The following is a 56,010-nucleotide window of genomic DNA, read 5'->3' as shown; positions in this document are numbered from 1 at the left end:
GGGTAACCGGCCTCCGCACCCGCGATGTCGAAGCCGACGACACCCAGATCCCGGTACCGGTTGGCGAGTTCGGCGATCTCCAGGGCGCGCGCGGCGTGCCGCATCGCGGTGAGCAGGGCGCCGACGCGGATCCGGCGGCCGCTTTCCCGGGCGAGCCGTTCGCCCTCCCGGAAGCCCTCGTTGACTGCCTCGACGACCTCCTCCAGCGTCAGCCCGCCCTCCAGGTGCTGCTCGGGGGCGTAGCGCACCTCGGCGTAGACGACGCCGTCCTCGGCGAGGTCCTCGGCGCACTCGCGCGCGACCCGCACCAGCGCCGCACGGGTCTGCATCACGCCGACGGTGTGCGAGAAGGTCTCGAGGTACCGCTCCAGCGAACCGGAGTCGGCGGCCTCCCGGAACCACAGGCCGAGCTTGCCCGGGTCGCTCTCCGGAAGCCCCGAATAGCCCGTCTCACGGGCGAGTTCGACGACGGTGGCGGGGCGCAGACCGCCGTCGAGATGGTCGTGCAGCAGAACCTTGGGCGCCCGGCGGATCTGGTCCGGCGTCGGAATTCTGCCCTTCTGGATGGTCTGGCTCGTCATTTCCGCACTGTAACGCCTACGCGCGTAGAGGGCGCGATGTACATCGCCGCCGATATGTAACGGTGACCGCGAGGAAGGGTGGCGTACACCCTCGCTTCTGACACTGTTCTGTCATGGCACACCAATCGACGCCGGCTCGTACGGCACGGCTGGGACGGGCACTCGGTCCGGAACCGACGGCGGTGAGCGGCGTGGTGCTGCTGCTCCCGAGCGGTGAGGAGGTCTCCCCCCGCAGACCGTCACCGCTGTTCGCGGCGGCCTCCGTACGGGCGTTGGGACGCGCCCTGGCCCGCACCGGCCACGGCGAGGGGCTGGCCGTGCACGTCGTGCACTACCGCTGCCGCGGCTGGAACGGCAGCGACGCCCATCTCGCGGGCGACGCCACCTGGGCCGCCGACGAGGTGGTACGGCGCTACGGTGACGTCCCCGTGTGCCTGACCGGCGTCGGCATGGGCGGGCGGGCCGCGCTGCGGGCGGCCGGCCACGAGGCGGTCAACTCCGTCCTCGCCCTGGCTCCTTGGCTGCCCGAGGTCGACATGGCGGCGCCGGCCGAACCGGTGAAACAGCTCGCGGGGCGCCGCGTGCTGATCGTGCACGGCACGAACGACCAGCGTACGGACCCGGAGCTGTCGTTCCGGCTCGCGGCGCGGGCGAAGAAGTCCAACCGGGAGGTGTGCCGGTTCGAGGTGCACGGGGACGGGCACGGGTTGCGTGCCTACCGGGACGAGGTGCTGGCGCTGGCCTGCGACTTCGTGATGGGGGCGGTGTTCGGGTGGGGGTTCGCGCGTCCGCTTCGCGACGCGCTGGAGGCTCCGCCGCCGCTGGGGTTGCGGATGCCGTTGGCTTCCGGCTTCGGGGCGACGTTACGGCGGTAGTGCCACGGGGGTGTGTGGTCTTCGGGGTGCGGGTCGTTGCGGGTTGCTCGCGCCCACGCGGCGGAGCCGCATAGCGGACACGGCCCCGCGCCCCTTTCAGGCCAGCAAGGTCCCGCGCCTCGAGAGCAGGAACTTCTTGAAGGCCGCCACTGGCGGGGTGTCGGGGTGACCGTTCAGCCAGGCCACGCCGATTTCCCGTACCGCCTGGGGGCGGTGACCGTCAGTTCTGCAACTCCTGGACGGGGGAACGCCGGTGGGGGCAGCAGGGCCACTCCGAGGCCCGCCGCCACCAGGCCGCGCAGGGTTTCCGCCTCCTCGCCCTCGAAGGCGATCTTCGGCTTGAAGCCGGCCTCGCTGCACAGGTCGTCGGTGATGCGGCGCAGGCCGTAGCCGGCTTCCAGCGTGACGAACGCTTCGTCGGCGGCCTCGGCGAGGCGGATGCGGCGGCGGGTGGCAAGGCGGTGGTCGGCGGGGACGACGAGGCGCAGCTTCTGTTCGTCGAGGCGCCGGGCGACCAGGTCGGGGGCGTCGGGGACGGGCGAGGTCAGGCAGAGGTCGAGGTCGCCCGCGCGCAGGCCTTCCAGCATGGCCTCGCCGTAGTTCTGGACCAGGCTGAAGCGGACGCCGGGGTGGTCGGCGCGGAAGGCGTGGATGAGGCCGGGTACGGTCTCGGCGCCCATGGTGTGCAGGAAGCCGAAGGCGACCTTGCCGGTGGCCGGGTCGGCGTCTGCGCGGACCTCGTCGGCGGCGCGGCGGATCTCGCCGAGTGCGCGCTCGGCGGAGGCGAGGAAGGTGCGGCCGGCGGGGGTGAGGGAGAGGGTGCGGCCGTGGCGGGCGAACAACTCGACGCCGAGGTCCGCTTCCAGGCGGGCCATCGCGCGCGAGAGGGTCGACTGGGGGACGTTCAGTTCGTGGGCGGCGCGGGTGACGTGCTCGGTGCGGGCGACCGCGGTGAAGTACGCCAGGCGGGGCGCGAGCGACATCGCCATGTCTTCTGTGTCACTGGACGGCGACAGACGCGCCTGTGACCTCTGCTGATGCACCATGGGAACGATTATGGCGTTTCCATGCATTGGACGGATGAGTGCGGGCCTTCATACGGTCGAGCCATGACTCCCGCCAGTACCGGGGCGTCCACCACCGTGGGCGCCGCTGCTCGTGTCCCTGCTCCCTCCCGGGCTTCCGACTCCCGTATGACCCCGGGCGGCCCCGGTTACCGCCGGATGAGCCTCGCCCTCTTCCTCGCGGGTATGGCGACGTTCGCCCTGCTGTACTCCACGCAGGCGCTGCTGCCGCTGATCTCCGACGACTTCGGGGTCGCGGCGAGCGAGGCGAGCTGGACGGTGGCGGCCGCGACGGGCGGTCTGGCGTTGTTCGTGCTGCCGATGAGCGCCCTGTCGGAGCGTTACGGCCGCCGTACGGTGATGACCGGCTCGCTGGCGGTGGCGGTGACCCTCGGACTGCTGGTGCCCTTCGCGCCGTCGATCGGGGTGCTGGTGGTCCTGCGGGCGTTGCAGGGCGCGGCGCTGGCCGGGCTGCCGGCGTCGGCGCAGGCGTATCTGGCGGAGGAGGTCACGCCGCGGGCGCTGGTCACCGCTATCGGCCTGTTCGTGGCGGGCAACAGTGTCGGCGGGATGAGCGGCCGGGTGATCACCGGCTGGGTCGCGCAGGAGTGGGGCTGGCGGACCGCGGTGGCGGTGATCGGGGTGATCGCGGTGGCGTGCGCGGTGGCGTTCCGGCTTCTGCTGCCCGCGCCGCGGCACTTCGTGCCGGGGTCGCTGAGGCCCCGGGTGCTGGCCGCCACGGTCCGCGCCCATCTGGCGAACCCGCTGCTGCGGCGGCTGTACGCGATCGGCGCGCTGTTCATGACCGTCTTCGGCGGTGTGTACACGGTCATCGGCTACCGGCTGACCGGGGCGCCGTTCTCGCTGCCGCAGGGCGTCATCGGCTCGATCTTCCTGGTGTACCTGGTGGGCACGGTGTCGGCGTCGACGGCGGGCCGGCTGGTCGGGCGGCTGGGCCGGCGGGGTGCGCTGTATCTGGGCGGGGGCACGACGGCGGCGGGTCTGCTGCTGTCCCTGGCTCCTTCCCTGCCGCTGGTGCTGCTGGGCCTGGTGCTGATCACGGCGGGCTTCTTCGCGGGGCACGCCGTGGCGTCCTCGGCGGTCAGCAAGACGGCGACGCGGGGGCGGGCGCAGGCGTCTGCGCTGTACCAGTCGGCGTACTACGTCGGTTCCAGCGCCGGCAGCACGGTCGGCGCCATGGCGTTCCACTCGGGCGGCTGGGCCGGGACGGTGGGCGTGGGCCTGCTGGCCGTGCTCGGAGTCGTGTCGATCACGCTGCTCGGGACCCGGGCGGCGCGCGTTGCGGCCCGCCGGGACCCGGTGCCGGCGCACTGATGCCCTCCTACCTCTGACCTGCCTCTTTGCCCACTCCGGAGGCCATTGTCAGTGGGCTGCGGTAGCTTCCGAAGTGTCCGGTTGCGACGACGCGGCGGACAGGGACACGGCCACAGGGGTGGGTGGACGATGGGTGACGGCACGGCGACGGCGGATCTGGACGTCAGGCTGGAGAAGCACCGGGCCGAGCTGACCGGGTACTGCTACCGGATGCTCGGCTCGTCCTTCGAGGCCGAGGACGCGGTGCAGGACACGATGGTCCGCGCCTGGCGCAGCTACGACAAGTTCGAGGGGCGTTCCAGCCTGCGCTCGTGGCTGTACCGGATCGCGACGAACGTGTGCCTGGACATGCTGACCGCGGGCAACAAGCGGGCGCGGCCGATGGATCTGACGGAGTCGACGCCGCTGGCGCAGGCGGCGCTGTCGCCGCGGCCCGAGAACACCTGGCTGGAGCCGATGCCGGACGCGCGAGTGCTGCCGACGGTCGAGGACCCGGCGGAGGCGGCGGTCGCCAAGGAGTCGGTGCGGCTGGCGTTCATGGCGGCCCTGCAGAAGCTGCCGCCCAAGCAGCGCGCGGTGCTGATCCTGCGGGAGGTGCTGGCCTGGCGGGCGAGCGAGGTCGCCGAGCTGCTGGAGACCTCGGTGGCGTCGGTCAACAGCGCCCTGCAGCGGGCGCGCGCGACGCTCGCCGAGCAGCCGGAGCCGGGCGCCGAGGCGGCGGTGTCGGATCCGCTGGACGAGGAGCAGCGCAAGCTCCTGGAGCGCTATGTGCAGGCCTTCGAGGGCTACGACATGGCCGCGCTGACGGCGTTGCTGCACGAGGACGCGATCATGACCATGCCGCCGTTCGACCTGTGGCTGACCGGCCCGGCGGACATCACCGGTTTCATGACCACGCTGGGCGCGTCCTGCGCGAACTCCCGGCTGCTGCCGGTGCAGGTCAACGGCCTGCCCGGGTTCGCGCACTACAAGCCGGACCCGGAGACGGGCGGCTTCTCCGCGTGGGCGGTGCAGGCGCTGGAGATCTCAGACGGCCGGATCACCGGGTTCCACTGCTTCCTGGACGTGCAGCGCTGGTTCCCGCTGTTCGGACTGCCCCTCCAGCTCGAAGCGGAGGCCGACGAGGTCCAGCAGGGCGGCTAGCGCGGGGTCGGGGTCGCGCAGGCGTATCCGCCCGCCGGCCCGGCGGGCGGTGAGCTGGAGCCGCGCCAGCAGGTCGACGGCGGCGAGGCCGGGCGGCCCCAGAGCGCCGACGTCGCACACGACGACGCCGGCCCCGCCGGCCTCCAGCAGCGCCCGCACGTCGTCGCACAGCCCCGTCACCTCGTCCCGGGTGACGGGGCCGGCCAGCGCGAGTACGGGCGGTGTCATGGCGTCCACGTGCAGTAGACCGCGCGGGTGGGCGGAACTCATCGGGGCGGGTGTCCGAAGGCGCCGACGAGGATCACATTGACCCGGCTCGACTGCGCCGCGCAGGGTGATCGCCATGCCCTGTGAACCAGCACCGGAACCGATGTCCGCGACTCCCTCGCTCGCCGGGGAGGCCCCGTGCAGGGGGTGCTGAGCGGGTTCGCGGTCATCGCGGTCGTCATCGGTGTGGGGTATGTGCTGGGGCGGCTCGGCTCGCTCGGGGAGCAGGGCCGTGACGTACTGACGGCGCTTGCGTTCCATGTGGCCACGCCGGCGCTGTTGTTCACGACGCTCGCGGGGGCCGACCTGTCGGTGGTCTTCTCCAGTCGGCTGCTGGTGACGGCGCTGAGTACGGCGGCCGTCGTGGGGGCCTTCGTCGCGGTGGGCGTGCTGCGCCGCTGGGGGGTGGGCCGCACCACGATCGGCGCCCTGTGCGCCGGTTACGTCAACTCCGGCAACCTCGGCATCCCCATCGCCGTGTACGTGCTCGGCGACGCCTCGCTCGTCGCCCCCGTGATGCTCTTCCAGCTGATCCTGGTCACCCCGCTCGCCCTGGCGGTGCTGGACCTGTCGGGGCGGGGCGAGAAGGGGCCGCTGTGGCAGCGGCTGCTGACCCCGCTGCGCAACCCGGTCGCAGTGGGTTCGCTGGCCGGCGTCCTGGTGTCGGCGGCGGGCGTGCACGTCCCCGGCCCGGTGATGGACCCGCTCAAGCTGATGGGCAACATGGCGGTCCCGGCGTCGCTGCTCGCCTTCGGCATCTCCCTGTACGGCAGCGCGGCGCCGGGCCGGGGCCAGGATCGCGTGCCCGTGCTGCTGTCGGTGTCCCTGAAGTCGGTGGGGCAGCCGCTGATCGCCTGGCTCCTGGCGCGGGCCGTCTTCGGCCTGCACGGCGCGGCCCTGCTGGACGTGGTGGTCACCTCGGCCCTGCCGGCCGCGCAGAACCTCTTCACCTACGCCAGCCGTTACAGAGTCGCGGAGTCCCTGGCCCGCGAGTCGATCCTGCTGTCGACGGTGGCGTCGGTACCGGTGCTGGTGGCGGTGGCGGCGGTGCTGGGGTGAGAGTCAGTCGACCGGAAACTCGCTGGTGTCGAGGTCGAGGTCGAAGGGCTTCGGCAGGGAGATCGTGACGCCGAACTTGCCGGCGCGCAAGACGCGGTACACGTCACCGTGCGGTTCGCCGTACAGCGTGATCGTGGGTCCTCCGGGCGCCCAGTGGTCGATGAGGAGGTAGAGAGGAACACCGGCCTGCGCACAACCCGCAGCTTTCTTGATCCGGTCATTGCTCGCATTCGACTTGGACGTGATCTCCACAACGAGCTCGGCCGCAGCTGCCGCGATGTAGTGACTCTTCTGCGCGCGCAGTACTTCCCTCGGCGCGACGGCGATGTCCGGGATGTACAGCCCGTCACGGGACGGGACTGCCGTGCCTAGTGTCTGGTAGATGCCCCAACTCTTGGGGATCACTTCATACAGGCTGCGCTGAACGAGGTCAGCGATGTCGTTGTGGTCGTTGGACGGCGGTGGTGCCACGGTGACGATCCCCTCGATGATCTCCACCTTGCAGCCCTCCGGTGCGTCCGTCTCCTCCCAGATACGGACGAGGCCGTCCCACTCGCGGCCGCTGGCCGTCGAGTGGTCGACGGTGAGTGCGCTCATGGCGGTTCTCCAATCGGTGCGGCACCGATCCCAGCATGCCGAACGGGACCGGTGGTGGTCCACCGATCCCGTTCACCCGAAAGAGGAATCCGCAGGTCAGGCGATGCGTTCCAGCACCACCGGCGACGCGGTGAACGCCGTGCCCGGGGCGGCGATGTCGTAGGAGCCCTCGATCGCCGTCAGGGCGTAGTCGAAGCGCTCGGGGGTGTCCGTGTGGAGGGTCAGCAGGGGCTGGCCCTCGGTCACCGTGTCGCCGGGCTTGGCGTGCATCTCCACGCCCGCGCCCGCCTGCACCGGGTCCTCCTTGCGGGCGCGGCCCGCGCCCAGGCGCCAGGCGGCGATGCCGATGTCGTAGGCGTCCAGGCGGGTCAGGACGCCCGAGGACGGCGCCTTGATCACGTGCTGCTCGCGGGCCACCGGCAGCTCCGCGTCCGGGTCGCCGCCCTGGGCCGCGATCATGCGGCGCCAGACGTCCATCGCGGAGCCGTCGGCCAGGGCCTTGGCCGGGTCGGCGCCGTGCACGCCGGCCGCGTCGAGCATCTCGCGGGCGAGGGCGATCGTCAGCTCCACGACGTCCGCGGGGCCGCCGCCCGCCAGGACCTCCACGGACTCGCGGACCTCCAGGGCGTTGCCCGCGGTCAGGCCGAGCGGGGTGGACATGTCGGTCAGCAGGGCGACCGTCTTCACACCGTGGTCGGTGCCCAGGCCGACCATGGTGGCGGCCAGTTCGCGGGCGTCCTCGAGCGTCTTCATGAAGGCGCCCGAGCCGACCTTCACGTCCAGGACCAGGCTGCCGGTGCCCTCGGCGATCTTCTTCGACATGATCGAGGACGCGATCAGCGGGATCGCCTCGACCGTGCCGGTGACGTCCCGCAGCGCGTACAGCTTCTTGTCGGCGGGGGCGAGACCGTCGCCGGCAGCGCAGATCACCGCGCCGACCTCGTCGAGGACGCACAGCATCTCCTCGTTGGACAGAAGGGCCCGCCAGCCGGGGATCGACTCCAGCTTGTCCAGGGTGCCGCCGGTGTGGCCGAGGCCGCGACCGGACAGCTGCGGGACGGCCGCGCCGCACGCGGCGACCAGGGGCGCCAGCGGAAGGGTGATCTTGTCGCCGACACCGCCCGTGGAGTGCTTGTCGGCGGTCGGACGGGTGAGGGAGGAGAAGTCCATGCGCTCGCCGGAGGCGATCATCGCCGCCGTCCAGCGGGCGATCTCCCGGCGGTCCATGCCGTTGAGCAGGATGGCCATCGCGAGCGCGGACATCTGCTCGTCGGCGACCTCGCCGCGCGTGTACGCGTCGATGACCCAGTCGATCTGCTCGTCGCCGAGCTCACCGCGGTCGCGCTTGGTGCGGATGACGGAGATGGCGTCCATGGCCATGGCGTTCCTTCCGAGACGTTCAAAAAAAATGCGCGGCCCCTCCGATGACGACTCGGAGGGGCCGCGCGGGAGTTACTGGGTGAGGTGGTCCGGGCCGAAGGCCTGCGGCAGCATCCGGGACAGCGGCAGGATGCCGGCCGGGGTCTCGAGCAGCAGGTCCGGGCCGCCGAACTCGTACAGCAGCTGCCGGCAGCGGCCGCACGGTACGAGGATGTCGCCCCGGCCGTCCACGCACGTGAAGTGCGTCAGCCGGCCGCCGCCGGTGCGGGCCAGCTCCGAGACCAGCCCGCACTCGGCGCACAGGCCGAGGCCGTAGGAGGCGTTCTCCACGTTGCAGCCGGAGACCGTGCGGCCGTCGTCGACGAGGGCGGCGACCCCGACCGGGTAGCCGGAGTAGGGGGCGTACGCGCGGGTCATGGCCTCGCGGGCCACCGTGCGCAGCGCCTCCCAGTCGACACCGGCCGCGTCGGGCGCGGTCACTTGCCCTGCCCCTTGCGGTACGGCAGACCGTCCGCCTTCGGCATGCGCAGACTCTGCGCGGACAGGGACAGGACGAGCAGCGTGACGATGTACGGGGTGGCCGTCACCAGCTGGCGCGGGACCTCGTCGGTGCTGGTGTACCAGACGAACATCAGCGCCGAGATCACGAAGGTGAGGAGACCGCTCACCAGCTTCCTCTTCCACAGCAGGTACGCCGCGCCGATCACCAGCAGGATCGCCAGCAGCAGGATCAGCGCGTGCACGTTGGTGGTGCCGCCGCGCAGGTTGAGGCTGTCGGTGTAGCCGAACAGGCCCGCGCCGAGGGCGAGACCGCCCGGCATCCAGTTGCCGAAGATCATCGCCGCGAGGCCGATGTAGCCACGCCCGGCGGTCTGCCCGTCGAGGTAGACGTTGGAGGCGACGATCGACAGGAACGCGCCGCCCAGGCCGGCCAGACCACCGGAGATGATCACCGCGATGTACTTGTACTTGTAGACGTTGACGCCGAGGGACTCCGCCGCGACCGGGCTCTCACCACAGGAACGCAGGCGCAGGCCGAAGGCGGTGCGCCACAGCACCCACCAGGTCACCGGCACCAGGGCCACGGCGATGACGGTGAGCGGCGACAGGTTGGTCACCAGGCCGCCGAGCAGGCCGGCGATGTCGGAGATCAGGAACCAGTGCTTGCCGTTCAGTGTCACCAGCGCGTCGGACAGGCCGGGGATGCTGAAGGTGCCCAGAGAGTCGATCGGCGGCGACTGCTTGGAGGAGCCCTGCGGGACGCCGTCGAAGGTGAACTTCGACAGGTAGCGGGTCAGGCCGACGGCCAGGATGTTGAGGGCCACACCGGAGACGATGTGGTTGACGTTGAAGGTGACGGTGGCGATCGCGTGCAGGAGGGCGCCCAGCGCGCCGCCCAGGATGCCGAAGGCGACACCCGTCCACGGGCCCCACTGGTAACCGGCCCAGGCGCCGAACCAGGTGCCGAGGATCATCATGCCCTCGAGGCCGATGTTGACGACTCCGGCGCGTTCGGCCCACAGGCCGCCGAGGCCCGCGAGACCGATCGGCACGGCGAGCCGCAGAGCCGTGGACATCTGGCCGGTGGAGGTGATGCCGTCCGCGCCCGAGATCAGGCGGACGATCGAGGTCAGGATCAGCACGCCCGCGATGACGAGCAGGAGAACCGGGAGCGAGAGTCGGCGGCCGCCCTTGCCGGGCTGCTTCGCCTGCGGCTTGGCGACGGTCGTGGTCGACATCAGGCCGCGACCTCCTTCTTGGCGTTGTTGTCGGCTTCGGCGGCGAGCTGAGCGCCGACCTGCTTCTGCTGGCGGCGCAGGCCCCACTGCCGTACGGCCTCGTAGGAGATGACGACGGTGAAGACGATCACGCCCTGCATGATGGTGGCGATCTCCTTCTCGTACGCCACCGGGACGGCGTAGTCCAGGGCGGGGGACGCCTTGTCCAGGAAGGCCCACAGCAGGGAGGCGAGCGCGATGCCGCCGGGGTGGTTGCGGCCGAGCAGGGCGATGCCGATGGCCGTGAACCCGAGGCCGGCGGGGAAGCTCAGGCTGTAGGTGTGGGTCTCGCCGAGCAGCAGCGGCAGCCCGGAGACACCGGCCACCGCGCCGGAGATCAGCATCGCGGTGAGGACCATCTTCTTGGCGTCGACGCCGGAGGCCGCGGCGGCGGTCTCCGAGGCGCCGGTGGCGCGCAGGTCGAAGCCGAAGCGGGTGCGGTTGAGCACCAGCCAGTAGGCGATGCCGAGCAGGATGGCGAGGAAGACCAGGCCGTAGATCTCGCCGACGTCCGGGCCCAGGTCGATGCCGGGGACCCAGCCGGACTTCTTCATGATGCCGGTGGTGTTGTTGTCACCGACCAGCACGCCGAAGTTGTCGGTGAGGGTGAGGTAGCCGATCAGCGCGGTGGCGATGGAGTTCAGCATGATCGTGGCGACGACCTCGCTGACCCCACGGGTCACCTTCAGCACGCCCGCGATGCCGGCCCACATGGCGCCGGTGAGGGCACCGACCAGCAGCAGCAGGGGAACCTGCACGAACGACGGCAGCGCCACGTGCGCGCCGACCACCGCGGTGACCATCGCGCCGAGACGGTACTGGCCGTCGACCCCGATGTTGAACAGGTTCATGCGGAAGCCGAGGGCGACCGCCAGGGCGGCGATGTAGTACAGCGACGCCTGGTTGACGATCAGCACCTGGATGTCGGAGTACCCGATCTGTTCCAGCATCAGCCGGTACGGCTCGATCGGGTTCTTGCCGGAGGCGAGGAGCACCACCGACGTCAGCAGGATCGCCGCGACCAGTGCGACGACCGGTCCCGCGACCGCTACGAGCGCGCGGTCCTTGTCGAACTTCTTCATCGGGCGTCGTCCTCCGGGGCGGCTTCCTCGTCGCCTGCTTCTGTGTGTTCCAGGTGGCCGCTGACGGCACCGGTCATGGCCGAGCCCAGCTCCTCCGGGGTGATGGTGGCCGGGTCGGCGTCGGCGACCAGCCTGCCGTCGTAGATCACGCGGAGGGTGTCCGACAGACCGATCAGCTCGTCCAGGTCGGCGGAGATCAGCAGCACCGCCAGGCCGTCGCGGCGGGCCTCACGGATGCGGTCCCAGATCTGCGCCTGAGCGCCGACGTCCACACCGCGGGTGGGGTGGGCGGCGATCAGGAACTTCGGGTCGTGGCTCATCTCGCGGCCGACGATGAGCTTTTGCTGGTTGCCGCCGGACAGGGAGGCGGCGGTGACGTCGATGCCGGGGGTGCGGACGTCGTACTCCTCGACGATCCGGCGCGTGTCGTCCTGGGCGCCCTTGGGGTTCAGCCAGAAGCCCTTGGCGTTGGGCTTCTCGGTGACATGGCCGAGGATGCGGTTCTCCCACAGCGGGGCCTCGAGGAGCAGGCCCTGGCGGTGGCGGTCCTCGGGGATGTAACCGACGCCGGACTCGCGGCGCTTGCGGGTGGCCCAGGCGGTGATGTCCTCGCCGAGGAAGCGGATCGTGCCCGCGTGCGCGTGCTTGGTGCCGATGAGCGCGTCGATCAGCTCGGTCTGGCCGTTGCCCTCGACACCGGCGATGCCCATGACCTCGCCGGCGTGGATGGTGAAGGTGAGGTCGTCGAGGACCTTCTTGACCTCGCCGCGCTGGACCTCGTCCATCAGCAGACCCGCGGACGACTCGCCGAGCGACATGGCGCCCGAGGAGTAGACGGTCAGACCCTCGACCTGGATCACCGGCCGGTCGGTGACCGTCGACTCCGCAGTCTCCGGGGTGGGCAGCTCGCTGCCGACCATCAACTCGGCGAGCTGGTGCGGGGTGGTCTCGGAGGGCACGGCCGTGCCCACAGTCGTACCGCGGCGGATGACGGTGATGTCGTCCGCGACGGACAGGACCTCGCCCAGCTTGTGGGAGATGAAGATGACGGACAGGCCCTCGGACTTCAGCTCGCGCAGGTTGGCGAAGAGGGCGTCGACCTCCTGCGGGACGAGGACGGCGGTCGGCTCGTCGAGGATGAGGGTCTTCGCGCCGCGGTAGAGCACCTTGAGGATCTCCACGCGCTGCCGGTCGGCGACACCGAGGTCCTCGACCAGGACGTCGGGGCGGACCCCGAGGCCGTACCGGTCGGAGATCTCCTTGATCTTCCTGCGGGCGTTGCCACCGATGCCGTACAGCTTCTCGCTGCCCAGCACCACGTTCTCCAGCACGGTGAAGTTGTCGGCCAGCATGAAGTGCTGGTGGACCATGCCGATGCCACGGGCGATGGCGTCGGCGGGGCTGGCGAAGGTGACGTGCTCACCGTCGACGGTGATGGTGCCCTCGTCCGGCTTCTGCATGCCGTAGAGGATCTTCATCAGCGTCGACTTGCCGGCGCCGTTCTCGCCGACGAGGGCGTGCACGGTGCCCTTGCGGACCGTCAGGTGGATGTCATGGTTGGCGACGACACCCGGGAATCGTTTCGTGATGCCCGCGAGCTCCACCGCGATCGTCGACTGAGCGGTGAGCGGAGGGCTGCTGGTCGCGTCGATGGCGCACTCTCCTCGGGAAAGGGGCCGCTCTACGCGCGTAGCGCCCCTGCTTTAAATAGTGCTCGGACCGGATCGGGTCTTTCGAATCCCCGATCGGTTCCGAGCATTCTGCCGTGCGAACGGGGCGCGGTGAGCCATCCTCTCCGCACCCCGTTCCCTGGCCGTAACGCCGCCATGACGGTCTGCGCCCGGTGCCAGGTCTCCGACCGGGAAGGTCAGGAGGTCTTCACCTTGATGGTGCCGTTCTTGATGCCTTCCTCGGCCTTCTTCACGGCGTCCTGGATGGCCTTGTCGCCGGCGAACTTCGGGTTGGAGTTCGACAGGCTGACGCCGCCGTTGTTCAGGCTGCCACGGATCTCGCCGGACAGCGGCTTGCCGTCGTGCACGGACTTGGCCAGGCCGTACACCGCACCGGCGACGTTCTTCATCGCCGAAGTGAGGATGGAGTCCTTGTACTTGGCCAGCGCTTCCTGCTTGTACTGGTCGGAGTCGACGCCGATCGCCCAGACCTTGTGCGCGGCGGCCGACTTGATCACGCCCTGGCCCGACAGACCGGCGGCGGCGTAGACGACGTCCGCGCCCGCGTCGATCTGACCGTCCGCGGCGTTCTCACCCTTGTCGGGGCTGGAGAAGCCGCCCTCCTGGGCGGTCTGGGTCAGGTACTGCTTCTCGATCTTGATCTGCGGGTTGACCGACTGGGCGCCCTGGATGAACCCGGCCTCGAACTTGTGGATCAGGGGAATGTCCACACCGCCGATGAACCCGATGTGGTTCTTCTTGGTGGCCTTCGCCGCGGCGACACCCGCCAGGTAGGACGCCTGCTCCTCGTGGAAGACGAGGTCGGCGACGTTGTTCATCTTCACCTTGTCGTCGTCCACGACACCGAAGGTGAGCTTCGGGTACTTGGCGGCGACCTCCTGAACGGCGGGCGCGTAGACGAAGCCGACACCGACGATCGGGTTGTAGCCGGCCTTGGCGAGCTGCTCGAGGCGCTGCACCTTGTCGGCGGTGGACTCGTTGTCGCTGGGCTCGACGTCACGGCTGGTGTAGCCGTACTCCTTGTCGGCCTGCTCCAGACCGGCGAAGGCAGCGTCGTTGAAGGACTGGTCGCCCTTGCCGCCGATGTCGTAGGCCAGACCGATTCCCTTCGACTTGCTGCTGCTCGACGAAGAGGTGGACGAGCTTCCGCAGGCGGAAGCGGTAACTGCGAGAGCTGCGGTCGCTACACCCGCAACAGCGATACGGGACACCCGGCGCATGGAACGAGACTCCTTTGTGCAAGCGCCCATACCAGGCGCTGGTTCCGCCGCAGCGTAACGCGCGTAGACAGAACGCAAAACCCGGCTGGCAAGAGTGTTATGGGACCGTTTCGTACCCCTGTGGCAGACCCCGGTGACCTGCGCCGGGTCCCGGAACTCGAACTTTTCCCGGGAGCCGGCCGTGGCCCCGCCTACCAGTGCCGAATGCCGGGCCGAATCCCCCACGGGCATGATCTTTCCGGCGGCGCTCACATGTCAGGGTCACATTGATCGAAAAACGCGATACCGCAGGCCTGACCAGCCTGACGGTCTCTTGTGATCCAGGGGAGGATCATGAAGTTCTCCAAGCTCGCCGCCGCGGCGGCCGGCGCCGGTGTCGCCCTGTCGGCCACCGTCGTCGGCCTGGCGTCGCCCGCCATGGCGTCGTCGACCTGCTCGACCTGGGTGTCCAAGGACGGCACGACCGGCTACGGAAAGTGCACCGGCGGCAACACCCGCTTCAGCGTCCACCGGGTCAAGGTCGTGTGCGTCAGCCCGCACGGCACCAAGTGGAACGTCTACGGCGAGTGGGCGAACACCCGCCACGGCGAGACGTCGAAGGCCGTGTGCTCGACGGACCACGGCTACTCGGGCACCGGCGTGCTCTCGATGAAGATCGAGACGGACGAGCCGGTATAACCCGCACGAGCGATGCCCCCGCCTCCGGCCGCGCCGGACGCGGGGGCATCGCGCCGCGTCACTTCGTGTTCACGGTGACCTTCCCGTTCACGATGTCCTGCCGCGCCTTGTCCACGGCCCCGACGACGTCCTTCATGGCCTGGTACTTGGGGTTGGAGTCGGCGAACCCGACGCCGTCGTTGGCGAGCGAGCCGCGGACCGTGCCGCTGAGCGGCTTGCCCTGGTACACGGACTTGGCCAGCTCGTAGACGGCACCGCCGACGTTCTTCAGGGCGGAGCCGAGGATCCAGTCCTTGTACTGGCCGAGCGCGCTCTGCCGGTACTGGTCGGAGTCGACGCCGATCGCCCACACCTTGTGCTGCGCGGCGGCCTTGATCACGCCCTGCCCGGACAGCCCGGCGGCGTGGTAGACCACGTCGGCCCCGGCCTCGATCTGGCCGTTGGCGGCGTCCTCCCCCTTGTCGGGACTGGAGAAGCCACCCTCCTGCGCGGTCTGCGTCAGATACTGCGACTCGATCTTGATCCCCGGCTTCACGGACTTGGCGCCCTGCGTGAATCCGGCCTCGAACTTGTGGATCAACGGGATGTCCACGCCGCCGATGAACCCGATGTGGTTCTTCTTGGTGGCCTTCGCCGCCGCGACGCCCGCGAGATATGACGACTGCTCCTCGTGGAACACGAGATCGGCGACGTTCTTGGACTGGACGGTGTCGTCGTCGATGATCCCGAAAGTGATCTTCGGATACTTGGCGGAGACCTCCTTGACCGCCGGCGCGTAGACGAAGCCGACGCCGACGATCGGGTTGTACCCGGCCTTGGCGAGCTGCTCCAGGCGCTGCACCTTGTCGGCGGTGGACTCGTTGTCGCTGGGCTCGACGTCCCGGCCGCCGATCTTGAACTCCTGCTCGGCCTTCTGGAAACCGGAGAAGGCGGCGTCGTTGAACGACTGGTCGCCCTTGCCGCCGATGTCGTACGCGAGGCCGATGCCCTTGCCGGAGTACTTCCCGGAGGCGTCGGCGGTGCTGGAGGAAGAGCTGGACTCGCCGCATCCGGCGGCCGCGAGGGCGATGACCGTGGCGGTCACCGCGGCTTGGGAGAACCTGGTCCTCCGAGATATCAGACGCACGTCGAGCACCCTTCATCCCCACGGCACCGATCACGGGACCGTATCCCCAAGGCGATTTCGGCGCACAGTAACGCGCGTAGAGAGGCGGGGGAACGGGGTTGCCACCGGCGTTACCGTTTCGTGCCGCCGGAATTTACAGGGAGGCAACCCGGCGCTCCAGAGCACCCGGCGTTGCGGCCGGGCCGCTGCGCCCACCCGTGCCGCCCTGGGGCCCCTGCTCGAAGAGCTTGGCGGAGGCACGACTGCCCGCAGCTATGCCAGCCGATGGCACGCGCCACGACGTTGCTGCACCCGCGTACGGCGGGAAGGGGCCGGGGTGGGGGGTGTCCGCCCGCAGCGGCCGGCACCGGGCAGGGGCGCCCTCATCGGGAACGGGCGGCCGGACCGAGGACGGACACCCCCCACCCCGGCCCCGACTCACCCACCGGCACAGCGCGCGACACCAGCCACCCACCCACCGCAACGGGCCGCCGCAGGCACAAAAAAGGGGCGCGGGGAACGGCGCGACCAGCCACAACGCAACCCGCACCCGAAAATCCGGCCCCCCCACCTCACGCCGTACGGCAACCCGCATCCAGCAACGCCGCCGCCGTAAACAACTCCACCCCCACCGTGATAGCCGACTCGTCCGCGTCGAAGTCCCCTTGGTGCAGGTCCCGCACGGTCCGCTCCCCCGGCGTCCGCACGCCCAGCCGGGCCATCGCGCCCGGCACGTGCTCCAGGTACCAGGAGAAGTCCTCGCCCCCCAGGGACTGCTCCGTGTCCTCCACGGACTCCAGCCCCCGCCGCGCGGTCATCGCGTCACGCAGCAGTTCGGTCACCGCCGGGTCGTTGACCACCGGCGGCACACCCCGCACGTAATTGATCTCCGACTTGGCCCCGTGCAGATTCGCCACCTCGTCGATCGCCGCGACCACCATGTCCGGCGCCTGCCGCCACGCCTCGATGTCCAGGCACCGCACGGTCCCGGCCAGCTCGGCATGTTGCGGAATGACGTTCGGCGCGTGCCCGGACTCGATCCGGCCCCACGTCACGGCGAGCCCGCTGCGCGTGTCGACGCGCCGCCCGACGAGCGCGGGCACGTCGGTGACCACCCGGGCCGCGGCGGTGACCAGGTCGGTGGTCAGGTGCGGACGCGCGGTGTGGCCGCCGGGGCCGTCGAGCGAGATCTCCAGCCGGTCGCAGGCGGAGGTGATCGCACCGGCCCGCAGCCCGACCCGTCCCGCGTCGACCCGCGGGTCGCAGTGCACGGCGAGGATGCGGCCGACCCCCTTGAGCGCGCCGGAGGCGATCACGTCGGCGGCACCGCCGGGCAGCACCTCCTCGGCGGGCTGGAAGATCAGCCGCACCGGACGCGGCAGCCGCCCCTGCCGGTGCAGCTCGGCCAGGACCAGCCCGGTGCCGAGCACGACCGTGGTGTGCACGTCGTGGCCGCAGGCGTGGGCGCGGTCGGGCACGGTCGACCGGTACGGGCAGTCGGCCTTCATGTCCGGGATGGGCAGCGCGTCGATGTCGGCGCGCAGGCCGAGCACGCCGGGGCCCTCGTAGGGGGCGTCCGCGGGTACGCCGATGTCGCAGATCAGGCCGGTGCCGCTGGGGAGCACGCGCGGGTGGAGGCCGGCCGTCTCCAGGCGGGCCTTGATCGCCGCGGTGGTGCGGAACTCCTGGTTGCCGAGCTCGGGGTGCATGTGCAGGTCGCGGCGGAAGGCGACGAGCTCGGCGCGCAGCTGCTCGGGGAGCGTGCCGGGGAGCACGGCGGCCCCGGACGGATCGGCCTCGGACTGTAGCGACATCAGTTGCTTCACCCTCTGAAGGGTAGGGCGCCGGGGCGGCCAACTGACCCGCGATCAACAAAAGATCAGCCCGTTAGGGGAAGAAAATCTGGCCGCACGACGCATAGTGGTCGTCGTGGACGGGTAAACTCGCCCGACTCTCGACCGGGTGGATCCAGGGTCGAGCGCCCGTCCCGTACTCTTTTCACCTCTTTTCCACGGATACCACGCCCCGCGCAGACCACGCGGCCGGTGTTCGACTATCGGGACGGAACCCGGTTCCAGGATCACACCGTCCGAGCGCCGTGGGAGGCCGTAGGGTCCCGGCGTGACCGATTCCACCACCACGTTCCTGACCGACACCCGTGCCGCGTACGACGCCATCGCGCCGGCCTTCGCCGAGGCGTTCCCGGACATCCTCACCGACCTCCCGCTGGAGCGGGCGCTGCTCTCGGCGTTCGCCGAGCAGGTCACGGCGCACGGGCCGGAGCCCGTGGCGGACGTCGGCAGTGGTCCGGGGCATGTGACGGCCCGGCTGCACTCGCTGGGCGTGCCGGTGTTCGGCATCGACATCTCGCCGCGGATGGCGGCCCTCGCCCGGGAGGCGCATCCGGACCTGCGCTTCCACGTGGGGTCGATGACGGCGCTGGATGTGCCGGACGCCACGCTCGGCGGGCTGCTGGCGCTCTACTCGGTCATCCACGTGCCGGACGAGCACCTGCCGACGGTGTTCGCGGAGTTCCGCCGGGTGCTGGTGCCGGGCGGGCAGCTGCTGCTGTCGTTCCAGATGGCGGACCCGGCGGCGGACGGGACCGAGCACCTGCACCTGTCGGAACGGTTCGGGCAGGAAATCGCGCTCGACTACTACTGGCGTACCCCGCAGGCGGTGGCCGCCGAGCTGACGAAGGCGGGCCTGACGCTCCAGGCCCGGGTCGTGCGCGAGCCGCTGGGCCGGGAGAAGCGCCCCCGGGCCTTCCTGCTGGCCCGAAAACCGGAGTGAACACAAGCCGGAGGCCGAACCGCCCCGCGGGTTACGCCACGCTCATCTCCGTCAGCCTCCGCACCCCCCGGGCCGTCCCCGTCACCCCCGAGAGAAAACCCTGGGCGCGGGGTGAGGCCGTCCGGGTGAGCCAGTCGGGGTCGATGTCGCACACCGCGACCTCGACGTCGGTGCCGGCGAGGGCCAGCGGCAAGGTGTGCACGACCGTCGACGGGAAGCTCAGGATCGTCCGGCCGACAGGCCCCCGGCGGGCGATCAGCTCCAGCGGCAGCTCGGGCCGGACGATCTCCAGACCGGTCTCGACGGCCAGCCGGTGCAGCTTGTCCGTACTCTCGCGCCGGTGGGCGAAGTAGCGGGTGGCGCCGTGCGTCTTGGCCAGGGTGCGGACGGCGTCGAGGTAGCGCTCGCCGTCCACGACCCCGGTCTCCACCAGCGACGTACCGACCAGGTCGGCGCCCTTGGTGATACGCGGCGGGCCGAAGCGGGCGCGGGTCCAGGCGAAGTCGTGCGCGGTGACCCTGACGCCGTCGGGGGCCTCCGCGATGGGCATGGAGGAGAAGATCTCCACGCGCTGCTCGCCGCCGGGTGTGAGGCGGCGCCGGGCGATGGAGGACACCGGCGCGAACACCAGGTCGCGCGGGCCGCGCCGGCCGCCCTTGCGGTGCCAGCGCACGAGCCGCTCACCGCGCGCGAGCTGGGCGACGAACTCCATCGTGGCCGTGCCGTCGTCGACGACGACCAGGTCACGGGCCCTGGTGATGGTCAGCAGCAGCTGGACGTACCGGGAGAACGGGTCGCCCATGACGATCCGTTCCGCCCGCCGCAGCCGCCCCGCGAGGGAACCGACCGTCTGGAAGGGGGCCGCGGGGCCGCCGCGGGCCTCCTCCCAGCGGACGGTGTGTCCCTCGTCCCGGGCCAGGTCGGCCATGCGCCGCAGCTGACCCCGGGTCATCGGGTCGGTCGGGGACAGGACGACGAGGGTGAACCCCGCGCCGGGCTCCTCCAGCGGCCGGATGCCGTGGGCGTGGGCCCATTCCAGGACGTTGAGGAGCTGTACCGGGCTCTCCACGAAGGCGAGGGTGGTGCCGGGCTCGCCGGCGCGTGGGTTCATCGACGCAGATCCGTCCCCTTGAGAAACGCAGCGGATCCGTCAGACGCCGACCGGCTCGCCCGCCGCCGCGGCGATCTCCGCCTCGGCGACGACGCCGCTGACGCGGCGCAGCTTCTTCATCGGCGCGAGTTCGGAGTCGTAGACCTTCTTCACACCGTCACCGAGGGCGTCCTCGATCGTGCGGATGTCGCGGACCAGGCGCGTGAGGCCCTGCGGCTCGACGGAGGCGGCCTGGTCGGAGCCCCACATGGCGCGGTCGAGGGTGATGTGCCGCTCGACGAAGCAGGCGCCGAGGGCGACGGCGGCGAGGGTGGTCTGCAGGCCGGTCTCGTGGCCGGAGTAGCCGATCGGGACGTTCGGGTACTCCTTCTCCAGCGTGTTGATCACGCGGAGGTTCAGCTCCTCGGCCTTCGCCGGGTAGGTGGAGGTGGCGTGGCACATGACGATGTTGTCGCTGCCCAGGACCTCGACGGCGTGCCGGATCTGCTTCGGGGTCGACATGCCGGTGGACAGGATGACCGTCCTGCCGGTGGCGCGCAGGGCGCGCAGCAGCTCGTCGTCCGTCAACGACGCGCTGGCCACCTTGTGGGCGGGGACGTCGAACTTCTCCAGGAAGGCGACGGCCTCGGTGTCCCACGGGGAGGCGAACCAGTCGATGCCCCGGGTGCGGCAGTACTCGTCGATCTGCCGGTACTCGTCCTCGCCGAACTCCACGCGGTGGCGGTAGTCGATGTACGTCATCCGGCCCCACGGCGTGTCCCGCTCGATGTCCCACTGGTCGCGCGGGGTGCAGATCTCGGGGGTGCGCTTCTGGAACTTCACGGCGTCACAGCCGGCCTCGACGGCGGCGTCGATCAGCTTGAAGGCGTTCTCCAGCTCACCGTTGTGGTTGATGCCGATCTCGCCGCAGATGTAGACGGGGCGGCCGGGGCCGACCTCGCGCGAGCGGAACGTGCGCAGACGGGAGTTGGTGCTCATGACAGGGGTGTCCTTACTTGGGGAGCGTGGTGAGCTCGGGGAACGGGGGGAGCTCGGGGAGGGAGTCGAGGGAGGGGCCGAGGAGCCAGCCGGCGATCTCCCGGACGGCGCCGTCGCCACCGGGGACGGTGGTGACCGCGCGAGCGGCGCCGCGTACGACGGCATGGGCGCTCGCGACCGCGACGGGCCAGCCGACGAGGGCGAAGCAGGGCAGGTCGTTGACGTCGTTGCCGACGTAGAGCACGCGCTCCGGCGCGATGCCCGCTTCCTCGCACCACTGCTTGAGCGCGAGGTCCTTGCGGTCGATGCCGTGCAGCACCGGCAGCTTCAGCTTGCGGGCCCGGGCGGCGACGACCGGGTTGCGTTCCGTGGACAGGATCAGCATCTTCAGGCCGCTGTCGCGCAGAGCCGCGATGCCGAGTCCGTCGCCGCGGTGCACGGAGACGAGCTCCCGTCCCTCGGAGTCGATCAGCACCCGGTCGTCGGTCTGGGTGCCGTCGAAGTCGAGGACGACCGCGTCGATGTCGTCGTACGCCGGGCGGGTGGGCGGGGGGACATCCGCGAGGGAACCGGGCCGGGCCGCGTCGAGGAGGGGCGCGAGGGCGCGGGCCCGGGCGAGGTCGTGCGGGTCGTCGATCTCCAGCACGCGCGCGGGGTCGGTGCGCACGAGTTCGGTGCGGCCGAAGAAGCGGTGCCGGTGGGTGCGGAAGCCGGCCGCGTCCATGGCGTAGGCGGCGCCGGTCTCCAGCAGGTCCTGGGGGCGGTCCTGGCGGCGGGGGCGGAAGGACTTGTCGTGGTTGACGCCGTAGCCGCCGTCCGGCTCCTGGGAGGTGTCGTCGCGCCAGAGGAAGCCGTGGAACGGGGCCACGGTCACCGCCGTGTCGGCGCCCTGCTCCACGATGGCCGCGGCGACCCCGTCGACGTCCTCGCGGACCAGGAACGGGCTGGTGCACTGCACGAGGAGCACCACGTCCACGGGGGTGCCGTGCAGCGTCTCGTAGGCGTCCAGGGCGTGCAGGACGGCGGCCTCGGAGGTGGCGGTGTCCCCGGCGATGGCGGCGGGCCGCAGCACGACCTCGGCGCCGGCCTCGCGGGCGGCGGCCGCGATGGCCTGGTCGTCGGTGGAGACGACGACGTCGGTGACCAGCCGGGCGGCGCGGCACTCGCGCACGGCGCGGGCGACCAGCGGGACGCCGCCGACGGGAGCGAGGTTCTTCGCGGGGACGCCCTTGGAGCCGCCGCGGGCGGGGATCACGGCGAGCACGCGGCGCGCCGGTGTGTCGGGCATGGGGTGTTCTCCTTGGACTCCTTGGAGCGGGGTCACAGCTCCCCCATCCGCCGGATGACGGGCGCCACGCGCTGCACGCCGTGCCGGTAGGCGCCACGCGCGGCCCGGCGCACGATCTGCCGGACGGGCCCGGGTTCCTTGTCGGCGGCGGGGGCGCCCGGCAGCGGGCTGCCGTCGGGGGCGAGGTGGTGACGGGCGAGGATGCCGGGCAGGTATCCGGGTGCGGTCTCGCTCGTGTAGTACGGCGTGAGGGGCGGCAGTCCGCCGGGCTGTGCGAGGAGTTTCGCGATCCGCTCACGGGCGGTGTCGAACGCGGTCGCGTAGTCGCCGTCGGCGGCGACGCCCTGGCGGGCCACCCACTCGGGGTCGGGTTCGGGCCGGTGTCCGGCGTCGAGCCGGTCCCAGGAGGCCAGGCAGCCGGAGCCGGTGAAGTGGTGGTTGCCGAGGACCTCGCGCACCCCGAGGTCGGTGAGCACGACGGTCGGGATACGGCGGTGCAGGGACTCCAGGGCCGCGGTGGAACTCACCGTCACCAGCAGGTCGGTGCGGTCGAGGACCTCGCCCATGTTCCCGTACACCAGGCGGAGGTTGGGCGGCAGCGGGCCGGCCTTCTGCGCCAGCTTCTGGTAGGGCAGCTCCTCCAGGTGCGTGGTGTGCTCGCCGGGCCTGGAACGGAGCTTGAGCAGCACCTCGCGCTCGGGGTGGAGGCGGGCGTGCCGGATCAGGCGGTCCAGCAGATAGGTGCGGTCCTTGCGGGACTCCGGGACGGAGGGCTGGGCGGCGAACACCACGGTGTAGGGGTCGTGCGCGCCGGTGTAGGGGTCGCCGCCGAGGAACGGCAGGGCGACCTCGGTGACCGCGGCGGCGTCGGCGCCCACACCCTCGTACACCGCGCGGAAACGCTCGGCGTCCTGGCGGGAGTTGGCGAGGACGAGGTCGGCGCCGTGCCGCAGCAGCAGGCCGTCGGCGAGCTTCTCGTAGACGACCCCGACATAGCCGGTGACCACGACGGGGCGCTCGGGGCGGCCCTGCCAGGCCCGCTTCAGCCCGTGCAGCATCGCCTGCACCCCGCCGCCGACGAGCGCCAGCACGAGCACGTCGTACGACTCCTCGCGCGGCTCCCGCATCGCGCGGAGGAACTGAACGGCGGTCACCTCGCGCAGGGAGTCCGCGCGGACGCCGACTTCCTCGAGCTGGCGGGCGGTGGGGGTGGCGCGGCCCCGCAGGAGATAGCCGTCGAGGCGGACTTCGGCGTCCTCGGGAAGAAGGCGGCGCGCGGTGAGCGCACCCCATTTCCACCGGGTGTCGGAATCCGCGAGAACGGCGACTCGCAGGGCGTTCGTTGCACTGACTGGCACGCCGAAGACGCTAGGAAGGAATTCCTAGGCCCGGCCCAACCCGACCGCAACAAACGGTTAACAGCATGCCGCCGTACGGCGAATCGGCACGTGAACGGGGCCGGGTCGGGCTGGATTCACGACTTGGCCACACGTCGTTCACTCCTCGGCAAACCGACGGCAAAGACGCGGGCCGGACCCGCGCCCTAACGTCACCTGCGTGGTCAAGCTCTCCGTCATCGTGCCCTTCTACAACGTGCAGCAATACGCCCCGGCCGCCGTCCGGTCCCTGCGCGCCAACGCCCGGGAGGACTTCGAGTTCATCCTGATCGACGACTGTTCGACGGACGGCACGAAGGAAATCCTCGAACGCGCCGAGCGTGAACTTCCCGGCGCGGTGCTGATCCGACGTACCGAGAAAGGGGTGTCCGCCGCACGCAACACCGGAATCGACGCGGCCCGTGGCGAGTATCTGACGTTCATGGACGGAGACGACTACGCCGCTCCCGGCTATTTCGCGCAATTGGTCGATTCCATCGAGTCGTTGGGCTGCGATTTCGTCCGCACCGACCACGTGCGGTTCACCGGAAGTCAGCGCACCCTGTACCGGGTGCCGTTCGGGCCGCGTGACACCGTCGTGGACCCGCGCGCGGTGATCCTCCCGGCGGAGCGCTCCACCCCGGTGGACTACCCGTACTCCTGGGCCGGCGCCTACCACCGGCGGCTGGTCGACGAGGGGCTGCTGCACTTCCCCGAGGATCTGCGCACCGCCGAGGACCGGCCCTGGATCTGGCGGCTGCACCGCAAGGCGAAGTCCTTCGCGGTGCCGAGCGTGTTCGGCATCTTCTACCGGCGGGGCGTCACCTCGTCGCTGACGCAGATCGGCGACACGCGGCAGCTGGACTTCATCCGCTCCTTCGACCGGGTGCTGGCGGAGACCGCCGAGGACGTGGACGCGGACCTCTTCCTGCCCAAGGCCGTGCGCACCTACTGCGCCATCATCAGCCACCACCTGGCCACCATCGAGAAGTTCGAGGCGCCGGTGGCCCGCCGACTCCGTTCCCTGAGCGCCGCGGCCCTGCGCCGGATGCCGCAGGACCTGCTCAACGACACCCTGGACTCCATGGACCTCGACCGCGCCACCCAGCTGCGCCGACTGCGCCGCAGGCCCACGACGGCCTCGGAGGCCGTGGCATGAGCGACCGCCGCACCACCCGGATCTTCTGCGCCTCCACCCTGTACGGCGCCGCCACGCTGGCCGCCGCGCTCGACGCCGGCTGCTTCGGCCCCGCCGACCGCAGGCTGCTGCTGGTCAGCAACAACAGCGCGGCACCGGAGCTGAGCGAGCCCTTCGACGCCTCGCCGGCCTTCGCGCACCTGCGGGACCGCTTCGACGGCGTGCTGTCGTGGAACGAGGCCATTTCCCCCTTCCACCCGGGCGGCTGGTCCCCGCGCCCGGACGACCAGATCCTGTGGGAGCGCCATCTGCGGATGCTGTGGGACCTGGGCGACGACCGGATCGAGCTGGCCGTGGAGTCCATCCAGGTCAATCCGGCGCTGGCGATCTGCCAGATCTTCGGCGGCGCGCCCGTCGACGTGTACGCGGACGGGCTGATGTCCTACGGCCCGACCCGCTTCAAGATCGACCCGCTGGTGGGGACCCGGGTGCGGCGGGTGCTGCATCTGGACCTGGTGCCGGGTCTGACGCCGCTGCTGCTCACCGAGTTCGGTGTCGCACCCGAGATCGTGCCGACGGATGCCTTCCTGAAGGTGCTCGGCCAACTCGGCGGCACCGGCGAGGAACTGCCGGTGGCCGAGGAAGCGGCGCTGCTGCTCGGCCAGTACCTGTCCGCGCTGGACATCCTCACCGACGAGGAGGAGGAAGACCTCCATGTGCGGATGCTGCGCGGGGCGGTGGGGCTCGGCCACACGCGCGTGGTGTTCAAGCCGCACCCCTCGGCCCCGGCCCGCTGGTCGCGCGCGCTGGAGCAGGAGGCGGAGCGGCTCGGCGCCGAACTGACCGTGCTGGACACGCCCGTGCTCGCCGAGGTGGTGTACCAGCGGATGCGTCCGGCGCTGGTCGTCGGCTGCTTCTCCACCGCGCTGCTGACCGCCTCCGCGCTGTACGGCCTGCCGGTGGCGCGCACCGGCACCGGGCTGCTGCTGGAGCGGCTCGCCCCGTACGAGAACAGCAACCGGGTGCCGGTCACCATCGTCGACGCACTGCTGCCCGACCTGGCGGACGGCGACGCCGTGCGCGAACAGCACCGTGGCCTGGACGTGGACGCCCTCACGGAGCTGCTGCGGGCGGTCGGCTATGCGATGCAGTCGAAGATCTACCCCGAGCTGCGCCCGGCCGCCGAGCGGTATCTGAGCCGGCGGCTGAACACGCACACCTGGCGGTACTTCAAGCGCCGCCGCCTGACGTCGCTGGGCCTGCCCGGCGGGGTGCCGGCGCAGCTGGCGTTCATCCCGCGCAGTGCGACGGTGCGCCGGATGGCACGGCGGGCGCGGACGCTGCGGCGCCGGGTGGTCCGCCGGGGCGGCGCGTGAACGGTGGCCGGCGACGGCTGGATGAACTCTCGCGGACGGCCGGGCGAAAGGTCGCCGTGAGGGCTCGATGCGGCCGGTGGGCGCCGTTAGCGTCCGGTTGAGTTGACGAGCTTCGATGAGAGGTCCCTGTGATCGACACGCCCGCGGACACCCTGGGGAGCGCCGCGGCCGGCCCGGCGGTGCGCACCACGATTCCGCAGCCGCCGGCCAAGCTCCGGCCGGTGCGGCTGCGCGCCCTGGACGGGCTGCGCCTGGTGGCCGCGCTGATGGTGGCGGCCTACCACTACGGCGGCCGGGGCGGCGAGGTCACCAAGGCCTGGGGCAGTTCACCGCGCTTGCAGTTCCCGAGGCTGCACACCCTCTTCGCCTACGGCTGCCTGGGCGTGCAGATCTTCTTCGTGATCAGCGGCTTCGTGATCTGTATGAGCGGCTGGGGCCGTCCGCTGCGTTCGTTCTTCGCCTCCCGCGCCTCCCGCCTGCTGCCCGCCTACTGGGTGGCGATCGTGCTGGTGACGGCGGTGATGGCGCTGCCGGTGCTGACGTACAAGACGGTGCCGGCGAGCGAGACGCTGGTGAACTTCACCATGCTGCAGATGCCGCTCGGCGCCCACCGGGTGCTCGGGGTGTGCTGGACGCTGTGGGCGGAGGTGCGCTTCTACGCCCTGTTCGCGCTGTGCATCGTGCTGCCGGGCGCCACCCGCCGCCGCGTGATCCTGTTCTGCGCCTGCTGGACACTGGCGGCGGCGATCGCGGGCGGGCTGAACCAGCCCGTGCTGGACGCCGTGGTGATGCCGGACTACGCGCCGTTCTTCATCGGCGGCATGGGCCTGTACCTGGTGCACCGCGACCGCCGTGACCCGTACGCCTGGGGCATCACCGCGGTCAACTGGCTGATCGGCCAGCAGGTCGCGGTGCGCAGCCTGTGGCACCCGGTGACGCCGGACATGTTCTCCTACCGCAGCGCCTACGGCGTCATCCTGATCGTCACGCTCGGCTTCCTCGCCGTCGCCGCGATCGCGCTGGGCCGGCTGCACTGGGCGAACTGGCGCTGGCTGACGGTCGCGGGCGCGCTGACGTACCCGTTCTACCTGGTCCACGAACACCTGGGCTGGCCAGTCATCCAGGCCCTCCACCGCGGCCTCGGCATCCCGTCCTACGGCACGTTCCTGCTCACGGTGGCCATCATGCTGGCGCTGGCGTGGCTGATGAACAAACTGGTGGAGGAGCGCTTCACCCCGAAACTGAGGGCGTTGCTGAACCGCCCCGCGGGCTGACGCCTAGGCGCTGGCCAGGGACAGCTTCAGCGCGAACCCGAGGAACAGCGCCCCCGCCGCCGAAGTGGCCCCGGCCGCAAGGCGCTTGCGGCGGCGGAAGGCGTCGGCGAGGCGGGTGCCGCCGAATATGAGCAGGGACAGGTAGAGGAAGCTGGCCGTCTGCAGCAGGGCGCCGAGGACGACGAAGGAGAGCGCCGGGTAGGCGTAGTGCGGGTCGACGAACTGCACGAAGAAGGAGATCAGGAACAGGATCGCCTTCGGGTTCAGCAGGGAGACCACCAGGGCACGCCGGTAGGGCCGCTCATCGGCGGGCTCGGCGTCGGCGACGGCGGGCTCGGCGAGAGCCTCCGCGTGTTCCCCGCGCGCCTTCCACATCGCCCGGGCCGAGCGCAGCATGCCGTACGCCATCCACGCGAGGTATCCGGCGCCGGCGTACTTCACCACCAGGAACAGCAGCGGGGTCGTGGACAGTACGGACGCCGCGCCGAGCGCCGCCAGCGTCATCAGGATCGTGTCCCCGGTGAAGACCCCGGCCGCCGCCTTGTACCCGGTGCGGATGCCCTTGCGGGCGGCGACGGACAGGACGTAGAGCGAGTTGGGGCCGGGCAGCAGCACGATCAGTACGAGGCCGGCCAGGTAGGTGGGGAGATCGATGACGCCGAACATGGAAAGGAGTGTCGCACGGGGGTACGACACTCCTCACCGGGGTTTCGCCTCAGTTCCCCTGCGGAGGATCAGCGCAGCTCAGAACGCATCCGACGGCACGTAAGTCCCCCACACCTCGCGGAGCGCGTTGCACACCTCGCCCACCGTCGCGCGGGCGCGCAGGGCGTCCTTCATCGGGTAGAGGACGTTGTCCTCGCCCTCCGCGGCCTTCTTCAGGGCCGCCAGCGCCGAGTCCACCGCCGTCTGGTCGCGCTCGGCGCGCAGCTTGGCGAGGCGTTCGGCCTGCTGGGCCTCGATGGCCGGGTCGACGCGCAGCGGCTCGTACGGCTCCTCCTCGTCGAGCTGGAAACGGTTGACGCCGACCACGACCCGCTCGCCCGCGTCGGTCTCCTGCGCGATGCGGTAGGCGTTGCGCTCGATCTCGCCCTTCTGGAAACCGTGCTCGATCGCGTTGACCGCCCCGCCCAGGTCCTCCACCTTGCCCATCAGCTCCAGCGCCGCCGCCTCGACCTCGTCGGTCATCCTCTCGATGACATACGAGCCCGCGAACGGGTCGACCGTCGCCGTCACATCCGTCTCATAGGCCAGCACCTGCTGCGTACGCAGGGCCAGACGCGCGGACTTGTCGGTGGGCAGCGCGATCGCCTCGTCGAAGGAGTTCGTGTGCAGCGACTGCGTACCGCCGAGCACCGCCCCGAGGCCCTGCACCGCCACGCGCACCAGGTTCACCTCCGGCTGCTGCGCCGTCAGCTGCACACCCGCCGTCTGCGTGTGGAAACGCAGCATCATCGACTTCGGGTTCTTCGCCCCGAACTCCTCCTTCATCACCCGCGCCCAGATCCGGCGCGCGGCGCGGAACTTGGCGACCTCCTCCAGGATCGTCGTCCGGGCGACGAAGAAGAAGGACAGCCGGGGCGCGAAGTCGTCGACGTCCATGCCGGCCGCGACCGCCGTGCGCACGTACTCGATGCCGTCGGCGAGGGTGAAGGCGATCTCCTGCGCGGGCGAGGCGCCGGCCTCGGCCATGTGGTAGCCGGAGATCGAGATCGTGTTCCACTTCGGGATCTCGGCCTTGCAGTACTTGAAGATGTCCGCGATCAGGCGCAGCGACGGCTTCGGCGGGAAGATGTACGTCCCGCGCGCGATGTACTCCTTCAGCACGTCGTTCTGGATCGTGCCGGTCAGCCTGTCCGCGCTGACGCCCTGCTCCTCCCCCACCAGCTGGTACATCAGCAGGAGCAGAGCCGCGGGGGCGTTGATCGTCATCGACGTGGACACCTTGTCCAGCGGGATGCCGCCGAACAGCACCCGCATGTCGTCGACGGAGTCGATCGCCACGCCGACCTTGCCGACCTCACCGTGCGCGATCGGCGCGTCGGAGTCGTGGCCCATCTGCGTGGGCAGGTCGAACGCGACCGACAGGCCCATCGTGCCGTTCGCGATCAGCTGCTTGTAGCGGGCGTTGGACTCCACCGCCGTACCGAAACCCGCGTACTGCCGCATCGTCCACGGCCGGCCGGTGTACATCGACGGATACACACCACGAGTGAACGGATACGAACCCGGCTCGCCCAGCTTCTCGGCCGGGTCCCAGCCCGCCAGATCCCCCGGCCCGTACACCGGCTCGATGGGCAGTCCGGACTCCGACTCGCGTGCCATGGTGTGCCTCCGCACTACATCTGTTACTCGCCAGTAGAAACCAACCCTCGCCACGGACTGTAGCGACGGCCGTGCGCCCGGTGGAGTGCCCCACACTGGGACCTTGCTCACAACGATGCCGCGCCGTTCGCGAGGCGTCACGCCTGGAAAGCATCAGAAGGACACCAACCCGAAGCGGTGAGACGGCGGGGGTCCGCGATGCGTACAACGGGCATGATCAGATCGGCCGGCGTGGGGGCTGCCGTGGTGGCGGTGGTGACGCTCGGCGGCTGCACCGTGCAGGGCGCGGGCGGCGGGCAGCGCTCGCCGGTCCACATCGACCTGCCCGGTGCGTCCTCGCCGTCCCGTGGACCGTCGCACTCCTCCAGTGGCTCCCCCGGCTCCCCGGACTCCTCCGACGGCAAGCCGGCCGCCGCGCCGCGGGTGCTGCTCGCGCCCGGCGACAGCGGGCGGTACGTGCGTGAACTCCAGGCCCGGCTACGGCAGGTGGCGTGGCTGTTCGACGGTCCGACCGGCAGCTACGACGACCTCACCGAGCAGGCCGTCAAGGGCTTCCAGGGCAAGCGCGGGCTGCCGCGGACCGGACGGGTCGACACGGTGACCTGGCAGCGGCTGCTGCGGATGACGCACGAACCCGGCAAGTGGGAGCTGTATCTGATGGGTGGCCAGCCCGCCGCCGCGCCGGACCCGCGCTGCCTGACCGGCCGGGTGCTGTGCATCAGCAAGTCCAGCCGCACCCTGCGCTGGATGATCGACGGGCGGACGGTGTCGACCATGTCGGTCCGCTTCGGCTCGCAGTACACGCCGACGCGGGAAGGTGTCTTCCACGTGTACTGGAAGTCCCGGCACCACGTGTCGACGCTGTACGACTCACCGATGCCGTACGCGATGTTCTTCAGCGGCGGCCAGGCGGTGCACTACTCCTACGACTTCGCCGCCCGGGGTTACGCCGGCGGCTCGCACGGCTGTGTCAACGTCCGGGACGAGACGGCGATCGCAGCGCTCTTCGCGCAGGTCCGCAACGGCGACAAGGTCGTCGTGTACTGGTGACACCGCGGGTGGCAGGGAGAGTGAGACGGGCGCGGGCGGGACCGGGGGAACGTGCCCCGCCCGCGCCAGGTGCACGAGCCGTAGGTACGGGGGGAACCCCGGCTCAGTGCGACGGCCGATGACCAGTCGGCTCACTCATTACTGCGCCCCTGCGGCAGAAAACGTCACACCCTGCCCGAAAATTTTTCCACCAGTTGCATCACCGCAGGTCAGGGGGCGTGCGACGGGGTCGTCACGTGGCCGCTGCGGCCCTGACCCCGGCCGCCCGACGGGCCGTGACCGTGGCCTTGGCCGCCGGACGGGCCATGACCGTGGCCGCCGGATCCGCCGTGGCCGCCGCCGTCACCGCCCTGGCCGCTGCCTTTGCCGCCGTCTTCGCCTCCGGCCTTGGCGCCGCCGCTGTCACCACCGCTGTCACCACCGCTGTGCCCGCCTGTGCCGCCGCCCTGGTCACCGCCCTTGTCACCACCCTGGCCGCCGGTCTGGCCGCCGGCGCCTTTGCCGCCCTGGTCGGCGTTGCCGGTACCGCCCGCCGTGGCGCCGTGGCTGCCGCCCTTGCCGGACGAGCCCTTGCCCGCACCGGTGGAGCCGCGGCCACTGCCGCCCCGCGTGTGGCCCGCCCCGTCCTGACCGGAGCCGGCTCCGGGAGCGGCGAGGACCGTCCTGCAGTACGCGCCCACGCGCGGGGCACCGCCCGCCGCGGTTTCCAGGGCGCGCCGGCGGTCGCCGTCCAGCGCGCGGCCGCCCCGCAGGTCCTGGCAGGCCTCGGTGATCCGGCGCCGCGCGGCGTCCGCGCCACGGCCGTCGGCGGAGTCCGGGCCGCCCGCGGTGTCACGGTCGCCGTCGCGCGCGGTGCCGGAGCCCGCGGTGGTGCCGGCGGAGGCCGTTCCGGTGCCGTCCGGCGAGGGCGTGGCCGGCGGGTGCTCGCCCGTGGCGTCGGCCGACACCGACACGCGGGGATCGGGCTCGGCGCCGCCGAACGCCGGGAGCACCCCGGTCCCGGCCGCGACCGCGACGCCGCCGACCGTGCCGACGGCCACGACGGCACACAGCGCCAGCCGCAGCGGACGGCCCCAGCGGGCGCGACGGCCTGGCGGTTGCCCGGCGCCGAGCCGGACGACACCGTTGTCCGGGACGCGGGCGGCGTCGCCGGTGTGCGCGGTGCGCGCGGTGCGCGCCGCGCGGAAGGCGGCCAGGGCCGCGTTCTCGCCGGCGAGTCCGGTGTCGGCCTCCTCCGGTACGGCGGACAGCGCACCCAGGGCCCGGGCGAGCCGTTCGGCCTGCTCACGGGCGTCAGGGGGGACGGTGGCCGGCGGCTCGCCGCGCAGCAGACGCTCCGCCGTCTCGCGGTCCAGCCACCTGTACTGCTCGTCGGCCATCACATGTCCTTCTGCGTCCGCGCCCATCGTTGCGTCACACCGGCGGACGTCACCGCGCGGGCGCGCGGTTCTCTCTGCTGCGGCAGCGCGTCGAGCACGCCGGCCGATTCCGGATCGCCGTCCGGGCGCTCCCCGAGCAGCTCGGCGAGCTTCTTCAGGCCGCGGTGCGCGGCTGTGCGCACGGCTCCCGGCCGCTTGCCGAGGGTCTGTGCCGCGGTCTTGGCGTCGAGGCCGACGACCACACGCAGCACGACCGCCTCGGCCTGGTCCTGCGGCAGCCGGGCGATGAGGGACAGGGCGCGGTCGGTGGCCAGCGCCTCCATGGCCTCGCCCGCGGTGTCGGAGTCCGCGGGGCGGCCGGTCAGCTCGGTCTCGTCGCCGCCGACGGCGGGGCGGCGGCCGCGCATGCGTATATGGTCCAGCGCCCGGTTGCGCGCGATCCGCGCGGCCCAGCCGCGGAAGCGGTCGGCGTCCCCCTCGAAGCGCTCCAGATCGCGGGCGATCTGCAGCCACGCCTCGGAGGCGACGTCCTCCGCTTCGAGGTCGCCGACGAGCGTCCTGACGTATCCGAGCAGCCGTGGATGTACGGTGCGGTACACGGCACGGAACGCGGTCTCGTCCCCGTCCTGCGCCGCACGCACCGCGGCTGTCAGCTCCGCGTCGTCCCCCAGCACCCTGGTTCCTCGATCGATGGTCGCGGTTCAAGACCGCAGGTGGTCGCGGTGGTCCGGGCCCCCCGCGGTCCGGCGCGAAAGGCACGTTACGGCCTTAAACCGCTGCTCGTCCATGTCGGACCGGGATGCAACCATCTCGTGACGCGCACGGATGCCGACGGGGTGTGACAGAAAACGCACGCTCGGCGCTGTAGGAAGTACGGGCCGCCGCGCGGCCCGTGTCGCGCGACGGCCGGGGCCTCTCCTGTGGGGGGTGGCGGCCCCGGCCGTTGCCATGGCGGCACGGCACACCGGTGACAGCGGGGTTCACCTGCTCCCCGGTGGCCTATTTCTTCGCTTTCTGCGTCTTCCCGCTTCCGCCGTGCGGCTGAGTGGCCTGGTCGTCCGGCCGGCCGCTGTGTTCCGTGCCGTGGCCCGGCTGGGTGGGCCGGTTCGCCGCGGTGGGGTGGGCGGCCGGGCTCGCGCCCGGGTGCCCGAGCTGCTCGGCGCAGTACGCCTCGACCCGGTTCGCGCCGCCCGCGGCCGCGACGAGCCGCTGCCAGGCCGTGGCGTCGAGTGTCTTGCCGTTGTCCCGGACCTGCTGCCAGGCGCGGCAGTGGGCCTCGGTGTCCTGAGCCGTCCCGGGCCGGTCGGGGCGTCCGGGCGGTCCGGTGCGGGGCAGGCCGGCGGGGGTGCCGGGCGCCGTGGCGGCGGACGTTTCCGCCGCGTTGCCGGGGGCGCCGGTGGCGGACCGTGATCCGCGCCGCCCGCCGTCCGGGCCGCCGGGGCCGTCGGAGGGGGAGTCGGGAGTGCCGATCGCCGCGAAGGCGACACCCCCGAGGGTGAGGCTCGCCGCCAGCACGGACAGCACGGCCTTCAGCGAGCGCCGGGGGCGCCGGGGGCGGGGCTGCCAGTCGTCACGCCGCCGGGTGCCGGCCCGGTGGGCGCCCGAGTCCCGCGCCGCACGGAACGCGGCCACAGCGCGCTGCTCGGCATCCGGATCGACCTCACGGCTCAGGATCGCGGCGGCCAGCAGGTCCTCCAGCGCGAGCCGGTCGCCCCCGGCCGCGGGCGCGCCGGACGGCGGCGGGGAGCCGGGCGTGCCGCGGTCGCCGGACGGCGGCGGGGAGCCGGGCGTGCCGCGGTCGCCGGACGGCGTCGGGACGCCGTCGGCGGCGTGAGTCGCGGACGCGGGCGCGCCAGGGTGGGTGTGCCGGCGAGTGTGCGGCTCGCCGCCCCTGTGCGTGTCACCCATGTCCGTGTCCGTCCCTCTCCGTCCGGCCCGCTTGGCCGGACCCCTGCTGTGGGGTGTACGGCCTGCCGCCGCCACCGTTCATTTCGACTCCCCCAGCGTCCGGGAAGCCTCATCCGTCACACCTTCGCCCGCCGGGGCCGCCACGCCGAGCTGCCGGGCGAGTCGCCGCAGCCCCCGGTGGGCGGCGGTGCGGACCGCGCCCGGGCGTTTGCCGAGGACCCGTGCCGCCGCGGGGCCGTCGAGCCCGACGACGACCCGCAGCAGCACCGCCTCGGCCTGGTCGCGGGGCAGTTCGCGCACGAGGGCGAGGGTCTGCTCGGTGGAGAGCGACTCCAGCGCCTGGTCGTGCGTGCTGTGCGGCCCGGGCAGCTCCAGCAGCTCCGCGTCCAGGGCCGCCGGGCGCGGCCGTGAGCGCCGGCGGCGCAGATGGTCCAGCGCCCGGTGCCGGGCGATGGTGGCCGTCCAGCCGCGAAAGCCCGCGCCGTCGCCCTTGAATCGCCCGAGGTCGCGGGCTATCTCCAGCCAGGCGTCGGAGGCCACGTCCTCGGCGTCCTCCCCCACCAGGCCGCGCAGATAGCCGAGCAGACCGGGCTGCACGATCCGGTACGCGACCGCGAAAGCGGCCTCGTCACCCGCCTGGGCCCGTGCGACCGCCGCGCCCAGCTCTCCGTCGTACGCCTGCGCACGCCGGGATTTGCCTCCCTGGCCCAAGACCGCCCTCGTTCGTCGTCCACGCCTCCACGGTCATCAGCGTCGTGGCTCACGGAAGTGTCACAGCATGTCAGACGGCCGCCCGCCGGGCCCGGCCGTGCAGGGTGAGATAGAAGGTCTGCAGCGAGTCCTCGGGGGCGCCCACCGAGAAGCGGTTGAGGACCTTGCCGAGGGGGTTCCAGACCCGGCCGTCGGGCATCCGCACCCCGACCGCCTGCCCGAAGCAGCCGCGCTGATCGGCGTCGAGGTCCACCCAGGCGGCGCCCGCCCGGCGCACGAGGACCTCACCGACGTAGGCGCCGAGCCCGAACAGCGTGCCGGCCACGCGCTCGCGGTCGGCGCCGCCCTTGCGCAGTCCGTCGACGATGAAGTCCACGACGCGCAGGCTGCGCACGGAGTAGTCGAGCGGCAGCCGATGGCTGGTGCTCGCACGGGCGACGAAGGCCGCCGCGTGCGATCGCATCCGGCGTGCGTACGGCCCGCGTTGGTGCGCGGTGTCCATGGGCTCCCCCTCGCTCGGTCCCGGGAGGAACCCCGTGGCTCCCCCCGACTACCAAGCGGATGCCGGACCTTGGGCGTCACGGGCCGCAAGGGTGTGCATGGCCACAGCGAAACCGGGCGCGGGCGTACGGCCTTCGCGGCGCTCGTACGTCGGGGCGTGCCGGGCGGTGTCAGTCGGGCGTCGTCGCGTCCCGGCACAGCAGGCGCAGGGAGCCGTGGCCCGCGTAGGTGCGGTGGGCCTCGTCCATCGGATCCCAGAGCTTGCCGTCGGGGGTGCGCACCCAGTGGTCGCCGCCGCTCGTCCACCACTCGGCGCCGGCCTGGCGGACGATCACCTCGCCGGCGTAGGCGCCGAATCCGCGCAGCACGGTCGCCACGGCGGCTTCGGGGGCGCCCTCGCGCCGTATCTCCTCGATCATCCGGTCGACGCGCCACAGGCTCTGCGCCGAATAGTCGAGGTGGAGGCGGGCGCCCTCGCGCATGGTGGCCACCACGTCGGCCGCCCACCGTGCGGGTTTGGCGGCGGCCTGCGGTCTGCCGTCCTGCCCGGGCGTCCGCTGGTGCCAGGTCGTGTGCTGGTGGCTAACAGTCGTCACGTACCCAAGAGCGCGCCGGGCCGGTGCGGTGTCACGGGGTTTCCGGGGTGTTCGGCGAACCGGCGCGAGTCCGCCCCAGCGCCCCCGCACGACGGTCACAGGACCCGCCCGGCGCGGCGGGTTTCAAGGAGCCGTTACGGGGTTCAGGCCCGTCCGCGGGACCGGCGTGAGACCACCGCGCGCAGCACCCGGCGGCCCTCGGTGGAGACGTCCAGCGCCCGGCGCAGGCCGGACGTGCCGTGTTCGGCGAGGACTTCGAGGACGGTGACCTGGCGGCGCAGCTCGGCGGCGACCAGCGGGGAGATGCCGTCGGTACGGCCCTGGCGGCGCGCGTCGACGCCGGAGGTGTCCTCGGTGGGGTCGAGCAGCCGGTGGATCTGCAGCGAGGCGACCGAGCAGGCGTCCGCCCACACCCGCACCTGCGGCGCGAACCGTTCGCCGGGCGCGGCGGCGAGCATCCGCTGGGCCAGCAGGGTCGCCTCGTCGCCGGCATCGGCGGACAGCGCGAGCTTGCCGCGTGCCGCGTCGAGCAGGTCGCCCCAGGCGCCGCCGGCGTCGGCCGTGCCGTCCGCGAGATTGCCCCACAGGGGCCGCAACGTCTCGTCGTCGCCGCCCAGCAGGGGCAGGCACCGATCCAAACAAGCCAGTCCGCTCGCGGCCAGCCCGCGTTCGTCAGCTTGCGAGATGAGGACCACCAGGCTCATCCACGCCTCCCTCGACGGGGCGCCATCCCTTACGGAGCCCGTACTTCCCCTTACTGCGTGCGACGCCCGCGCAGTGTCACAGGGGTACCACACCGAACCGGTCGAGGAAGGCGAAGCAGGTATTTTCGGCCAGCGGACCGGGCCACCGCGCAGGCGCTTCCCTGACGTACCCGAACAGGACGGGCACCCCGTGCACGGCCCGCCGCAGCCGGTCCGGGGAACGGATCAGCCGAGCCTGGCGGCCAGGGACTTGAACTGTGTCCAGGACAGAGCGGGCCTGCCCGGGTTCCAGAGCTTCTGCGCCGTCGCCCGCAGCGGCATCCGGATGCCGGCCGCGACCTGGTCCTGGGTCTGGGCGTGGGGGAAGTCGCCCCAGACGGCGAACGAGCCGCCGAGGATCTGCCCGTCGTAGCGGGCGGGGACCGGCTGGGTGCCGCGCAGCACGCGCGGACTCCACTCCTCGTAGATGCGCTGCCCGGTCGGGTAGAAGAACTGGTTGGGCTGCCCGAGGACGTAGTAGAGGTACGTGTCGTTGTAGTTGATCACCTTGCGGCCCGCGCTCAGGTACTCCACGGGCTGCCGGGCCCCGATCTCCTTGCCGGTCCAGTACGCCACCTGGAGATCGCCGGCGGGCCGCACCGACGTCCCCCGGTAGAAGCCGTCGTTCCAGGCGCGCAGGGTGCGGTCGTGGGCGCGGACGGTGTCGGCGCGGTCGTCGAGCCAGCCGGTGGCGAGGTCGGCGATGGTGGCGGAGGGGCCGTGGGCCTCGCGGGCGGCGGCCGCGAGCTGCGGGTAGCTCGCCGCGGGGTTCTTCGCCATCAGCGCCTGGTACTCGTCGCCGCCGAGGTTCCATTTGTCTCCGGGGAACACGTCGGCGTACTCGTCGAGCAGGTCGTCGACGATCCGGGCGGCCGCGTCCTCGGAGACGTCGACGGCGCCGCGCGCCACGTTGCCGCGCGCGCTGACGAGCTTCAGATCGGGGTGGGCGGCGATCACGGCGCCGAGGTGCCCCGGCGAGTCGATCTCCGGCACGACGGTGATGTGCCGGCTCGCGGCGAGCTGGACGATCCGCTTGACCTGCGCCTTGGTGAGGTGGTCCGGGGAGACGATCTCCGGGTGGCTGCCGGACTCGATCCGGAACCCCTGGTCGTCGGAGAAGTGCAGCCCCAGCTCGTTGAACTTCAGATCGCCGAGCTCGCGGATGCGGTCCTCGATCCAGCCGGCGGTGAACGGCTTGCGCGCGATGTCAAGCATGAACCCGCGCACCGGCTTCGCCGGCTCGTCGCGCACCACACCCTCCGGCGCGCTGCCCGCCCCGCGCACCTCCTGCTTCAGCGTGCGGGTGCCGTAGAAGACGCCCGCCTCCCCGGGCCCGCTGATCACCACCCGCCCGCCGCGCACGGTCATGGTGTACGACTCCGGGTTGCCGCTCTCGCCGCCGCCGAGCGCCAGTCGTACGTCACCGGCGCGCACGTCGTCGCGCCGCCCGCCGTAGGCGAGCCCCAGCTCACCGGCGATCAGCCTGCCCTCGTCGGCCAGCTCGGCATCGCTGACGACGACCCGGGAGCCGTGTGCGGGACGCCAGCCCGGTCCGCGCGCCGGGGTGTGCGCCCGCACCGCCGGGATGGTGCGCGGGGCGGTGGACAGCGCGGAGGAGCGGGTGGGGCCGGGTGCGGCGGAGGGCCTGCCGGACGCCGTCCGGCCGGCTGACGCGCCGGACCCGGCCTCGGAGGGCCGCGCCTGTGCCGTCGGGCCGCCGGAGGGCCCGCCGCCCGCCGAGGCCCACACCCCGACGCCGACGCCGAGCGCGACGGTCCCGGCGATCGCCGCCACGACGACGAGCCGCCCCTGCCTGTTCCGCGTGCTGGGCCTGTTGTGCCTGCTGTGCTTGCGCCTGTGCTGGCTCACCCCGCCAACGTACGACTCCGCACGGCGCGCACCGCGTCCGGCCCGTCCCCGGGAGTGTCCACCTCACATCCCGACACTCTCCCGTGCGGGTGAAATCCGGGTATCCGTCGGACACACCGTGACCATTGTCGATAACGTGGTGTCACATCTCTCACATGATCCCCTGCCGACCCACACATCACCCACGCCGAGGACTCACGCTGCCCGCGCACCGTCTTCCCCGTCTCCCCGGCAACGTCGCCATACCGACACTGCCCGAGCAGCCGCGCGTCCCGCGGCCGCCGGCCGGTCTGGGGGTCTTCAACGACGCGCCCGCCGACCAGGCCGTGCGCGCCCTGCTGCGCTGCCTGCGCAGCCTGCGCTGGGCTCGCCGCATCGCCGACCACCGGCCGTTTCCCACGCTGGACGCCCTGCTGGCCGCGTCCGACGAGGCCGCCTACGACCTCGCCCCCACGGACCTGACGGAGGCGCTGACCGCGGAGGCCCTGCCGCCGCTCCCCGCCGACACCTATGGAGCGGCCCACACGGCCCTGACGGCGGCGAACGCGGCCTACGAGGCCAGATTCGGACACACGTTCGTCATCTGTCTGGACGGCGCTCCGCCCACGGAGGCCCTGGATCACGTCCTGGAAGCCATCCGGTCACGATTGGCGAACGACCCCGAGGAGGAACGGGTGGTGGCGGCGGAGGAACTCCGCCGCCTGGCGAAGGAACGTCTGGCGTCGCACGTCAGGAACGCGGGGCTGTAGTCCGATGTGCGGCGTCCGCCGCGTGGCCTCGACCGGCCACCACTGACAGCCGGCACCCGGCAAAGCACCGCAAAAGCCCCACCTCAGGGGCCCCACTAGCCCACCCGTACCTCTTTACGTGCCAGTTTGATCACACCGGGGGACCCCGGCGAGGCTCAGCGCCAGCGCGTCGCTACGATGCTGGGGGCCGGTGGACCGTACCCGGCCGGGCCCGACCGACACCCGAAGCCGGCGCGGCCCCAACCCCCGCTCCCGGAGGAAACTTCCGTGCCGGCTGGAACGCTGTACCGCGGCCGGGAAGGAATGTGGTCCTGGGTGGCTCATCGAGTCACCGGCGTCCTCATTTTCTTCTTCCTGTTCGTTCACGTGCTGGACACCGCCCTCGTCCGTGTCTCTCCCGAGGACTACGACAAGGTCGTATCCACCTACAAGACGCCGATCGTCGCCTGCCTTGAGTACGGCCTCGTCGCGGCCATCCTCTTCCACGCGCTCAACGGCCTCCGCGTCATCGCCGTCGACTTCTGGTCCAAGGGCCCGCGCTACCAGAAGCAGATGCTCTGGACCGTCGTGGGCATCTGGATCGTGCTGATGATCGGGGCGATCTACCCCGTCCTCGGCCACGCCGCTCGTGTTCTGTTCGGGAGCTGACGCGCATGTCCACCACTGAAACCACCGCTTCGGGTATCGGGCCGGTCGAGGGCGGAGCCGTCTACTCCGTCGACAACCCGGCGCCCTTCATCGAGGCCCCTCGCAAGCGCACCAAGAAGACCCCGAAGTCGACCCGGGGCAACTTCGAGATGGCGGCCTGGCTCTTCATGCGCCTGTCCGGCGTCGTGCTGGTCGTCCTGGTCATCGGCCACCTGCTGATCCAGCTGGTGCTGGACGGCGGCGTGTCCAAGATCGGCTTCGCCTTCGTGGCCGGCCGCTGGGCCTCGCCGTTCTGGCAGGTCTGGGACCTGCTGATGCTCTGGCTGGCGATGCTGCACGGCGCCAACGGCCTGCGCACGGTCATCAACGACTACGCGGAGCGCGCGAACACCCGCCTGTGGCTCAAGGGCCTGCTCTACACCGCCACGGTGTTCACCATCCTGCTGGGCACGCTGGTGATCTTCACCTTCGACCCGAACATCCGCTAGGCACGGGGCTGCGAGAATCATGAAGATCCACAAGTACGACACCGTCATCGTCGGCGCCGGTGGCGCCGGTATGCGGGCCGCCATCGAGGCGACCAAGCGCAGCCGCACGGCCGTCCTGACGAAGCTCTACCCCACCCGCTCCCACACGGGCGCCGCGCAGGGCGGCATGGCCGCCGCGCTGGCGAACGTGGAGGAGGACAACTGGGAGTGGCACACCTTCGACACGGTCAAGGGCGGTGACTACCTGGTCGACCAGGACGCCGCCGAGATCCTGGCGAAGGAGGCCATCGACTCGGTCCTCGACCTGGAGAAGATGGGCCTGCCGTTCAACCGGACCCCGAACGGCACCATCGACCAGCGCCGCTTCGGCGGTCACTCGCGCAACCACGGCGAGGCGCCGGTCCGCCGCTCCTGCTACGCGGCCGACCGCACCGGCCACATGATCCTCCAGACGCTGTACCAGAACTGCGTCAAGGAGGGCGTGGAGTTCTTCAACGAGTTCTACGTCCTGGACCAGCTGATCACCGAGGTCGACGGCGTCAAGCGCTCGGCCGGTGTCGTGGCGTACGAGCTGGCCACCGGTGAGATCCACGTCTTCCAGGCGAAGTCCGTGATCTACGCGTCCGGCGGCTGCGGCAAGTTCTTCAAGGTGACGTCCAACGCGCACACCCTGACCGGTGACGGCCAGGCCGCGGTGTACCGCCGGGGCATCCCGCTGGAGGACATGGAGTTCTTCCAGTTCCACCCGACCGGCATCTGGCGCATGGGCATCCTGCTCACCGAGGGTGCCCGCGGTGAGGGCGGCATCCTGCGCAACAAGGACGGCGAGCGCTTCATGGAGAAGTACGCGCCCGTCATGAAGGACCTGGCGTCCCGTGACGTCGTCTCGCGCTCGATCTACACGGAGATCCGTGAGGGCCGCGGCTGCGGTCCCGAGGGCGACCACGTCTACCTGGACCTCACCCACCTCCCGCCGGAGCAGCTGGACGCCAAGCTGCCCGACATCACGGAGTTCGCGCGCACCTACCTCGGCATCGAGCCGTACACGGACCCGATCCCGATCCAGCCCACCGCGCACTACGCCATGGGCGGCATCCCGACGAACGTCGAGGGTGAGGTCCTGGCGGACAACACCACCGTCGTCCCGGGCCTGTACGCGGCCGGCGAGGTGGCCTGCGTGTCCGTGCACGGCGCCAACCGTCTGGGCACGAACTCCCTGCTGGACATCAACGTCTTCGGCAAGCGGGCCGGCATCGCCGCCGCGGAGTACGCGCAGAAGGCGGACTACGTCGAGCTGCCGGAGACCCCCGAGTCCCTCGTCGTGGAGCAGATCGAGCGTCTGCGCAGCTCGACCGGCACCGAGCGGGTGGCGGAGCTGCGGCGCGAGCTGCAGGACACCATGGACGCCAACGTCATGGTGTTCCGCACCGAGCAGACGATCAAGACGGCCGTCGAGAAGATCGCCGAGCTGCGTGAGCGCTACAAGAACGTGGCGATCCAGGACAAGGGCAAGCGGTTCAACACGGACCTGCTGGAGGCCATCGAGCTGGGCAACCTGCTCGACCTGGCCGAGGTCATGGCGGTGTCCGCGCTGGCCCGCAAGGAGTCCCGTGGCGGTCACTACCGCGAGGACTACCCGAACCGCGACGACGTCAACTTCATGCGCCACACCATGGCGTACCGCGAGGTCGGCGCCGACGGGACCGAGTCCATCCGTCTCGACTACAAGCCGGTCGTCCAGACCCGCTACCAGCCGATGGAGCGTAAGTACTGATGGCTACCCCTGTTCTGGACAAGGACGAAGCGGCCGGCCGGCCCGAGCCCGGTTTCGCCGACTCCCCCTACATCACCGTCACGTTCCGGGTCCGCCGGTTCAACCCGGAGGTCTCGGCCGAGGCGACCTGGGAAGACTTCCAGCTGGAGATCGACCCCAAGGAGCGCGTCCTCGACGGCCTCCACAAGATCAAGTGGGACCTGGACGGCACGCTGACCTTCCGCCGCTCCTGCGCCCACGGCATCTGCGGCTCCGACGCGATGCGGATCAACGGCAAGAACCGTCTGGCGTGCAAGACGCTGATCAAGGACATCAACCCGGAGAAGCCGATCACGGTCGAGCCCATCAAGGGCCTGACGGTCCTGAAGGACCTCGTGGTCGACATGGAGCCGTTCTTCCAGGCGTACCGGGACGTGATGCCCTTCCTGATCACGAAGGACACCAACGAGCCGACGCGTGAGCGTCTGCAGTCCGCCGAGGACCGCGAGCGCTTCGACGACACCACGAAGTGCATCCTGTGCGCCGCGTGCACGTCGTCCTGCCCGGTCTTCTGGAACGACGGCCAGTACTTCGGCCCGGCGGCCATCGTCAACGCGCACCGCTTCATCTTCGACTCGCGTGACGAGGCCGGCGAGCAGCGCCTGGAGATCCTGAACGACAAGGACGGCGTCTGGCGCTGCCGCACGACGTTCAACTGCACCGACGCCTGCCCGCGCGGCATCGAGGTCACGAAGGCGATCCAGGAAGTGAAGCGCGCGCTGATCACGCGCCGCTACTGACCTTCCCGCCGGTCGCCCGGCTCGGCCCCGAGGGCCCCGTTTCCGACTCCGGAAGCGGGGCCCTCGCCGCGTCCGGGGCGGCTGCTCCGTGCAACGCGGGCGTATCCGGTCCCGCATGTCGGCGGGCATCCCCGGTTCCGTGTATCGCGGAGGTATCGGAATTCGCATACGGCACGGCAACGGCCCTCCGTCTGGAACCTTCCAGCGCGGAACGGAACGCGTCCGCACCGACCAGCACGCATCGCGCCGGTCGGCGGAAGGCGGACGGGACCCTCGGGCGTTTTTGTCGGGTTTCCTCACTGACGCGCTCTAATGTGACGACATGTCTGACGAAGAGTCGTACGAGCTGCTCGGGTTCGACAACGTCGTGTTGCCTGTCGGGGAGCTCGGGGAAGCCGTGGGGTTCTACGAGCGGGCCGGGTTCGTCGTCGGGTTCCGGCTGGACGAGGCCGGGATCGCGCTGCTGAAGGTCGGCGGGGAGACGCCGGGTGTGCTGCTGCGGCAGGAGGACGCGCTGGGGCACCGGTCGCCCGCGTGGCCCACCCCGCGGGTGTGGGTGGAGGTACCCGATGCGCGACTCGCCGCGCTGCGGCTCGTCGGGGCCGGGATCACGCCACTGGAGATGCCCTTCGCCGTGGCCACCGGGTGGACCGTGGAGATCGCCGACCCCTGGGGCAACGTCATCGGGTTCACGGACTACAGCAAGCGGCCGGAGCTGGCGCGCCGGGGCTGAGCCGACCCAGAGTTGAACACGTTCAAAAACAGGTCTACAGTCATCACTGTCAGCGTTTTGAACGCGTTCAAGAAGGGGTGGGGCATGGACCGCACCGTCATCGCCTACGTCATCTACCTGGTCGTCAGCATCGGGCTGACCGTCTGGGTGGCCCGGACCCTCAGCCGCAACGGGCGGATCTTCCTGGCCGACGTCCTGCACGGCAACGAAAAGCTCGCCGAGGCCGTCAACCACCTCCTGGTCGTCGGCTTCTACCTCGTCAACCTCGGTTTCGTCGCCCTGTACCTGAGCGGCGACGAAACCATCGAGGACACCCGCGGCATCTTCGAGGCCTTGTCCACCAAGATCGGCGTGGTCCTGCTCGTGCTCGGCGTGATGCACCTGGGCAACGTGTACGTGCTCAACCGGATCCGGCGGCGCGGCGTGATGGAGCGCGAGCAGGTGCCGCCCGTCCCGCCGCAGGGCTGGGTGGCGCCGAGCACCGGGGCGTGAGCGTCGTGACCGGCGCACCGGCACTGCGCGGGCTCACCGTCCTGTACGACGCCCGGTGCGCCCTGTGCACGTTCCTGCGGGACTGGCTCACACGGCAGCCGCAGCTGGTGCCGCTGGAGCTGGTCCCCGCCGGGTCGGTCGAGGCCCGGCGGCGCTTCCCGGGCCTCGACCACGGGGCCACGCTCGAGGAGGTCACCGTCGTCGGCGACGGCGGCCAGGTCTACCGGGACACCGCCGCCTGGATCGTCGTACTGTGGGCCCTGCGCGAGCACCGCCCGCTCGCCCACCGCCTCAGCACCCCGGCGGGCGCGAAACTCGCCCGGGGTGCCGTGCTCGCCGCCGCCAAGTGGCGGGGCCGGCAGCAGGGGTGGGGCGGCCGGGTGTACCGGCGCGGCGACGGGTGGTCGTACGAACCCGGGGCCGGCTGGACGTACGACCCACCCGGCTGTGACGACGGCGCCTGCGCCACTGACTAGGCTCTGGTGTCGTGCCCGCCAAGAACGACAGCCCGCATGAGGGCCCCGTGACCCCGAAGTCCGAGAAGTCGGAACAGACCCGTGCGCTGATCCTGGAGACGGCGATGCGGCTGTTCCAGGAGCGGGGCTACGACAAGACGACCATGCGGGCCATCGCCCAGGAGGCCGGTGTCTCCGTCGGCAACGCCTACTACTACTTCGCCGGCAAGGAGCACCTGATCCAGGGCTTCTACGACCGGATCGCCGCCGAGCACCAGGCGGCGGTCCGCGGCGTCCTGGAGCGGGAGAGCGACTTCGAGGCGCGGCTCGCCGGCGTGCTGAGGACGTGGCTGGACGTGGCGGCGCCGTACCACGAGTTCGCGGTGCAGTTCTTCAAGAACGCCGCCGACCCGGACAGCCCGCTCAGCCCCTTCTCGCAGGAGTCGGAGCACGCGCGCGAGGAGGCGATCAGCGTCCACCGGGAGGTGCTGCGCGGGGCGGTGAAGACGAAGGTGCCCGAGGAACTGCGCGAGGCCCTGCCCGAGTTGATGTGGCTCGCGCAGATGGGGCTCGTGCTGTACTGGATCTTCGACCGGACCCCGGGCCGCGAGCGCAGCTACCGGCTCGCCGAGCGGGGCGCGCGCATCACCGCGCGGGGCGTGGCGCTGGCCCGCTTCCGGGTGCTGCGCCCGCTGGTGCGCGAGGTCCACGAGCTGTTCACGGACTTCCTGCCGGGCATGACGAAGATGCTGCCGGCGCCGGGGGGCGAGGACCGGGCCCGGTGATCGGGGCCCGGCCCTCGTCGGCCTCTCGACGGAATACCGTCAGATCCACGTCAGCTGCCACAGCCGGAACACGCCGTTGCCGTCGGACAGGTACTGGCCGCCGCTGACGTCCACCTTCGTGACCACGTACTCCTTGCTCTGCCACAGCGGGATCACCGGCACGTCGTCGGCGATCCGTCCCTGCAGCCGGCGGAAGTCCACGGCGGAGCGGCTGCGGTCGGCGTACTGCTGCGAGGCGCGGATCAGGGCGTCGACCGTCGTGTCGCCGTAGCCGGTGTTCATGGTGGCGTCGCTGCCGATGAGCGGGCTCGTGAAGGTGTCCGGGTCCGGGTAGTCGGCGACCCAGCCGACGGCGTACGCGTCGAGCTTGCCGGTCGCCCAGTGCTTCTGGAAGTCCGTCCACTCATAGCCCTTGACGTCGACCTGGAACAGGCCGCTCGCCTCCAGTTGCCGCTTGAGCTCCTTCGCCTCCTGCTCGGCGGCGCCGCTGCCGATGCCGTAGCCGTAGGTGAAGCGGACCGGCAGGCTGACGCCGGCCTCGGTGAGCAGCTTCCGCGCCTCGGCGGTGTTCTGCTTGGGGTAGCTGTCGAAGAACGACGCGGTGTGGCCGATGATGCCGGTCGGGATCAGCGAGTACAGCGGCTCCACCGTGCCGTCGTAGACGTCGCCGGCGAGCTGCTCGCGGTTGATCAGCCAGGCCACGGCCCGCCGCACGCGCGCGTCGTGCAGCGGGGCGCCCTTGTGGGTGTTGAAGTACAGGTTGCGGGTCTCGGAGCTGTCGGCCTCGAAGACGCGCTGGCCGGGGTCGCTGGCGTTGAGCCCGGCGAGGACCTCCGGCGGCAGCTGGCGGGTGGCGACGTCGACCTGCTTGGCCTTCCAGGCGCCCTGCAGGGCCGTCGGGTCCTTGTAGTAGCGCAGCTCGATGGGCGCGCCGGTGTTCTTGATGGCGCCCCGGTAGCGGGAGTTGGGCTTCAGGACGGCCTTACCGTCCTTGGTGTACGACGCCAGCTCGTACGGTCCGGTGCCGTCGACGGCGGTGCCTTCGCGCAACGCGTCGGCCGGGTACTGCTCGGCGTCGACGATGGAACCGGCGCCGGTGGCCACCTTGAACGGGAAGGTGGCGTCCGGTGTGGACAGATGGAAGGTGACCGTGCGGCCCTGGGCGTCCACCGAGGCGAGCGTGGACAGCAGGGACCCCGGACCCACATCCGAGTTGATCTTCTTGATGCGGTCGAAGGAGAACTTCACGTCCTTCGCACTCACCGCGCGGCCGTTGGGGAACGACAGGTCGTCCCGCAGTTCACAGCGGTAGGTGCGCAGGCTGCCCGCGACGAAGGAGCAGCTCTTGGCCGCGTCCGGCACGGGTTGCGTACCGCCCGGCTCATAGGTCAGCAGCGACTGGAAGACGTTGCTGAACAGAGCCCAGGAACCGGCGTCGTAGGCTCCGGCCGGGTCGAGTGACGTGATGGTGTCCGTCGTACCGACCACGATCGTCTTGTTCTTGTCGTCCTGTGACGGCAGCATCTGCCAGCCGATCACACCGACGGCCGCCAGGACGAGTACGGCCGCCAGAACGCGCATGCGAGGTGATCGCATGGTCGTGTTGCCCTCCCACGGGCCCGATCAGGGCCCCCTGTGCATGTGCCACTCCCCCAAGTGGCGGCCACTCCCCTATTAGTGGCGCGGCTCAATTAATCACAGGAGTTTCATGTGAGGGAAGAGGATTTGGTTGATTCGTGAAGGTTCGTTCAGGCGTGCCGTGAGGCCAGTTCGATCACCGTGATGTCCGAGGGAGCGCCGACGCGGGTCGGCGGACCCCAGGCGCCGGCGCCGCGGCTGACGTACAGCTGGGTGTCGCCGTAGCGCTCCAGACCCGCCACGGTCGGGTTGGCGGCCGCCGCGACGAGGTTGCCGGGCCAGAGCTGGCCGCCGTGGGTGTGGCCGGAGAGCTGCAGGTCGACGCCGTGCCGGACGGCCTCGTGGATCTGCACCGGCTGGTGGGCGAGCAGCACGCACGCGCGCGCGGTGTCCCGGTCGCCGAGGGCGCGGGTGAAGTCCGGGCCGTGGCCCTCGCTCTCGCCCTGTACGTCGTTGACGCCGGCGAGGTCGAACCACGGCATCTCGGTGCGGGCGTTCTCCAGGGGGTGCATGCCGAGCCGCCGGACCTCCTCGACCCAGCTTGCGGCGCCGGAGAAGTACTCGTGGTTGCCGGTGACGAAGTACGCGCCGTGCCGTGCCCTCAGCCGGGCGAGCGGCGCCGCGGCCGGGCCGAGGTCCTTGACGCTGCCGTCGACGAGGTCGCCGACGACCGCGATCAGGTCGGGCTGGGTGGCGTTGACCGTGTCGACGACCTTCTGGGCGAAGCCGCGGCCCAGGATCGGGCCGAGGTGGATGTCGCTGACCACGGCGATCCGGTAACCGTGCGCGGCGCGCGGCAGTTTGGCGAGCGGCACTGTGACGCGCTTCACGCTCGGGCCGCGCAGCACGCCGTAGGTGCCGGATCCGACGGTGCCGACGGCCGCGGCGGCCGCCGCGCCGGCGACGACGCGGGAGACGACCAGACGGCGGGAGGGATCGGCGGCGGGCGTGGGCGGCTCCGCGGGCTCCGGGAGCGTGGCCGCGGGGGCGGATTCCGGCCGCGGTACGGCAGCCCCGGCTCTCCCGCGCCGCCGCGGCAGCCGCAGGAGCAACGGCCGTAGCAGCTCGCCCGCGAGGACGGCCAGCAGCAGGTAGATGGACAGGGCCAGCCACAGGAAGCCCGGCCAGGCAAGGACGCGCTGGAGCCAGAAGGGGGCGCCGGTGCGTTCGGCGACGAGCGCGCCGACGGCCAGCGCCCAGCCGCCCGCGATCAGGACGGCGCCCAGGCGGCGGGTGCGGCCGGGACCCTCGGTCGTGTCGCGGAACAGGCGCCGCCACACGTACCAGTTCGCCGACACGACGACGGCCAGTGCGAGCAGCGCCACCAGCGCGAAGACGATGACCACCGTGCGTGTCCCCCGTTGCTGTCCGGTTCCGGCCGGTCGGTTATGACATGCGGCGCAGTGCGCGCACTCCACGCAACCCGATGACTCCGATGGCCGTCCCCAATACGAAGGAAACGACCGCGAGCAGCAGGTGCACCCAGAAGTACGCCGTCGGGTGCCCGTCGTCGAAGGCGAGCCCGCTGCTGTCCTTGATCAAATTCTTGATGAAAGTGACCCAGATGACGAGGCTCCAGACCCCGAAGGCGAGCAGGAACCACGAGACCCGGCGGCTGAGCTTCATACCTCCAGTATCGCCGCCGGGTGTCCGGTTCCGTGTCCGGGGTGGGGGGCGGGGCGGGACTTCGACGGGCGCGGGAGGTACGTTCTGCGTCGTGCCCGCTCACCGCAGGACCCGCAGGCGATCCCTGCTGGTCACCTCCGCGACCCTGTTGTCCCTCGCGCTGACCGCGCCGGCGGCCCTCGCGGCCCCGGCTCCCCCGCCCAGTCCGTCCGTCACACCCCCCGCGTCCATGTCCCAGGTGGGCGGCGCGCAACTCGGCCGGCCGGGTACGCAGGTCAACCTGGCCGCCGGTGTCCCGGTGCTGCCCAAGGACGTCACCGCGCGTTCCTGGATCGTGGCCGACGCCGAGTCGGGTGAGGTGCTGGCCGCGCACAACGCGCACTGGCGGCTGGCGCCGGCGAGCACGATGAAGATGCTGTTCGCGGACACGGTGCTGCCGAAGTTCCCCGCCTCCACACAGCACAAGGTGGTGGCGGCCGACCTGGCGGGCATGGGCGCCGGCTCCAGCCTGGTCGGGATAAAGGAGAACGAGACCTACACGGTCCACGACCTGTGGCTCGGTGTCTTCCTGCGCTCCGGCAACGACGCGGTGCATGTGCTGTCGTCGATGAACGGCGGCGTCGAGGCCACCGTGAAGGAGATGAACCAGCACGCCGAGGAGCTCCAGGCGCTCGACACGCACGTGCTCAGCCCCGACGGCTACGACGCGCCCGGGCAGGTCTCCTCGGCCTACGACCTGACGCTGTTCGCCCGTTCCGGGCTGCAGAAGAAGGACTTCCGCGAGTACTGCTCGACGGTGAAGGCCGAGTTCCCGGGCGGGACGAAGAAGGACAAGTCGGGCAAAGTCATCCGTCAGCCCTTCGAGATCCAGAACACCAATCGCCTGCTGAGCGGCACCGACCACGACGTCCCCGTCTACCAGGGCATCGCGGGCGTGAAGAACGGCAACACCACCAACGCGGGCGCCACCTTCACCGGCGTCGCCGAGCGGGGCGGGCATGTGCTGCTCGTCACGGTGATGCACCCGGAGAAGAGCGAGCACAACGAGGTCTACAAGGAGACCGCGCGGCTGCTCGACTGGGGCTTCCAGGCGGCCGGGAAGGTGCAGCCGGTGGGTGAGCTGGTGGCGCCCAAGAGCGTGAGCGGCGCCGCCCAGCCCGGCGCGACGGCCTCCTCCGGCACGGCGGGCGGCACCGCGTCCGGCGGGGTCTCGGGCGGCAGGGCGGCGGCGAGCGCCGCGACCGCGAGCGGCTCCAGCGGCATGGGGATCGCGTTCGGCATCGCCGGCGGGGTGCTGGTGCTGCTGGGCGGCGGCGCGTTCGTCGTCAACCGCCGTTGGCCGGCGGGGCGTCGGCGCTGACGCCCTCGCTCTCGTCGGCGCCGGCGCCGTCTTCCTCGTCGACTCCGACGCCCTCCTCCTCCTTGCTGCGCGTCGCCGTCCACGCGGCGCAGTACAGCAGCAGCTTGCAGGTGAAGTTGATCCACAGCAGCAGGGCGACGGGGACGCCGAACGCGCCGTACATGCTCTTCGCGGCGACGCCCTGGATGTAGCCGCTGAGCAGCAGCTTGAGCAGTTCGAAGCCGACCGCGCCGAGCAGGGCGGCGACCGTCAGGCGGTGGCGTGTGGGCTCCACGCCGGGCAGCAGGGTCAGCACGTACAGCAGGAGCAGGAAGTCGGCGAGGACGGCGACGGCGAACGCGGCGACGCGCAGCAGGGCGCTGCCCCAGCCGTGTTCGTCGAGGCCGGCCTGGTGGGCGAGCCGGCCGACGGCGGCGGAGGCGACGGTGGAGGCGGCGAGCGTGACGAGCACCGCGCCGCCGAAACCGAGCAGGATGCCGCCGTCCTTCGCCCTGCTCACCAGAGGGTTCTCCGCCGTGTCCGGCAGCTCCCACACCGCGCGCAGGCAGTCCCGCATCTGGCCGACCCAGTTGATGCCGGTGAACAGCAGCACCGCGCCGGCGATGAGGCCGACGGTGCCGGCGTTGTCCACCAGGCCCTTGATGTCGAGTTGGTCGGAGATGCCGGGGACCTGCTGGGCGATCTTGCTCTCGAGGGTCTTCTGCTGATCCTCGCCGAGGGTGGCGGCGGCGACCGCGGCGGCGACCGTGAGCAGCGGGAAGAGCGAGACGAAGCTGACGAACGTCATCGCGGCGGCCAGCCGTGTCCACTTCACGCGGTCCAGCCGCTCGTACGACCGCCACGCGTGCGTCGTCATCAGCCGCTTCAGGGGCGGTCCGATGACGGGGAGTCCTGTCAGCCAGTCCATGCTCGTGATCTCCCCTGGCTACGGCCCGGTGATGCACGGCCGTTGTCTCACTTATCACCCATTTCGTTCAGAGTCGGGATGTTAGTAAACTACCGCCGCATTTAGTGTCGATAGCGTCTTTTCATGGCAACCGACACCGTGCCCGTCACCGGGTGGGGCCGCACCTCCCCCACCACCGCCCGGCTGATCCGCCCCCGCGACTACGCACAGGCCGTGGCCGCCGTCCGCGACTGCGGGGCCCGCGGAGGCATCGCGCGCGGGCTCGGCCGGGCCTACGGGGACGCGGCACAGAACGCCGGCGGCTGCGTGTTCGACATGACGGGCCTGGACCGCATCCATGTCGTGGACGCCGACGACGGGACCGTGCTGTGCGACGCCGGGGTCTCCCTGCACCGGCTGATGCAGGTGCTGCTGCCGCTCGGCTGGTTCGTCCCGGTCGTCCCCGGCACCCGCCAGGTGACGGTCGGCGGGGCGATCGCCGGCGATGTGCACGGCAGCGACCACCCCGTCGCGGGCGCCTTCTCCCGCCACGTGCTGTCCTTCGAACTCCTCACCGCCGACGGCTCCGTGCACACCGTCGGCCAGGGCACCCCGCTGTTCGACGCGACCGTCGGCGCTCTGGGCCTGACAGGGGTGATCCTCACCGCCAGGCTCCGGCTGCCGCCCGTCGAGACGGCCCTGATGTCGGTCGGCACCGAACGCGCCCGTGACCTCGACGAGGTGATGGCCCGCCTGGCGAACGCCGCCCGGCGCCACCGCCACGCCACCGCCCGGATCGACCTGCTCGCCCGCGGCGCGGCCACCGGCCGGGGCATCGTCACCCACGCCGACCACGCGCCGGCGGCCGCCCTGCGCCCGGGCACGCGCACGTGGCGTGAACCGCTGGCCTTCCGCCCCCGCCGGCTGCCCGCCCCGCCCGCCTTCCTCCCCACGGGACTGCTCGGCCGCACCACCGCCGCGCTGACCGGTGAACTCCGGCACCGCAGGGCGGCACACGCGCGTACCGAACTGCGGCCGATCCCCGCCTTCTTCCACCCCCTGGACGGCGTGCCGCACTGGAACCGCGTCTACGGGCGCGGCGGCCTCGTGCAGTACCAGTGCCTCCTCGGATACGGCGAGGAGGACGCCCTGCGCCGGATCGTGCGCCGCCTCGGCGCGCACCGCTGCCCGTCCTTCCCGGCCGTGCTGAAGCGCTTCGGGGAGGCCGGGTCGGGCTGGCTGTCCTTCCCGGCGCCGGGCTGGAGCCTCGCCCTGGACCTCCCGGCGCACCTGCCCGGCCTAGCCGCCCTCCTCGACGGCCTGGACGAGGAGGTCGCCGCGGCGGGCGGCCGGGTCTGCCTGGCCAAGGACGCCCGGCTGCGCCCGGACCTGCTCACCGCGATGTACCCGCACGTGGCCGACTTCCGCCGGCTGCGCGCGGAGCTCGACCCGGGCGGGGTGTTCACGTCCGACCTCGCCCGCCGCCTGAGCCTGTAGACACCCCTCGCCACCTCCAGGAGCCATTCGTGAAGGACGCCTTCGGTCTTCCCCAGTCCCTGCTCGTCCTCGGCGGCACGTCCGAGATCGCGCTGGCCACCGCGCGCCGGCTGATCGCCCGCCGCACCCGCACGGTGTGGCTGGCCGGGCGCCCCTCCCCCGGCCTGGAGCGGGCCGCCGAGAGCCTGCGCGCCCTCGGCGCCGACGTGCGCACCGTCGCCTTCGACGCGCTCGACTCCGAGGCCCACGAGACGGTCCTCGGCAAGGTGTTCGCGGAGGGCGACATCGATCTGGTGCTGCTCGCCTTCGGGGTGCCCGGCGACCAGGCGCACGACGAACGCGAGCCGTCCGCCGCGGTGCGCGTCGCGCAGACCAACTACACCGGCGCCCTCAGCGCGGGCCTGGTCAGCGCCCGCGCCCTGCAGGGCCAGGGGCACGGCTCGCTCGTCGTGCTGTCCTCCGTGGCCGGCGAGCGGGCCCGCCGCTCGGACTTCATCTACGGCTCCAGCAAGGCCGGCCTGGACGCCTTCGCGCAGGGCCTCGGCGACGCGCTGCACGGCACCGGCGTGCACGTCATGGTCGTACGGCCTGGGAGCGTGCGGACCGCGCAGACGGGCGAGCGGGAGGAATCACCGCTCGCGACGACGCCGGAGGCGGTCGCCGCCGCCATCGAACTCGGCCTGCGCCGCCGCTCGGAGACGGTGTGGGTGCCGGGCACCCTGCGCGTGGTGATGACGGCGCTGCGGCACCTGCCGCGGGGGATGTTCCGCAGGCTGCCGTTCTAGGAGGCGCCGCTTGGGGCGACGCCCTCTAGCGCAGGGAGCCCTGTTCGACGCTGCCGGCCTGGGGCGGGACCACCGCGCCGCCGAAGGTGAACTCGCGCAGCTTGCGCCACACCCCGTCGGCGCCCTGCTCGTACAGGGCGAAGCCGGTGCAGGACCAGTCGGCCGCGTAGTCGGCGAGCTCGGCGTAGGCGCGGTCCATGGCGGCGTCGTCGATGCCGTGCGCCACCGTGACGTGCGGGTGGTAGGGGAACTGCAGCTCCCGCTCGATGGGACCGGAGCCGTCCCGGACCTGCTGCTGGAGCCGGGTGCACTCCTGGGCGCCCTCGACGACCTTGACGTACACGACCGGGGACAGCGGGCGGAAGGTGCCCGTGCCCCTCAGCCGCATCGGGAAGGGGCGGCCGGCCGCGGCGACCCGGGCGAGGTGGGCCTCGACGTCCGGCAGGGCGGCCTCGTCGACCTCGGTCGGCGGCAGCAGCGTGACATGCGTGGGGATGCCGTGGGCAGCGGCGTCACCGAAGCCCGCGCGCAGCTGTTGGAGCAGGCTGCCGTGAGGCTCCGGGACCGCGATCGACACGCCGATCGTTACGGTCCCCACGTCGTCTCCTGTCGTCGTGCTGTCCCGGCGGGTCCGGGGCAGGGGTGGCTGCCGCGGCAGCCATCGGTTATCGACTGTACGGCTGCCGCCGCGGTGTTGCGCGGGTCCGGACGTGTGCTGTACGGCTCACCGCGCAGGGTGAGCCGCCGTACCGTCTCCGCTTCGGTGTCGTGCCGGCCGGGTCAGTGCTTGGCCGGCAGGAATCCGACCTTGTCGTAGGTCTGCGCCAGCGTCTCCGCGGCCACGGCACGCGCCTTCTCCGCGCCCTTGGCGAGGATCGAGTCCAGCGTCTCCGGGTCGTCCAGGTAACTCTGGGTGCGCTCCCGGAACGGCGTCACGAACTCGACCATGACCTCCGCCAGGTCCGTCTTGAGCGCGCCGTAGCCCTTGCCGTCGTACTTCTCCTCCAGCTCGGTGATACCCGCCCCGGTGAGGGTCGAATAGATGCTGAGGAGGTTCGACACGCCCGGCTTGTTCTCCGGGTCGAAGCGGATGACGGTGTCGGTGTCGGTGACGGCGCTCTTGACCTTCTTCGCCGTGGTCTTCGGCTCGTCGAGGAGGTTGATGAGGCCCTTCGGCGTGGACGCCGACTTGCTCATCTTGATCGACGGGTCCTGAAGGTCGTAGATCTTCGCCGTCTCCTTGAGGATGTACGGCCTGGGCACGGTGAAGGTCTCGCCGAAGCGGCCGTTGAAGCGCTCGGCGAGGTCACGGGTCAGCTCGATGTGCTGGCGCTGGTCCTCACCGACCGGCACCTCGTGCGCCTGGTACAGCAGGATGTCGGCGACCTGCAGGATCGGGTACGTGAACAGGCCGACGGAGGCCCGGTCGGCGCCCTGCTTGGCGGACTTGTCCTTGAACTGGGTCATGCGGGAGGCCTCACCGAAGCCGGTGAGGCAGTTCATGACCCAGGCGAGCTGGGCGTGCTCGGGCACGTGGCTCTGCACGAAGAGGGTGCAGCGGTCCGGGTCCAGGCCGGCGGCGAGCAGCTGGGCGGCGGCGAGGCGGGTGTTGGCACGCAGGTCCGCCGGGTCCTGCGGGACCGTGATCGCGTGCAGGTCGACGACCATGTAGAAGGCGTCATGGGACTCCTGCAGGGCCACCCACTGGCGCACGGCGCCGAGGTAGTTGCCGAGGTGGAACGAGCCGGCGGTGGGCTGGATGCCGGACAGCACGCGGGGTCGATCAGAGGCCATGGGGCCATTCTCTCAGAGCGGGTGGGCCGGACGGGAACCGGTCGGAAACAGGTGGGAACCGGATCGTCGCGCAGTGTGCAACAAGATCGTCCTACGGTGAGACGAAGGACACAGTGCGCGCCCCCCGGTCCGGGCGGCGGCTGCCGCTACGCCTGCGCGGCGGTCATGGCTGCCGCGTGCTGCTCGCCCTTGCGGCGGGCCCGCTTGCCGTAAGCGGCCGTCCACAGGGCGAGGGCACCGAGCACGCCGTAGATCAGGACGGGGCTCAGGGTGACCATGGTGTCGGTGCTCAGCGTGCAGGCCAGCGCGATGCGCACCCCGGCCTCCAGGCAGTAGGCCACGCCCCAGACCGTCGTCATGGTCCGCAGGGTCGTGCGGAAGCCCGCGTACTCCCACAGGCCGTTCCACCAGGCGGTGCTCGCGGCCGTGCCGTCGGTGGCGAACTTGCGGCCGAAGTAGAACATCAGCGGGCGCGGCGCCAGCAGCGTGACCAGGCACAGCAGACCGAACAGGCCGGTGACGGCCGAGTCCTTGATCAGCAGGGACAGGGCCGAGCGGGGGCCGACGACCGAGACCACGGCTGTGATCACCAGGAACACCAGGGTCACGACGGCGAACTCGTCGAAACGGCGCCGCCAGGCCAGGTGGACGGCGCTGTCGAGCACCGGCCAGGCACCGCTCGCGAGCAGCGCGGCGAACTCGCTCCAGCCGTGGTCGCGCAGGGCGTTGTAGGTGAGGATCGGGGCGGCCACGTTGAGCCCGATCGTGAGGGCCCAGCCGCCCAGGGCGGCAGCCCGGGACCGGGCGGGCGGCGCCGGGCGGTCCCCGGCCGGTGGAGCCGGGCTGTCCGGCGCGGTGGGCGTGCCTGGTGCGGTGGTGGCGTCCTGAGCGGTCATCGTTCCCCCGATGCGTGTGTGACGCGGCCGAATGCCGCGTGTGCAGGCGTCCCGGGGCCGCGGTTCGATGCGGTACGGCGGGTGGTCGGTGCGCGGCGGCCGGCCGGGAGCGGGCTTGATCATTCATGACCGCGATCGGCTTGCGCAATAGGTGGCGGAACCTCCGCCTACGACGAAACGGGGGACGCCGGGGGCCGGGCGGTGCATCGGAAGGGGGACGTGCGCCGGGCGGACCGTGGCCCGGGCCGGTGCCGGGCCCGTCCGGTGCACCGCCCGGCCCCCGGCGTCCCCCGTTTCGACGTAGGCGGAGGTTCCGCCACCTATTGCGCAAGCCGATCGCGGTCATGAATGATC

At 71.4% G+C, this 56,010-nt stretch carries 54 protein-coding genes and 1 pseudogene (1 of these 55 only partly in view); 22 read left to right on the top strand and 33 right to left on the bottom strand.

From position 1 onward, the window contains the following. Window positions 1-581, bottom strand: the 5' portion of a protein-coding gene (locus tag AB0J12_RS21410) for an adenosine deaminase (protein ID WP_363265904.1). Its footprint begins 583 nt before the window's first position; the window shows 581 of its 1,164 coding nt (coding positions 1-581); it begins with the start codon at window positions 579-581; its stop codon lies off the left edge, out of view. A 113-nt stretch (window positions 582-694) separates the two neighbouring features. Here AB0J12_RS21410 and AB0J12_RS21405 point away from each other — a divergent pair, with 113 nt between their 5' ends. Beyond that, on the top strand, window positions 695-1,456 hold the full coding sequence (locus tag AB0J12_RS21405; protein WP_363265903.1) for a prolyl oligopeptidase family serine peptidase: 762 nt from the start codon (window positions 695-697) through the stop codon (window positions 1,454-1,456). A 96-nt stretch (window positions 1,457-1,552) separates the two neighbouring features. Here the strand turns inward: AB0J12_RS21405 and AB0J12_RS21400 are convergent. After that, window positions 1,553-2,502, bottom strand: a pseudogene (locus AB0J12_RS21400) (LysR family transcriptional regulator). A gap of 63 nt (window positions 2,503-2,565) precedes the next feature. On the opposite strand from AB0J12_RS21400, the gene AB0J12_RS21395 reads away from it, so the two are divergent. Then, entirely contained in the window at window positions 2,566-3,855 is a 1,290-nt protein-coding gene (locus AB0J12_RS21395; RefSeq protein WP_363265902.1) for an MFS transporter, read from the top strand. A gap of 129 nt (window positions 3,856-3,984) precedes the next feature. Then, complete coding sequence (locus tag AB0J12_RS21390; protein WP_363265901.1) at window positions 3,985-4,998, top strand: sigma-70 family RNA polymerase sigma factor; 1,014 nt, start codon at window positions 3,985-3,987, stop codon at window positions 4,996-4,998. Here AB0J12_RS21390 and AB0J12_RS21385 read toward each other — a convergent pair. After that, window positions 4,882-5,268, bottom strand: coding sequence for an STAS domain-containing protein (locus AB0J12_RS21385; protein ID WP_363265900.1), 387 nt, complete (start codon window positions 5,266-5,268; stop codon window positions 4,882-4,884). The genes AB0J12_RS21390 and AB0J12_RS21385 overlap by 117 nt on opposite strands. 135 nt (window positions 5,269-5,403) lie before the next feature. Between AB0J12_RS21385 and AB0J12_RS21380 the strand changes: the two genes are divergently transcribed. After that, the gene (locus AB0J12_RS21380; RefSeq protein ID WP_363265899.1) at window positions 5,404-6,324 is read left to right on the top strand and encodes an AEC family transporter; all 921 of its coding nucleotides are present in this window, start codon (window positions 5,404-5,406) and stop codon (window positions 6,322-6,324) included. A gap of 3 nt (window positions 6,325-6,327) precedes the next feature. On the opposite strand, the gene AB0J12_RS21375 is transcribed toward AB0J12_RS21380, so the two are convergent. The 7 genes from AB0J12_RS21375 to AB0J12_RS21345 all read right to left on the bottom strand — a co-directional run bounded on the left by AB0J12_RS21375 (window position 6,328) and on the right by AB0J12_RS21345 (window position 14,072). Then, window positions 6,328-6,921, bottom strand: coding sequence for a Uma2 family endonuclease (locus AB0J12_RS21375; protein ID WP_363265898.1), 594 nt, complete (start codon window positions 6,919-6,921; stop codon window positions 6,328-6,330). A 96-nt stretch (window positions 6,922-7,017) separates the two neighbouring features. After that, complete coding sequence (locus AB0J12_RS21370) at window positions 7,018-8,295, bottom strand: thymidine phosphorylase (RefSeq protein WP_363265897.1); 1,278 nt, start codon at window positions 8,293-8,295, stop codon at window positions 7,018-7,020. 78 nt (window positions 8,296-8,373) lie between these two features. Then, entirely contained in the window at window positions 8,374-8,781 is a 408-nt protein-coding gene (locus tag AB0J12_RS21365) for a cytidine deaminase (RefSeq protein WP_363265896.1), read from the bottom strand. Then, window positions 8,778-10,040, bottom strand: a complete 1,263-nt coding sequence (locus AB0J12_RS21360) for an ABC transporter permease (protein WP_363265895.1) — start codon at window positions 10,038-10,040, stop codon at window positions 8,778-8,780. Before AB0J12_RS21360 ends, AB0J12_RS21365 begins: the two co-directional genes overlap by 4 nt. Further along, window positions 10,040-11,161, bottom strand: a complete 1,122-nt coding sequence (locus AB0J12_RS21355) for an ABC transporter permease (protein ID WP_363265894.1) — start codon at window positions 11,159-11,161, stop codon at window positions 10,040-10,042. Before AB0J12_RS21355 ends, AB0J12_RS21360 begins: the two co-directional genes overlap by 1 nt. Then, window positions 11,158-12,813 carry an ABC transporter ATP-binding protein gene (locus tag AB0J12_RS21350; RefSeq protein ID WP_363265929.1) on the bottom strand — a complete coding sequence of 552 codons (1,656 nt, stop codon included), beginning with the start codon at window positions 12,811-12,813 and terminating at the stop codon, window positions 11,158-11,160. The genes AB0J12_RS21355 and AB0J12_RS21350 overlap by 4 nt, the downstream gene beginning before the upstream one ends. A 215-nt stretch (window positions 12,814-13,028) precedes the next feature. Further along, window positions 13,029-14,072, bottom strand: a complete 1,044-nt coding sequence (locus AB0J12_RS21345; RefSeq protein WP_363265893.1) for a BMP family ABC transporter substrate-binding protein — start codon at window positions 14,070-14,072, stop codon at window positions 13,029-13,031. A 333-nt stretch (window positions 14,073-14,405) separates the two neighbouring features. On the opposite strand from AB0J12_RS21345, the gene AB0J12_RS21340 reads away from it, so the two are divergent. Beyond that, a complete protein-coding gene (locus AB0J12_RS21340) occupies window positions 14,406-14,750 on the top strand; it encodes a hypothetical protein (RefSeq protein WP_363265892.1) in 345 nt (114 codons plus the stop codon). A 58-nt stretch (window positions 14,751-14,808) separates the two neighbouring features. Here AB0J12_RS21340 and AB0J12_RS21335 read toward each other — a convergent pair whose 3' ends face one another. Then, window positions 14,809-15,834 carry a BMP family ABC transporter substrate-binding protein gene (locus tag AB0J12_RS21335; protein WP_363265891.1) on the bottom strand — a complete coding sequence of 342 codons (1,026 nt, stop codon included), beginning with the start codon at window positions 15,832-15,834 and terminating at the stop codon, window positions 14,809-14,811. 593 nt (window positions 15,835-16,427) lie between these two features. Further along, entirely contained in the window at window positions 16,428-17,669 is a 1,242-nt protein-coding gene (locus AB0J12_RS21330) for a M20 family metallopeptidase (RefSeq protein WP_363265890.1), read from the bottom strand. Between the two features lie 307 nt (window positions 17,670-17,976). On the opposite strand from AB0J12_RS21330, the gene AB0J12_RS21325 reads away from it, so the two are divergent. Further along, the gene (locus tag AB0J12_RS21325) at window positions 17,977-18,648 is read left to right on the top strand and encodes a class I SAM-dependent methyltransferase (RefSeq protein WP_363265889.1); all 672 of its coding nucleotides are present in this window, start codon (window positions 17,977-17,979) and stop codon (window positions 18,646-18,648) included. A gap of 31 nt (window positions 18,649-18,679) precedes the next feature. Here the strand turns inward: AB0J12_RS21325 and AB0J12_RS21320 are convergent, their stop codons facing one another. From AB0J12_RS21320 to AB0J12_RS21305, 4 genes are read right to left on the bottom strand one after another with little or no spacing between them, the layout of a single operon-like run. Next, window positions 18,680-19,759 carry a hypothetical protein gene (locus tag AB0J12_RS21320; protein WP_363265888.1) on the bottom strand — a complete coding sequence of 360 codons (1,080 nt, stop codon included), beginning with the start codon at window positions 19,757-19,759 and terminating at the stop codon, window positions 18,680-18,682. A 39-nt stretch (window positions 19,760-19,798) separates the two neighbouring features. Further along, window positions 19,799-20,737, bottom strand: coding sequence for an N-acetylneuraminate synthase family protein (locus AB0J12_RS21315; RefSeq protein WP_363265887.1), 939 nt, complete (start codon window positions 20,735-20,737; stop codon window positions 19,799-19,801). Between the two features lie 13 nt (window positions 20,738-20,750). Then, window positions 20,751-22,025 (bottom strand): acylneuraminate cytidylyltransferase, encoded by a 1,275-nt coding sequence (locus AB0J12_RS21310; protein ID WP_363265886.1) that lies wholly within the window; start codon window positions 22,023-22,025, stop codon window positions 20,751-20,753. Window positions 22,026-22,057: 32 nt separating this feature from the next. Further along, the gene (locus tag AB0J12_RS21305) at window positions 22,058-23,383 is read right to left on the bottom strand and encodes a DUF6716 putative glycosyltransferase (protein ID WP_363265885.1); all 1,326 of its coding nucleotides are present in this window, start codon (window positions 23,381-23,383) and stop codon (window positions 22,058-22,060) included. 199 nt (window positions 23,384-23,582) lie between these two features. Between AB0J12_RS21305 and AB0J12_RS21300 the strand changes: the two genes are divergently transcribed. The 3 genes from AB0J12_RS21300 (at window position 23,583) to AB0J12_RS21290 (ending at window position 27,189) form a co-directional block, all read left to right on the top strand. Continuing rightward, window positions 23,583-24,560 (top strand): glycosyltransferase family 2 protein, encoded by a 978-nt coding sequence (locus AB0J12_RS21300; protein WP_363265884.1) that lies wholly within the window; start codon window positions 23,583-23,585, stop codon window positions 24,558-24,560. Further along, a complete protein-coding gene (locus AB0J12_RS21295; protein WP_363265883.1) occupies window positions 24,557-25,915 on the top strand; it encodes a polysialyltransferase family glycosyltransferase in 1,359 nt (452 codons plus the stop codon). The genes AB0J12_RS21300 and AB0J12_RS21295 overlap by 4 nt, the downstream gene beginning before the upstream one ends. 179 nt (window positions 25,916-26,094) lie before the next feature. After that, entirely contained in the window at window positions 26,095-27,189 is a 1,095-nt protein-coding gene (locus tag AB0J12_RS21290) for an acyltransferase (RefSeq protein ID WP_363265928.1), read from the top strand. A gap of 3 nt (window positions 27,190-27,192) precedes the next feature. On the opposite strand, the gene leuE is transcribed toward AB0J12_RS21290, so the two are convergent. Next, a complete protein-coding gene (leuE, locus tag AB0J12_RS21285; RefSeq protein ID WP_363265882.1) occupies window positions 27,193-27,855 on the bottom strand; it encodes a leucine efflux protein LeuE in 663 nt (220 codons plus the stop codon). Between the two features lie 78 nt (window positions 27,856-27,933). Further along, the gene (locus AB0J12_RS21280) at window positions 27,934-29,514 is read right to left on the bottom strand and encodes a methylmalonyl-CoA mutase family protein (RefSeq protein ID WP_363265881.1); all 1,581 of its coding nucleotides are present in this window, start codon (window positions 29,512-29,514) and stop codon (window positions 27,934-27,936) included. Between the two features lie 198 nt (window positions 29,515-29,712). Here AB0J12_RS21280 and AB0J12_RS21275 point away from each other — a divergent pair, with 198 nt between their 5' ends. Continuing rightward, window positions 29,713-30,564 carry a L,D-transpeptidase family protein gene (locus AB0J12_RS21275; protein ID WP_363265880.1) on the top strand — a complete coding sequence of 284 codons (852 nt, stop codon included), beginning with the start codon at window positions 29,713-29,715 and terminating at the stop codon, window positions 30,562-30,564. Between the two features lie 209 nt (window positions 30,565-30,773). Here AB0J12_RS21275 and AB0J12_RS21270 read toward each other — a convergent pair whose 3' ends face one another. From AB0J12_RS21270 to AB0J12_RS21235, 8 genes are all read right to left on the bottom strand, one after another. After that, entirely contained in the window at window positions 30,774-31,943 is a 1,170-nt protein-coding gene (locus tag AB0J12_RS21270; protein WP_363265879.1) for a hypothetical protein, read from the bottom strand. Continuing rightward, window positions 31,943-32,617 (bottom strand): RNA polymerase sigma factor, encoded by a 675-nt coding sequence (locus AB0J12_RS21265; RefSeq protein ID WP_363265878.1) that lies wholly within the window; start codon window positions 32,615-32,617, stop codon window positions 31,943-31,945. Before AB0J12_RS21265 ends, AB0J12_RS21270 begins: the two co-directional genes overlap by 1 nt. Window positions 32,618-32,942: 325 nt before the next feature. Beyond that, entirely contained in the window at window positions 32,943-33,851 is a 909-nt protein-coding gene (locus tag AB0J12_RS21260; protein ID WP_363265877.1) for a hypothetical protein, read from the bottom strand. A gap of 78 nt (window positions 33,852-33,929) precedes the next feature. Then, the gene (locus tag AB0J12_RS21255; protein WP_363265876.1) at window positions 33,930-34,562 is read right to left on the bottom strand and encodes an RNA polymerase sigma factor; all 633 of its coding nucleotides are present in this window, start codon (window positions 34,560-34,562) and stop codon (window positions 33,930-33,932) included. Window positions 34,563-34,632: 70 nt separating this feature from the next. Further along, window positions 34,633-35,025 carry a hypothetical protein gene (locus AB0J12_RS21250; RefSeq protein WP_363265875.1) on the bottom strand — a complete coding sequence of 131 codons (393 nt, stop codon included), beginning with the start codon at window positions 35,023-35,025 and terminating at the stop codon, window positions 34,633-34,635. Window positions 35,026-35,233: 208 nt separating this feature from the next. Beyond that, window positions 35,234-35,659: a hypothetical protein gene (locus AB0J12_RS21245; protein WP_363265874.1), complete on the bottom strand. Its 426-nt coding sequence runs from the start codon at window positions 35,657-35,659 to the stop codon at window positions 35,234-35,236. A gap of 143 nt (window positions 35,660-35,802) precedes the next feature. Beyond that, window positions 35,803-36,363 carry a hypothetical protein gene (locus tag AB0J12_RS21240; protein WP_363265873.1) on the bottom strand — a complete coding sequence of 187 codons (561 nt, stop codon included), beginning with the start codon at window positions 36,361-36,363 and terminating at the stop codon, window positions 35,803-35,805. Between the two features lie 225 nt (window positions 36,364-36,588). Then, complete coding sequence (locus tag AB0J12_RS21235) at window positions 36,589-38,196, bottom strand: glycoside hydrolase family 20 protein (protein WP_363265927.1); 1,608 nt, start codon at window positions 38,194-38,196, stop codon at window positions 36,589-36,591. A gap of 230 nt (window positions 38,197-38,426) precedes the next feature. Between AB0J12_RS21235 and AB0J12_RS21230 the strand changes: the two genes are divergently transcribed. From AB0J12_RS21230 to AB0J12_RS21190, 9 genes are all read left to right on the top strand, one after another. Then, complete coding sequence (locus AB0J12_RS21230) at window positions 38,427-39,020, top strand: 2-oxo-4-hydroxy-4-carboxy-5-ureidoimidazoline decarboxylase (protein ID WP_363265872.1); 594 nt, start codon at window positions 38,427-38,429, stop codon at window positions 39,018-39,020. A gap of 267 nt (window positions 39,021-39,287) precedes the next feature. Further along, complete coding sequence (gene sdhC, locus AB0J12_RS21225) at window positions 39,288-39,668, top strand: succinate dehydrogenase, cytochrome b556 subunit (protein WP_363265871.1); 381 nt, start codon at window positions 39,288-39,290, stop codon at window positions 39,666-39,668. A gap of 5 nt (window positions 39,669-39,673) precedes the next feature. Further along, on the top strand, window positions 39,674-40,156 hold the full coding sequence (locus AB0J12_RS21220; RefSeq protein ID WP_363265870.1) for a succinate dehydrogenase hydrophobic membrane anchor subunit: 483 nt from the start codon (window positions 39,674-39,676) through the stop codon (window positions 40,154-40,156). A gap of 19 nt (window positions 40,157-40,175) precedes the next feature. Next, window positions 40,176-41,930 (top strand): succinate dehydrogenase flavoprotein subunit, encoded by a 1,755-nt coding sequence (gene sdhA, locus AB0J12_RS21215; protein ID WP_363265869.1) that lies wholly within the window; start codon window positions 40,176-40,178, stop codon window positions 41,928-41,930. Next, window positions 41,930-42,709, top strand: a complete 780-nt coding sequence (locus tag AB0J12_RS21210; RefSeq protein ID WP_363265868.1) for a succinate dehydrogenase iron-sulfur subunit — start codon at window positions 41,930-41,932, stop codon at window positions 42,707-42,709. Before sdhA ends, AB0J12_RS21210 begins: the two co-directional genes overlap by 1 nt. Window positions 42,710-43,031: 322 nt before the next feature. Then, window positions 43,032-43,442 (top strand): VOC family protein, encoded by a 411-nt coding sequence (locus AB0J12_RS21205; RefSeq protein ID WP_363265867.1) that lies wholly within the window; start codon window positions 43,032-43,034, stop codon window positions 43,440-43,442. Window positions 43,443-43,526: 84 nt separating this feature from the next. After that, a complete protein-coding gene (locus AB0J12_RS21200) occupies window positions 43,527-43,934 on the top strand; it encodes a hypothetical protein (RefSeq protein ID WP_363265866.1) in 408 nt (135 codons plus the stop codon). Window positions 43,935-43,939: 5 nt separating this feature from the next. Then, a complete protein-coding gene (locus tag AB0J12_RS21195) occupies window positions 43,940-44,410 on the top strand; it encodes a DCC1-like thiol-disulfide oxidoreductase family protein (protein WP_363265926.1) in 471 nt (156 codons plus the stop codon). Window positions 44,411-44,421: 11 nt separating this feature from the next. After that, window positions 44,422-45,174: a TetR family transcriptional regulator gene (locus tag AB0J12_RS21190; protein ID WP_363265865.1), complete on the top strand. Its 753-nt coding sequence runs from the start codon at window positions 44,422-44,424 to the stop codon at window positions 45,172-45,174. A gap of 39 nt (window positions 45,175-45,213) precedes the next feature. Here AB0J12_RS21190 and AB0J12_RS21185 read toward each other — a convergent pair whose 3' ends face one another. The 3 genes from AB0J12_RS21185 to AB0J12_RS21175 all read right to left on the bottom strand — a co-directional run bounded on the left by AB0J12_RS21185 (window position 45,214) and on the right by AB0J12_RS21175 (window position 48,438). After that, a complete protein-coding gene (locus AB0J12_RS21185; RefSeq protein ID WP_363265864.1) occupies window positions 45,214-46,755 on the bottom strand; it encodes an ABC transporter substrate-binding protein in 1,542 nt (513 codons plus the stop codon). A gap of 167 nt (window positions 46,756-46,922) precedes the next feature. Then, window positions 46,923-48,158, bottom strand: a complete 1,236-nt coding sequence (locus AB0J12_RS21180) for a metallophosphoesterase (protein ID WP_363265863.1) — start codon at window positions 48,156-48,158, stop codon at window positions 46,923-46,925. 40 nt (window positions 48,159-48,198) lie between these two features. Continuing rightward, window positions 48,199-48,438 (bottom strand): hypothetical protein, encoded by a 240-nt coding sequence (locus AB0J12_RS21175; RefSeq protein ID WP_363265862.1) that lies wholly within the window; start codon window positions 48,436-48,438, stop codon window positions 48,199-48,201. Window positions 48,439-48,529: 91 nt separating this feature from the next. Here AB0J12_RS21175 and AB0J12_RS21170 point away from each other — a divergent pair, with 91 nt between their 5' ends. After that, the gene (locus AB0J12_RS21170; protein WP_363265860.1) at window positions 48,530-49,798 is read left to right on the top strand and encodes a D-alanyl-D-alanine carboxypeptidase; all 1,269 of its coding nucleotides are present in this window, start codon (window positions 48,530-48,532) and stop codon (window positions 49,796-49,798) included. Here AB0J12_RS21170 and AB0J12_RS21165 read toward each other — a convergent pair. Further along, a complete protein-coding gene (locus AB0J12_RS21165; RefSeq protein WP_363265859.1) occupies window positions 49,764-50,705 on the bottom strand; it encodes a YihY/virulence factor BrkB family protein in 942 nt (313 codons plus the stop codon). The genes AB0J12_RS21170 and AB0J12_RS21165 overlap by 35 nt on opposite strands. A 123-nt stretch (window positions 50,706-50,828) precedes the next feature. Here AB0J12_RS21165 and AB0J12_RS21160 point away from each other — a divergent pair, with 123 nt between their 5' ends. Next, window positions 50,829-52,181, top strand: a complete 1,353-nt coding sequence (locus AB0J12_RS21160) for an FAD-binding oxidoreductase (RefSeq protein ID WP_363265858.1) — start codon at window positions 50,829-50,831, stop codon at window positions 52,179-52,181. Window positions 52,182-52,210: 29 nt separating this feature from the next. Continuing rightward, window positions 52,211-52,966, top strand: coding sequence for a decaprenylphospho-beta-D-erythro-pentofuranosid-2-ulose 2-reductase (locus tag AB0J12_RS21155; protein ID WP_363265857.1), 756 nt, complete (start codon window positions 52,211-52,213; stop codon window positions 52,964-52,966). 25 nt (window positions 52,967-52,991) lie between these two features. On the opposite strand, the gene AB0J12_RS21150 is transcribed toward AB0J12_RS21155, so the two are convergent. From AB0J12_RS21150 to AB0J12_RS21140, 3 genes are all read right to left on the bottom strand, one after another. Beyond that, window positions 52,992-53,564 (bottom strand): 2'-5' RNA ligase family protein, encoded by a 573-nt coding sequence (locus AB0J12_RS21150; RefSeq protein WP_363265856.1) that lies wholly within the window; start codon window positions 53,562-53,564, stop codon window positions 52,992-52,994. A gap of 182 nt (window positions 53,565-53,746) precedes the next feature. Beyond that, window positions 53,747-54,760, bottom strand: coding sequence for a tryptophan--tRNA ligase (trpS, locus tag AB0J12_RS21145; RefSeq protein ID WP_363265855.1), 1,014 nt, complete (start codon window positions 54,758-54,760; stop codon window positions 53,747-53,749). A 146-nt stretch (window positions 54,761-54,906) separates the two neighbouring features. Next, the gene (locus AB0J12_RS21140) at window positions 54,907-55,656 is read right to left on the bottom strand and encodes a VC0807 family protein (protein WP_363265854.1); all 750 of its coding nucleotides are present in this window, start codon (window positions 55,654-55,656) and stop codon (window positions 54,907-54,909) included. Window positions 55,657-56,010: the final 354 nt, after the last annotated feature.

The organism is Streptomyces sp. NPDC049915 (assembly GCF_040656475.1).
Lineage (GTDB): Bacteria > Actinomycetota > Actinomycetes > Streptomycetales > Streptomycetaceae > Streptomyces.
Note: the sequence above shows the minus strand (reverse complement) of the source record. Positions and strands in the feature narration are given on the sequence as shown.

Bases quoted from the DNA above. Each gene is read 5' to 3' on its own strand.
- AB0J12_RS21405 (WP_363265903.1), top strand. From the start codon at position 695: ATGGCACACCAATCGACGCCGGCTCGTACGGCACGGCTGGGACGGGCA.
- AB0J12_RS21395 (WP_363265902.1), top strand. From the start codon at position 2,566: ATGACTCCCGCCAGTACCGGGGCGTCCACCACCGTGGGCGCCGCTGCT.
- AB0J12_RS21390 (WP_363265901.1), top strand. From the start codon at position 3,985: ATGGGTGACGGCACGGCGACGGCGGATCTGGACGTCAGGCTGGAGAAG.
- AB0J12_RS21385 (WP_363265900.1), bottom strand. From the start codon at position 5,268: ATGAGTTCCGCCCACCCGCGCGGTCTACTGCACGTGGACGCCATGACA.
- AB0J12_RS21375 (WP_363265898.1), bottom strand. From the start codon at position 6,921: ATGAGCGCACTCACCGTCGACCACTCGACGGCCAGCGGCCGCGAGTGG.
- AB0J12_RS21370 (WP_363265897.1), bottom strand. From the start codon at position 8,295: ATGGACGCCATCTCCGTCATCCGCACCAAGCGCGACCGCGGTGAGCTC.
- AB0J12_RS21360 (WP_363265895.1), bottom strand. From the start codon at position 10,040: ATGTCGACCACGACCGTCGCCAAGCCGCAGGCGAAGCAGCCCGGCAAG.
- AB0J12_RS21355 (WP_363265894.1), bottom strand. From the start codon at position 11,161: ATGAAGAAGTTCGACAAGGACCGCGCGCTCGTAGCGGTCGCGGGACCG.
- AB0J12_RS21345 (WP_363265893.1), bottom strand. From the start codon at position 14,072: ATGCGCCGGGTGTCCCGTATCGCTGTTGCGGGTGTAGCGACCGCAGCT.
- AB0J12_RS21340 (WP_363265892.1), top strand. From the start codon at position 14,406: ATGAAGTTCTCCAAGCTCGCCGCCGCGGCGGCCGGCGCCGGTGTCGCC.
- AB0J12_RS21330 (WP_363265890.1), bottom strand. From the start codon at position 17,669: ATGTCGCTACAGTCCGAGGCCGATCCGTCCGGGGCCGCCGTGCTCCCC.
- AB0J12_RS21320 (WP_363265888.1), bottom strand. From the start codon at position 19,759: ATGAACCCACGCGCCGGCGAGCCCGGCACCACCCTCGCCTTCGTGGAG.
- AB0J12_RS21315 (WP_363265887.1), bottom strand. From the start codon at position 20,737: ATGAGCACCAACTCCCGTCTGCGCACGTTCCGCTCGCGCGAGGTCGGC.
- AB0J12_RS21310 (WP_363265886.1), bottom strand. From the start codon at position 22,025: ATGCCCGACACACCGGCGCGCCGCGTGCTCGCCGTGATCCCCGCCCGC.
- AB0J12_RS21295 (WP_363265883.1), top strand. From the start codon at position 24,557: ATGAGCGACCGCCGCACCACCCGGATCTTCTGCGCCTCCACCCTGTAC.
- leuE (WP_363265882.1), bottom strand. From the start codon at position 27,855: ATGTTCGGCGTCATCGATCTCCCCACCTACCTGGCCGGCCTCGTACTG.
- AB0J12_RS21280 (WP_363265881.1), bottom strand. From the start codon at position 29,514: ATGGCACGCGAGTCGGAGTCCGGACTGCCCATCGAGCCGGTGTACGGG.
- AB0J12_RS21275 (WP_363265880.1), top strand. From the start codon at position 29,713: ATGCGTACAACGGGCATGATCAGATCGGCCGGCGTGGGGGCTGCCGTG.
- AB0J12_RS21270 (WP_363265879.1), bottom strand. From the start codon at position 31,943: ATGGCCGACGAGCAGTACAGGTGGCTGGACCGCGAGACGGCGGAGCGT.
- AB0J12_RS21260 (WP_363265877.1), bottom strand. From the start codon at position 33,851: ATGGGTGACACGCACAGGGGCGGCGAGCCGCACACTCGCCGGCACACC.
- AB0J12_RS21250 (WP_363265875.1), bottom strand. From the start codon at position 35,025: ATGCGATCGCACGCGGCGGCCTTCGTCGCCCGTGCGAGCACCAGCCAT.
- AB0J12_RS21240 (WP_363265873.1), bottom strand. From the start codon at position 36,363: ATGAGCCTGGTGGTCCTCATCTCGCAAGCTGACGAACGCGGGCTGGCC.
- AB0J12_RS21230 (WP_363265872.1), top strand. From the start codon at position 38,427: ATGATCCCCTGCCGACCCACACATCACCCACGCCGAGGACTCACGCTG.
- AB0J12_RS21220 (WP_363265870.1), top strand. From the start codon at position 39,674: ATGTCCACCACTGAAACCACCGCTTCGGGTATCGGGCCGGTCGAGGGC.
- sdhA (WP_363265869.1), top strand. From the start codon at position 40,176: ATGAAGATCCACAAGTACGACACCGTCATCGTCGGCGCCGGTGGCGCC.
- AB0J12_RS21210 (WP_363265868.1), top strand. From the start codon at position 41,930: ATGGCTACCCCTGTTCTGGACAAGGACGAAGCGGCCGGCCGGCCCGAG.
- AB0J12_RS21205 (WP_363265867.1), top strand. From the start codon at position 43,032: ATGTCTGACGAAGAGTCGTACGAGCTGCTCGGGTTCGACAACGTCGTG.
- AB0J12_RS21200 (WP_363265866.1), top strand. From the start codon at position 43,527: ATGGACCGCACCGTCATCGCCTACGTCATCTACCTGGTCGTCAGCATC.
- AB0J12_RS21185 (WP_363265864.1), bottom strand. From the start codon at position 46,755: ATGCGCGTTCTGGCGGCCGTACTCGTCCTGGCGGCCGTCGGTGTGATC.
- AB0J12_RS21175 (WP_363265862.1), bottom strand. From the start codon at position 48,438: ATGAAGCTCAGCCGCCGGGTCTCGTGGTTCCTGCTCGCCTTCGGGGTC.
- AB0J12_RS21165 (WP_363265859.1), bottom strand. From the start codon at position 50,705: ATGGACTGGCTGACAGGACTCCCCGTCATCGGACCGCCCCTGAAGCGG.
- AB0J12_RS21160 (WP_363265858.1), top strand. From the start codon at position 50,829: ATGGCAACCGACACCGTGCCCGTCACCGGGTGGGGCCGCACCTCCCCC.
- trpS (WP_363265855.1), bottom strand. From the start codon at position 54,760: ATGGCCTCTGATCGACCCCGCGTGCTGTCCGGCATCCAGCCCACCGCC.
- AB0J12_RS21140 (WP_363265854.1), bottom strand. From the start codon at position 55,656: ATGACCGCTCAGGACGCCACCACCGCACCAGGCACGCCCACCGCGCCG.